Genomic DNA, 56774 nt, shown 5'->3' with positions numbered 1-56774 from the left:
AAATCCGCCTGACAGCACTGAGCCCACGCCGCAAGGAGATGATGAGCATCATCGATTGGCGCATGGCCCAGTGCGAAAAACACGGCGTGAGCATCCAGTTCAATAGCTGGGCGGAAGCCGAAACCATCGAGGCTGAAAACCCGGACGTCGTCATCATTGCCACGGGCGGGGTGGCGCACACCGACGTCCTTTCGAAGGGCAACGAGTTGGTGGTGTCTTCGTGGGACATCATCTCCGGAGACGTGAAGCCGGGAACCAATGTCCTCATCTACGACGACGCGGGTGACCACGCGGCACTCCAGGCCGCGGAATTTCTCGCGGGCGCCGGAGCGAAGGTTGAAATCATGACGCCGGACCGGTCCTTTTCACCCGAGGTCATGGCAATGAACCTCGTGCCGTACATGAGGTCTCTGCAAAAACTCGATGTGATCTTCACGGTCACCTATCGGCTGGAGTCTGTTGAAAAGAGCGGCAACCAGCTCATTGCCCATGTCGGCAGTGACTATGGCGGCGTGTCCAAACAGCGCATCGTGGATCAGGTTGTCGTCAATCACGGCACCATTCCGCTCGACGACATCTATTTCGAACTGAAACCGAAATCGACCAACCACGGCGAGATTTCGCACGATGAACTCATCACCGGACAACCGCAGTCGGTGGTACGCAATGCGCAGGGCCAGTTCCAACTCTTCCGCATCGGCGACGCCGTTTCAGCTCGCAACACCCACGCTGCGATCTACGACGCACTTCGCTTGGCGAAAGATATCTGATTGGCGGGGCGGACAAACTCGTCCGCTCAATCACAAGAAGGGTTGGCCCGGCATCACCCGGCCACTCCAGCGACGCCGCAACTGTCGTCAACCGGCAATTGGTACGGAATCGTACTATCGATTGATCTGCATCTTGCACGAGATCAAAATGAGCCGGAGGTGATCATGGGGAAGGAGCCGCATGAGCATCGCCAGACGGACAACAGGACCTGCCGGCACTGCCAGGGACTTTCTGGCGGTAGAGCTGGCAAGTTCGCGGTACGGCGATATCATCTCGGTCAAAGCGGCAATCGAGGCAACTCGCAGGGACGCCCCTTATCTGCAGGATACAGATGACGAGTTGACGGAGGAGATCGTCGACCTGGCAAGGGAACTGGGACTGGCCGTCCTTTTTGACGCTCGCGATTGATCGATTGCCACGGGCTCCGCCAGCCGCCGGTGCCGGTCGGTGCGAAATCGGCAATTGGCTCATGGCCAACCCGGAAGGTGGAACACTGAGTAGACTCTCATGGTCTCGACCGGCCCGGCCTGGCGGTACCAAAGATTGATTCCTTCCCAGCGGTTTCCGGCTCTTGTCGAAGCATCATCGCGCGATAATTCCCTTGAAGGCGTGGGCGCTTCTCCCTCTCGACAGGAGACTGCCATGAAACATCAGACACTCGATCAACTGCATGCGGTCGCCAAGATTGAAACTTCGGCCGCATATTCGGAAATGACACGCAACCAGCGCATCGAACGCTGGGCGGAACTTCTGGAGCAACATCCCGAGCGATGCCTTGCCGCGTTTACAGGTACCGAATATCTGCACCTGGAGGAACGTGCCAGCGTGCGGGGGGACGGATCAGCACTTGCCGTTGCCTTCGACGATCCGGTGTTGCGCGCATGCGGCCTGAAGGATGACACGTATGGCGAGGCCAGGCGGTTCTTCAAACTAAGCGACTGGCAACTGCACGAAATCGTCTGCGATTGTCATGTCGGCGCAACCATGAAAGCACATTGGGCTGCCGCGCGGGTTCGCACAGCGCTTGGAGGAAACGGATTCTTTGCATGGCTGAGGCAAAGGATCATGTACTGAACTGGCCAGTTTGAGGTGAGGATCGTCACCTGTCCGGACCTCGATACGATCCCCACCTGACCGGTTTCGGTCAAGCTGAAGACGGCGTAGGTTGCCGGGGCAACATCTTCGTAGTCATAGCTGTCGCCGCTTGGGACAAACCAGACGGAGAGCGTTCTGGTTGCCGGATCGTATTTGGTATTTCGGATCACAGGCGACGGCATTTTGGGCACCCGTTGCACGCGTTGCTCTGCACCACCTACCCTGTGGATAGACCCCAAATACGCCCATCATTCCAAACATCCGCTTGCAAGAAGCCCTAGACTGGGAATCTAGGGGAATCGGGTGGATGTCGAGCAAGCCGAGTAGTCGCGTCGTGTTGTGCACGCTGCTGGCGATTGCCGGCTGCACCTCCGCGCCGGGCAAGGACTTCTTCACCGAGACCATCGACAGCCTGCATGCCAAGAACTCGCCCTTGCGGTCGGGATATACCGGGACTGGCGCCGTCACGTCGGCCGCCGGCCAGGCACAGCGCTTCAACGGCGCGCAATACCAGGGCTCGGGTCAGTTCGTCTCCTCCGGAGCCCCCGTCACCAAGGTGACGACCGATGGCTCGGGCCAGTTCGAGCTCAATCTGGTCAACGCGCCGATTGCCGAGGCGGCCAAGGCCGTGCTCGGCGATGCGCTTCACCTCAACTACATCGTCGACCCGCGCGTGCAAGGCACGGTGACGCTGCAGACATCGCAGCCGGTGTCGAAGGATGCGCTGGTCGACATCCTGCAATCGGCGCTTGCGGTGAATGGCGCCGGCATCACCAACCGCGCCGGCACCTACCAGGTTGTGCCGCTTTCCGAAATCATGTCCAGCACGCCGCCGGTCAGCGTGCCGTCGACGTCACCGTCCGGCCCCGGCGTCAAGGTGCAGGTGCTGCAGCTGCAATTCATCGCGGCCGATGAGATGAAGACCATTCTGGAACCGATCACCCGCCAGGGCTCGGTGCTGCGGGTCGATTCCACCCGCAACCTGATCACCGTCGCCGGCAATGACAGCGACCTCAATGCCATTCGCGAAGCGGTTTCGGTGTTCGACGTCGACTGGATGCGCGGCATGTCGGTCGCGTTGCATCCGCTGAAGACCTCCAAACCGGAAGCGGTTGCCGCCGAACTCGATTCGATCTTCGGCACCAAGGATGGGCCGGGCGCCAAGCTCATCCAGTTCATCCCCAACGACAGGCTGAATTCGGTGCTGGTGATCACCTCGCGCCCGGCCTATCTCGCCCGTGCGGCGAGCTGGATCAACAAGCTCGACAGGCTGGCCGAGACCAATGAAAGCCAGCTTTTCGTCTACCAGATCCAGAACCGTCCAGCCAAGGAACTGGCCGCTGTGCTGAGCTCCGTTCTTGGCACCACCGTCAAGACCGAAGGAGACTCGGGCGGCTCGAACGTGTCGCCCGACCAGACCCCGATCGCCATGCAATCGGATGGCGTCACGCCGGTGCCGTTGACCGGGCCGTCGCCTTCGCTGCCCCCGCAGGACGGACAGCCGCCCGCCCACGCCACGGTCGTCGCCGATATCGAAAACAATGCGCTGCTGATCCAGACCACGGCGCGCGATTACGAACGCATCGAGCAGATCCTGGCCAAAGTCGACGTTCTGCCGACGCAAGTCATGCTGGAAGCCGTCATCGCCGAAGTCACGCTCAACGACGAGCTGAAATACGGCCTGCGCTGGTTCTTCGAGAATGGCGGCATGAAGATCTCGCTGTCCGACGTGGCGAAGGGAGCCGCCGCGGCGGCACTGCCGGGCTTCAACTGGAGCTACGCAACCGACAACATCCAGGTGACGCTGAACGCGCTCTCCAGCATCACCGACGTCAATGTCATCTCGGCGCCAACCATCATGGCCCTGAACAACCAGAAAGCGATCTTGCAGGTCGGCGACCAGGTACCGATCGCCACAAGACAGGTGGTGGACCAGTCGTTCGGCAGCGCGCCGGTCGTCTCGGTCGAGATGAAGGACACCGGCGTCATCCTGACGGTGACGCCTCGCATCAACAATGCCGGCAGGGTCATGCTCGACATCGAGCAGGAGGTCAGCAATGTGACGAAGACGACGAGCTCCGGCATCGATTCACCGACCATCCAGCAGCGCAAGATCCAGACCCGCGTTCTGGTCAATGACGGCGAGAGCCTGGCGCTGGGCGGCCTCATCCAGTCGCGCAACAATGTCGACCGCACGCAGGTGCCGATCCTCGGCGATATCCCGATTATCGGCAACGCATTCAAGCAGAAGACGGACAGTATCGGACGCACCGAACTGATCATCTTCATCCGGCCGCATGTTGTCCGCGACATCAACGAAGCCCGCGAAGTGACGGACGAATTCCGCGGCAAGATCAGCCTGCAGACGCCGATCCAGAAGCGGCGCGGCGGCACCAAGCTGCAACAGGATCTGAAGAGGCTGGCGTATTGACGATGGCCACGCACCCATCTCTCGTGCTGGCTGCCACGGTCGCCCTGGCGGCGGTTCTGGCCGCGATTTCGATCGCCGATTTCCGCAGGCAGATCATCCCGGACGGGCTCAACCTGGCTCTGGCCGCCCTCGGCCTTGGCTATCAGATGGCGGCGGAGGCGGACGGCCTGCCGCTGCGGCTCCTGTTTGCAGCCATGACTTTTGCCGTTGCCTGGCTGATACGGCGCGGTCATTTCCTGATGACCGGCAAGATCGGTCTCGGCCTCGGCGACGTCAAGATGCTGGCCGCCGCCGCATGCTGGATCAGCCCGCTGCTGTTGCCGGTGCTGTTGTTCATCGCCAGCGCCAGCGCTCTGCTGTTCGTCGGCGGGCACGTGCTTGCGACAGGGCCCGCAGCGGCGCGGGCTCGTGTTGCCTTCGGTCCGTTTATCGCCATCGGCCTCGGCTGCAGCTGGGCGCTGGAGCAATTTGCAGGTTTGAACATGGGACTGCTCTGATGATCACTCAGCGCTTCACTCAACTTTCCGAAAAATCCGGCCGCGCCAGAAAATCTGTCGGCGCCAGAAAATCTGTCGGCGCCAGAAAATCTGTCGGCGCCAGAAAATCTGTCGGTGAAAGCGACCACCGCGAGGGCGGCTTCACCCTGGTCGAGCTCCTGGTCGTGCTCGCCATCATCGCGTTGATCGCGACACTGGCCGCGCCGCAGGTCCTGCGCTATCTCGGCTCGGCCAGGACCAACGCCGCCAAGGCGCAAATTCGCAACATCGAAAGCGCGCTCGAGCTCTACTATGTCGACAACGCGAAATACCCGACCGCGGAGGAGGGGCTCTCGGCCCTGGTCGCCGCGCCTGCCGGCGAAGCGCGCTGGAACGGACCCTATCTCAAGGGAACAACCGGCCTGAAGGATCCGTGGGGGAGGCCTTATTCCTACGAAGTGAAGGCCGATGCGAGCGGCGTGGTCATCCGCAGCCTGGGCAAGGACGGCAAGCCGGACGGAACCGGCGAAGACCAGGACGTCAGCAACTGATAGGGCCTGGGAGTCACTTCGTGCGCGGCATCACCTGGGCATTTGCCAGGTCGAGTCGTGCAAAACCTCTCGCTGAATAGGCCGCACCATCCCGCAGAACCGAGATGGTGAACCGCACGGCGGCGGGCAGGCGCCGTGGTACGGTCCAGCTCGGCGACCACGACGAGGCCGACGCCGCACCGTCGAGATACTCGAATTTCATGGCGCTCACGCCGCCGATCAACCGCACCGGTTCGCCCGGTGTCGATGTGCCGGATTCGCTGCCGCGCCGTGTTTTCTGGACAATGGCCAGCGCGCCTCCGGCCTGGCCAAGCGAAACAGCAATTTCGCGCAGCGCGGAGGATTTGAAACCGATTGCCTGAACGGCGCTGAATTCGATCCGGGCACCGTTGCCGTTGAGATAAAGCACCATGTCCGGCGACGACTTGTACAGGGGCAACGGCTCTGCATGGCTGATGGCCGTTTCCAGAAACCGCGATGCGGCATCGACCTCCATTTGGAATTCAGTTGCCTTTTCGATGCGCATCATCGTTCGGGCCTGGCCGAGGAAGACCATCATCAGCGACGTGATCACGCCGATCAGGGCCAGCCCGACCAGCACGTCGATGAGCGCAAACCCCTCGACCGATGCCGATTGTCCCGGCGGCGATTTGCGGCCAGGCCGACGGGTGCCTGGACGTTCGCGCAGCCTGCCGGCTCGGACCTTGGAAAGAGCGCGGAAAAACGGGCCGCTCATGGGATGGCCGGATCCCGCACGGGCACGAAGGTCAGAAACGGCCCGCCTGGAAACGCACCGCCGCTGCTCTCGATGACAACAGCGGTTACCCTTGCCTTCGACACGTCTATCGTGCGGGTCTTCAGGGTCCAGCCGGATTGAGCCGTGTGGATTTGGGCTTCGTAGTCGGCCAGCATCACACGCACGGTCCTGGCCGCTTCGGCCTGGCGCTTGGCCACGGCGATGCTGCGGCTCGCCAGTACGATCGACTGGCTGGCGATACCAAGCACAAATGCCAGGATGGTCATGGCGACGATCATCTCGAGGATCGAAAATCCGTCTTCGGGGGAGGCCTGCGATGAAGACCCGGTCATGGCAGCGCGCGCCAGGTTGGAAGCCCGGTCAGCCAGTTGACCGCGATGCGCGCGGTTCGCCCTTTTTGCTGCAGCGAGATATCCATGCCGGAAGCGCTGCCGTCGGGAAGGAAGGTGAGGACCGTCTGTCGGTCGCCGATGACGGTCTGCTGGCCGGTGACCACGGTCATTTTGACATCGTCCGGCAGGGCGACGATGTCTCGTTCGCCAAAACGGATGATGCGGGTGCCGAGATCGACAACGACCTGCTTCGGCCTGGCGGTGGCGATTGCCGATGTGCGTGACAGGCGCAGCCGCATGGTGATTTCGCCGGCCATCGTCTCCAGATTCTTGGTGCGATAGTTGCTGACGAGCCCCGGCGCGGCGATCGACGCGACGAGGGCCATGATCGCCAGCACGACCAGCATTTCGACCAGGGTAAATCCAGCCGTTGCGTCCGTCGATGCGCTGGCTTCCGGCGCGGCCGTCATTGCAGCGCCAGATCGTTGATGCTGAGGATCGTGGTCATCACCGAAATGACCAGGCTGCCGACGAGAAAACCGAGCGAAATCGTCAGCGCAGGCGTCAACAGCTTCAGCACCGTGTCGATCCGCCGCGACAGCGTCAGCTGAAGCATTTTCGCGGCGCGATCCAGCACCACCGGAAGCGCATTCGCCTCTTCGCCGAGCGAGACCAGCGACATCGTCGCGTTGTCGAAAATTCCCGCCTTGACGATCGCGCCATGCAGGCGGGCGCCATTGGCGACGGTTTCTTCGATCGAGGCAAAGCTTGCCGCCAGTGAACTCTGCCTGGAAACGTTGGCGGCCAGCCCAAGCGCCTCGGTCATCGCCACGCCATTGCCGAGCAGCAGCGCAAGCGTTTCCAGGTAGCGCGCGACCACGGCATCCCTGACCAGCGCGCCGATCAACGGTACCTTCAACAGCCAATGCGAGAACTGTTTTCTGGCGCCTGTGGACCGGGACAGGAAAAGATAGGAAAGCAGGCCCAGCACCGCCGCCAGCGGGAAGACGAAGGGATAGTCCCTGAACACCGTGCCGAGCGCCGAAAGCACGGTCATGGTGAACGGCTTGGGGGCGGATGAGCCTTCGAAGATCGGTTCCAGCGCCGGCACCAGCACCGTCGCCAGAATGACCAGTGCGCCGCTCATGACCAATAGCAGGAAAGCCGGATAGGCCAGGGCCTCGACGATCGCCGCACGGCGCTTGGCCGTTGCCTCGAACGTATCGGCCAGCCGCTGGCATATATAGGCCATCTTGCCGCTGCGCTCGCCGCTGGCGAGCAAGGCGGCAACGTCGGAGGTGATCCCCGGCAGGCCGGCAAATGCTTCGGCGATCGGCCGGCCGCCTGTCGTGAGATCGAGCACCGATTGCAGCTGTTGCCGCCGTTGGCGGTTGGCCTCGCCCGAGATAACCGCGTTCAAGGCACGGTCGACGGTGAAGCCGGCGTTCAGAAGCACCGAAAGCTCGGAGAACAGCCGGCTGAGATCGACCCTGCGGGTGAATGTCAGCGCGCTGCGCCCCGGCAGGCGAAGCTGCTGCCTTTCGCCGTTCACCGGGGCAAGATGGTAGGAGCGGCGGCCCTGCTGCGCCAGTTTGCGGGCGGCATCCTGCTTGGTCGATGCATCGAGGACGCCGGTCTCGGTGCTGCCGTCGACGAGATAGGCGCGATAGGCAAAGGCCGGCATCAGTCACCTCCTGCGAGATCGATGACGCGCCGGACTTCGTCCATCGTGGTGACCTGCGATCGGGCAAGTGCGGTTGCGTGGACCGACATCGGCACGAGGTCGTCTTCGGCCGCGATTTTCCCGATCTCCATTTCGCCGGCACCCTGGTCGATAAGTTCGGCGATGCGCGGCGACACCTGCAGCATTTCGTAGGTCACCGTGCGCCCGCTGTAGCCGGAGCCGTTGCAGGTGCGGCAGGCCGGACCGGTTTGGTCGGCGCCATGGCAGGTCGGGCAGATACGTCGCAACAGCCTCTGTGCGATGACGCCTCTGATCGTCGCGCCGAGCAGATAGCCGTCGATGCCCATATCGCGAAGGCGCGTGAGTGCGCCCGCGGCACTGTTGGTGTGGAGTGTCGAAAACACCAGATGGCCGGTCAGAGCCGCCTGGACCGCGACTTGCGCCGTCTCGCGATCGCGAATTTCACCGAGCAGGATGATATCGGGGTCCTGCCGCAGGATCGAACGCAGGGCAGCGGCAAAGTCGAGGTCGATCGCCGGATTGACCTGCAACTGCGTGATGCCGGCCATCCGGTATTCGACCGGGTCCTCGACCGTGAAAATCTTGACGTCCGGCCGCGAACGTTCCGCGAGGATGGAATAGAGCGTCGTCGTCTTGCCGCTGCCGGTCGGCCCGGTGATCAGCACGATGCCGTTGGCGGCTTGCGACATGGTGCGGATTTTCGCTTGCGCGGCGACGTCGAACCCCAGCTTCTCCAACTTCAATTCGACGCCCGCGCGGTCGAGAATTCGAAGCACGATGGCTTCGCCGTGGATGGAGGGAATGACCGAGACGCGCAGGTCGACGTCGCGGCCGCGCACGGCAATGCGCATGCGTCCGTCCTGCGGCAGACGCCGTTCGGCAATGTTGAGCCGCGACAGGATCTTGATGCGGGTGGAGATGCCGGACAGCATCGCGATCGATGCGGTGTCGACGGTGGACAGCATGCCGTCATGCCTGAAGCGGATGCGGACGTGATCCTCGAGCGGCTCGATGTGGATGTCGGTGGCTCTCGCATCGACCGCCTTGTGGATGGTCTCGGCGACGAAGCGAACGATCGGCGCCTCGCGGGCAAAGTCCTTCAACCGTTCGAGGTCGTCGGGGCCGAAATCCAGGGTTTCGCCACCGTTGCCGCCGTTTGAAACCGCCGCGATGGCCGATTGCTCGATGCGGTCGATGCTTTCTGCAATCATGCGCCTGGGCAATATGCGCAGTGCCAGCGTCCGCTCATAGTGAAAGGCGAGCGCGTCGATGGTTGCCGACGAGAACGGATCGGCCACGGCGACGACCAGCCGTTCGGCGTCCATCTGCAACGGCAGGATCGCATTTTCACGCAGATAGGCCAGCGGCACGCCTGCCAGCATTTCGGGGCTGACCTGTTCGGGAATCTCGACCGGCGTCGGTGCGTTCAGGTAGCGGCTGAGGCTGTTGGCAAGGTCCTGCTCGCCGATCAGGCCGAGTTCGGTCATCACCGTATCGAACGGGTGTCCAGATGTTCGCGATGCCCCCAATGCGCGCTGGGCGGCGTGCGCGGTCAGCACCTTCTCGCCCTCGAGAAAGGCAAGGAACGCCTCGATCCCCTGGGTCTGGCCCCGGGTCTGGCCAACGGGCGGCGAAGACGCGTTCATGAGCTCCACCCGCGCAGGATCTGCGCTGCCTCGGCGCCGAAAAGCACCTCGCAGCCGGCTGCGCCGACGACTGGCGGCAGTGCGGAGGCTGCAGGGACCGGGCTTCGGGCAACGCGCTGGAATGCCGTCGGGCTGAGCGGGGACCTCTCGATGATGAACCCGGCTTCGGCCGTGATCCCGGATCCGTCCCGCCTCACGACCACGTCGACCGTGTAAGCCGATGCGTCGGCCGGCGCTTCAGTGACCGATGCACCGCTGGCACCGGCAAGCGCAGCGCGAAGACGGTTCGGCGCGCGATCGGCGCTGATCGTGCCGCGCTTCGAGTTGACCGTGAAAACAGCGTGGAGGGTCTGCAAGGGCAACGACGCAAGGGCCGAAAACTCCTGCAGTTCGGACACCGATTCGAACGGCGCCCGCTTGTCTTGCGGCGGCCCGACAGGGCTTCTGGGCTGGCCAGCGAACAGCGTGACATTGTCACGAAACCGGATCGCGGCCTTGGCCAAGGCTTGCGCCATCTCCCGCTGGAAGCCGAGCGATGCGAAACCAAGTGCCAGCAACTGGTCGTCCGCGGTATTGAGATCGATCAGCCCGTCATGATCCTGGACGCGGACATCGAAGCTGAAGCCTCCCTCCCGGCACGCTGCGGGTGTGGAATCCAGCGGCAATGTTTTCGCCCCCGAGCCGCCGACCAATTCGCTCGCAACCACATTGCCCAGGCCTTCGGCAAGCAGCGACAGGCGCTCCTGCTCGACCTCGTTGTTGGCGATCATCAGCCGCGTTTTTGCCGTCACGGCAAAGGGGACGACGATGGCCGAGACGATCAGCATGAACACCAGCACGGCGACCAGCGAAAAGCCGCTGCTCGCGCTTTCGCCCCCTGCGTTCGGGCTTTCGTGGCGGTCGCTCATAGTTGCGGTTCGTTCGGCGCTGGCAGCGGGACATCCGGGGCCGCTGGCGGGGCATTTGGGGGTGGTTGCGGGGCGTTCCTCCATGGCGGATAGAGCGGGACCCGCGCCACCTTGCCATTGCGCTCCAGCACGGCCTGATCCTTGTCGATCGCCGACACCGTCCAGCCGTCGACGGTCTCGCCGCTGCCGTACCAGATCGCGGTTTCGCTGCCGGCGACGCGCATCAGGGCCTTCGCCCCCCCACCGTGAATGCTGATGCCCAGAAGCGCAGGCGCGGCGGCGGGCGCGGCCTCGGGCGGTGGCGGCGTCTGTTCGACGGCGGCCGCGACGACCGCAACCGGCGGCGGCCCAGCCGGTGGGGCGACGAATTTCCGGCGCATCGGCGTGAACAGCGGCCGCTCGAACGTCTCGCTGAAATTGCCGGCCTCGGGAAACTGCAGCGCTCCCGCCGCCGAGGCCAGGCCGCCGTCATGCCCCTTGCCGGAAGCGACCGGCGAGATGTCGACCGGCGTGTCGTAGAGGACGACATTGACCAGGACGAGGCCCGCGATCATGGCCGCAATCGCCAGCCCGGCGAATTTCCGGGTCATGGCTTGACCCCGCCCGGCGCCGGCGCCACCGGCGTTTGCAGCGGGCCGTAAAACAGGATTTCGGCAAAGATCTCAGGGTCGCCGGTGCGCCCGGCGACCGGCCCGACGTCGGTCGTGCGCAGAGTGGCCTCGCGAATGAACAGCACCGGAAGCGATGTTTCGATGGCGAGAACGGCGTTGTGAATGCCCTCCAGCGGTCCCGAAAGGTTGGCCCGCAGCCCGATGAAATCGACGCCCGCTTCGCTCAGCACCGGCGCATTGCCGGCCGACAGCACGTTGACCCCGTTGGCGGTGGCAATCGCGTTCAGCCGGGTCTGCAGCCCGCCGCGAATGATCGCCTCGCTTTCGCCGGTGAGAAACTCGGGATTTGCCGCGGCCACGGGGCTGGCGGCGCTGTCGAGGCGCTTGGCCAGCGCCGCCACGCTCTGCAACTGGCCGAGAAGCTCGCGCTTTTCCTCGATCCGGGCTTGCGCCGAGGCGACGCTGTCGAGCCCCGCGAACATCGCCCAGGCCAGGACACAGGCCGTCACCGCCGCAAGGGCGAGCGCAATCAGGCGGCGGACCAGCGGGCTGGTGTTGAGGATCGCGGAGAGCATGGTCAGAGCGCTCCGATCTTTGCCGAAATGGTGAAGTGTTCGCCGTCCTGGCCAGGAACCCTGACCACCGGCGAGGCGAATTCGGGCGCCGAAAACAGCGGCGAATCGTCGATCGGCTTGATCAGTTCGGCGGCGGAAGCGGAAAAGCCAGTGATGGTCAGGTCGTCGCCCTTGGCCGAAAGATCGGTCAGCCAGGCCGAGTCGGGAAGCAGGTGTGTCAGTTCGGCCCAGACGCGCACCAGCGACGCGGTCGTCTTCTTTTCCGTGCGGATCCTTTCAATTTGCTCGATGCCGGTCTGGCGCTTCTGCAGCGCGGTGCGGGCCGCCTTGGCCAGCAGCTGTGCATCGGCGATCTCTGTGTCCAGTTCCGCGCCGGCCTGCCAGGTACGCCAATGCGCATGTCCGAAGGTGACCAGCGATGCCGCAGCCAGCATCGAACAGGCCGTCACCCAGGCGGTCCTGGCGCGCCGGTCGCGCGCGGTCGGTGGCCAGATGGCGGCGAGGCTGAGCGGATCGGCCCGCAGCGTGCCCTCCGGTTGCGACAGCGACAGGCAGCGGATCGACCCGCCGGCCCGGCGGACCGTGTCAAGGACCGCGGCAAGCGTCTTCGCCTTGACCACATGGTAGAAGCAGTCCTGCCCGACCTGACTGGCGAAGACGACATGCACTTGCGCCGGGTCGATCGGCGTCGAGGCCAGAAGGTCGAGCTCGGCCATGTCGCGCGCCTGGCGAAGCGGCAGCCGCCGCGCCGCCAGTTGCCGGGTCAGGAACAACCCGGGCTGGATCCGGATATCGAAGCTCGGCCGCCTGCGCCGGGGCCCGCCCTGGAGAAGTGCCAAGATCTCGTCCGAGGACGCTGCGAGCGCCAACGGGATCGATTGGAACTCCGGCGCATTGGCCTCGCGGGCGCGGATGCCGTCATCCGCCAGGCTGATGATCCAGTCGCTTGTCGAAGATTGCTTTTGTCCGCGCGCGACCCGCGACCAGACACCTCGCAGCTCGTCGAGCCACCAGTCGAAAAAATCAAGAACCTGCGCGTTGAGTGTCGCCACGACCAGCCGCCCGCCACCCCGGCTGATTCTCAGCCAGGATTTTCAGGCTGAGACTACTACAATTGCTGGCGTGATGCGGATATTCGCGAAGACGGGGAAGGGCGGTTGGCCACAGGTTTGTTGGATAGCGGTGCCCAAGCGCAACGCTATGGTACCTCGAAAACACCTTGGCGCGCCCGTTACCGCGCTGGGTCACGTGATGCGGCAGTCCGGGAATGACGATGCGGGCAAGGCGAGCCATGGGGGCAATCTACACACAAACGATGGTCGAGCGAACATGCAAAAAGTGCACTGTCACCGTAATTCGCACTGTCACCGTAATTTCTTCGTTATTCAATTCCAAGAAAGGACTTTGCAGTTAGCATGACAAATGCACGATCAAGAACTCCAGATTCTATAGATGAAATCAAACTATCTGCGTCATTTATATTTTCAAGAAAGGGGATAATCAATGTAGAAACGATATTTGATATGTTAGCAGATCTTTCATCGTCCTTTAGTCCAGAAATTTCAAGATCCAATGTTTCTTCTATCCTCGTTTTCTGATCAGGGAAGGCACTGTCAAGTCTGATCTTAATCGGACAATCGTATTCCTTAGGGGTTGGCAATCCTTCAACAGACATCCCGTTTGGAACGCAGCCAATATTCACGTAGAATCTTAGCCCGAAGTTTGATTTCTGCAAATTAACGACTTGAAGCGCACCTGCATCTTGGCGGTACCATGTCGCAGACTTCTTCTTGAAGCCATTTGCTGAAAGGTCTTTATTTAGGAGTGATTCAAGTTCCTTTTTATCCATTTCATTTTCTCGAATTGCGTGAATTACGGTGACAGTACACTATTTTCTTGTTCAATGCCGGCGCAGGCCCAGCGTACCGTCGCTGTAGATCATGCGGCCGGCGCGGAAGGTGGCGCGGACGCGTGCGACCGGCTGGCGGTCGGCCACGACGAGATCGGCCAGAAGTCCCGTCTCGATGGCGCCACGGTCGTCAAGCCCCAATGCCTTGGCCGGATTGGAGCTGGTCAGCGCGGCCGCCGCCACAAGGCCGCCGTCATCCAGCGCCGCCAGGCTGAGAACAGCCGGCAGGATCGAGGCCGGGTGGTAGTCGCTGGCCAGCATGTCGAGCAGTCCAGCCTCGTAGGCCTGCCGGGCGGAAAGATTGCCGGAATAGGAATTGCCGCGCAGTGCATTGGGCGCGCCCATGACGGTGTGCATTCCGAGCCTGCGGGCTTCTTGCGCCGCCTCCAGGGTCACCGGGAATTCGCTCAGCGCGGCACCCAGGCCATGGACGAATTCCACCTTCTCCAGCGTGTCGTCGTCATGAGAGGCGAGCACGATGCCGCGGGCACGGGCAAATGCCGACAGGTCCTGCAGCGTGCTGAGGACGTCGCCATGTCCATTTCGGCCGGCGATGCGCTGGCCGACGATCTCGGATGCCTCGGCAACCGACATGCCGCGCTCCTTGGCGATGCGGGCGATGTAGAGTTCGACGTCGCGGTACTGCCCCTGTCCGGGCGTGTGGTCCATCAGTGAGATCAGGTGCAGCTTGCCGGCGTCCATCAGTCTCTGCAGCACGCCGATGGCCGCGGCGAAGGTCACCTCGAACCGGGCATGGATGCGATGATCGACCAAAAGGTCGTCCTTCAGTCCGGCGATGGTCTCGATGATATCAGACGTATGCTCTTCCGAGCGCAGCACGCCGCTGGAGACGCTGGCGCCGATGAAGGAGAGCGCGGCATAGGCCGTGGTCACGCCGCAGGAGGCCAGCTTCTTGTCGAGTTCGGCAATGCCGATCGTCATCGGCACATGCACGCCGAGGCGCGGCTCCACTTCCTTCTCCACCATGTCGCCATGCATGTCGATGAAACCGGGCAGCAGCAGGCGGCCTCCACCCACGATGTCGGCATTCTCGACAGGCGCGTCGCGGACCTCTTCGATGCGGCCGTTTTCGATCCGGATGGCGCCATTGGGGATCACGCGGTCGCGAAGGACAATTTCGAATTCACTCAGCCACATCTCGTCTCTCTTTGGCTCTATCTCTGGGTTTGAGCATGATCTTCCCCGAAGCGGATTCGCTATGCGGATCAAGCTCCAGGTCGGCGCGTTGCTGGGCACAGGGTGGTGCGGGTCCTGGAAGACCTGGTCGGCCCCTGTTCCACCACAAGCCCCTGCGCAGGCATAACCCGGTCGGCTATCGTTCTGATGACACAGAAATCATGCGAGGCCAGGGCCATGGTGTGCGGCAGTGCAGCCGTTTCAGCGTGCCATGCGCAGCGAATGTTGCGCTCGCCGGGTTATCCCGCATTGCACAATTCCCTCGCTTGGGCACAATGCAGGCATGGTCCGAACCGCACTCGCCGTCCTGGTGATCGATGAAAACCGCATCCGCGCCGCGATCATCGAGGCGGGGCTGCGCGAGGCCGGCCATGAGCGGGTCACCGTCATCCATGACGTGACCGGCATTGCGCGGCGGATCGCCGAGATCGAACCCGACGTCATCGTCATCGATCTCGAAAACCCGAACCGCGACATGCTGGAAAACATGTTCCAGCTGTCGCGGGCGGTGAAGCGGCCGATCGCCATGTTCGTCGACCGCTCCGACCAGGCCTCGATCGAGGCGGCGGTCGATGCCGGCGTTTCGGCCTATGTCGTCGACGGCCTGCGGCAGGAGCGCGTCAAGCCGATCCTCGACATGGCGGTCAGCCGTTTCAACGCCTTTTCGCGCATGGCGCGCGAACTGGAAGAGGCGCGCAGCGAGCTCGAGAGCCGCAAGGTGATCGATCGCGCCAAAGGCATCCTGATGAAGTCGCGTGGCCTCAGCGAAGAGGCTGCCTACACGCTGCTGCGCAAGACGGCGATGAACCAGAACCGCAAGATCGGCGACATCGCCCAGAGCCTGGTGACCGCCGCCGGCTTGTTGGGACCGGCGGAGGACGAATGAGCATGGGCGCCGAGCATCAGATCACCGCCGGCTTCATGCCGCTGTTCGACAGTGCGGTGCTGGTCGCGGCCGGCGAGCTTGGCTTTGCCGCACGCGAAGGCATCGACCTCACGCTGCACCGCGAGACGTCCTGGGCCAACATCCGCGACCGCATCGCCATCGGCCACTTCCATCTCGCGCATATGCTGGGACCGATGCCGCTCGCCTGCAATCTCGGGCTGACGCCGCTCGCTTCAGAAACCATCGTGCCGTTCTCGCTCGGTCTCGGCGGCAACTGCGTCACCATTTCCAATGCCGTCTGGGCCGGCATGGCAGCGCATGGTGCTGCCCCCGATCTCGACCCGGCGCGCGCCGGTGCCGCACTTGGCGCGCTCATCCGCGAGCGCGCCGCTGCCGGCCGCGACCCGCTGCGATTCGCCGTCGTGCATCCGCATTCCGGGCATAATTACGAGCTGCGCTACTGGCTCGCCGCCTGTGGCATCGATCCGACGCGCGAGATCGAGATCGTCATCGTGCCGCCGCCCTTCATGGCCGACGCGCTGGCCACTGGGCGGATCGATGGCTACTGCGTCGGCGAACCCTGGAACAGCGCCGCGGTGGCCGCCGGCACCGGCCACATCGTCACCGTCAAGGCGCAGATATGGCGCAACAGCCCGGAGAAGGTGATCGGCGTGCGCAAGGTCTGGGCCGAACAGTCCCCCGACGCCTTGGCGGCGCTGCTGCGCGCGCTACACCACTCGGCGCGCTGGTGCCAGGATCCGGCCAACCATGGCGAACTGGCCGGGGTGATGGCGCAGCCCGGCTTCCTTGGCCTGCCGCCCTCGGTCCAGTTGCCGATCCTGACCGGCCATCTCCAATTGGGTGGAGGAGCGGCGCTGGATATCGAAGACTTCTTCCTGCCCTTCGACAAGGCGGCGAACTTTCCCTGGAAGAGCCATGCGCTGTGGTTCTACACGCAGATGGTGCGTTGGGGGCATGTCGAACACACGCCCGACAATCTCGCTATTGCCCGCGACTGCTACCGCCCAGATCTCTACCGTTCGGCGCTGAAGCCGCTTGGCGTCGCACTGCCTGGCGCCAATTCGAAGGTCGAGGGTGCGCTGCGCATAGCCACCGCCGTCGGCGCGACAGGCGCCGGCCTGGTGCTCGGCCCCGATGGTTTCTTCGACGGCCAGATCTTCGATCCCGATGAGGTCGAAGGCTACATTGCCGGCCAGAAATCGGCCCGCGCGGAAGCCTGATTATTTTCGCGCCATTCTTGTGCATTGCACAAAAATTGTGCGTGCGATTGCTTTAATGAACAATCTTTGGCCTGCTCGCCATATCGTCTGTTGCGTAGGCGGACGGCGCGTTTCATTGATTTCATTGTTATTTTTCCTTTCTCTCGAATCTGGCATGGTTCATGCTTTGAAATAACCAGGCCTCCTTGGGGTCACGGAATAGGCGTCCAATGACGGGCGCCCACAGGCAAAGCTGCCGCTCAGGTCAAGACGCGATCCGGATTTCCGGACGCGCAGGCCTGGCCGGCGGCTTTTTTGTTTTTGGGCCAACAATCGACGGCGCGGACCGCGTTCAACCGGAGACGACGATGAAGAAGACGATGAAGACATGGATCGGGACTGGGACATCGCCAAAGGATGTGACCCGCCGCGATTTTCTGGTCAGCAGTGCGATGACGGCGGGGCTGTTCATGGCCGCCCGCAAGCTCTTCCCCTCCGGCGCCTATGCGGCCACGACCTCGCCGGAAGTCACCGGCGCCAAGCTCGGCTTCATCGCGCTGACCGATGCCGCACCGCTGATGATCGCCAAGGAGAAGGGGTTTTTCGAGAAGTTCGGCATGCCCGATGTCGAGGTGCTCAAGCAGGCCTCCTGGGGCGCGACGCGCGACAATCTGATGCTCGGCGGCGCGGCCAACGGCATCGACGGCGCCCATATCCTGACGCCGCTGCCCTATTTGATGCACACCGGCAAGGTGACGCAGAACAACCAGCCGATGCCGATGGCGATCGTGGCGCGGCTCAACTACGACTGCCAGGGCATTTCGGTCGCCCAGGAATATGCCGGCACCGGTGTCGGCCTTGACGCCTCGAAGCTGAAGGACGCCTTCGCCGCCAAGAAGGCGGCCGGCAAGGACATCAAGGCCGCCATGACCTTCCCGGGCGGCACCCATGATTTGTGGCTGCGCTACTGGCTCGCCGCCGGCGGCATCGATCCCGACAAGGATGTCTCGACCATCGTCGTGCCGCCGCCACAGATGGTGGCCAACATGAAGGTCGGCAACATGGATGTGTTCTGCGTCGGCGAGCCGTGGAACGAGCAGCTTGTCCACCAGGGCGTCGGCTTCACCGCCGCCACGACGGGCGAATTGTGGAAGGGCCATCCGGAAAAGGCGCTCGGCCTGCGCGCCGAATTCATCGACAAATACCCGAACGCCACCAAGGCGATCCTGATGGCCGTCATGGAAGCCCAGCAATGGTGCGAGGCCAAGGAGAACAAGGACGAGATGGCCGCCATCATCGGCAAGCGGCAATGGATGAACGTGCCTGTCGCCGATATCATCGGCCGCCTCAAGGGCGACATCAACTACGGCAATGGCCGCGTCGCCACCGGCTCCGATCTCTACATGAAGTTCTGGACGGGCGGCGTGTCCTATCCGTTCAAGAGCCATGACTCGTGGTTCCTCGCCGAGAACATCCGCTGGGGCAAGTTCGCGCCGACCACCGACATCAAGGCGCTGGTCGATCAGGTCAACCGCGAGGACCTGTGGCGCGAGGCGGCCAAGGACCTTGGCGTGGCGGCAGCCGACATTCCGGCATCCTCGTCGCGCGGTGTCGAGACCTTCTTCGACGGCAAGGTCTTCGATCCGGCCAACCCGTCCGCCTATCTCGACAGCCTGAAGATCAAGGCCTCCGCTTGAGCCAGCGCAAACGGCGTATTGCGCCCTTTGCCGCAACAGCGCCTTGCGCCGTTGCGGAGATTCCGACCAAGGAGTTTTTCCCAGACATGTCGATCCAGACAATCGAGGACACAACGGTGAAAGCGTTCCCCGCCAAGCCAGCGGAGGTCATCGCTTTCACCGCCAAGGCGCGGCGCCGTTTCGATCCGATGGTGATCGCCGGCAAACTGGCGAGCGCGCTGGTTCCGCCGGCCATCGTCATCGCCCTCATGCTGGTCGTCTGGCAGATCGCCTGCTCGTCGCCGACCGCCAGCCTGCCGCCGCCGAGCCAGGTGTGGAACGAGGCCTACGACCTGATCGCGCATCCTTTCTTCAACAATGGCCCGCAGGACATCGGGCTGGCCTGGCGGGTGCTGATCTCACTGCAGCGGGTCGCCATCGGCTTTGGCCTGGCGGCGATCGTAGGCGTGGCGCTCGGCGCGCTGGTTGGCCAGTCGATCTGGGCGATGCGCGGCCTCGATCCGGTGTTCCAGATCCTGCGCACCGTGCCGCCGCTGGCCTGGCTGCCGCTGTCGCTGGCCGCGTTCCGCGATTCCAGCCCGTCGGCGCTCTTCGTCATCTTCATCACCTCGATCTGGCCGATCATCATCAACACCGCCGTCGGCGTGCGCAACATCCCCGAGGACTACCGCAACGTTGCCCGCATCCTGCGGCTCAACCAGTTCGAATTCTTCGTGAAGATCATGGTGCCGGCCGCCGCCCCCTACATCTTCACCGGCTTGAGGATCGGCATCGGCCTGTCCTGGCTCGCCATCGTCGCCGCCGAAATGCTGACCGGCGGCGTCGGCATCGGCTTCTTCATCTGGGACGCGTGGAACTCGTCGCGGCTGCCCGACATCATCGTCGCGCTCGCCTATATCGGCGTCACCGGCTTCTGCCTCGACCGCCTGGTCGCGGCGGTCGGCGCCTTCGTCACCCGCGGCACAACGGCAAAGTGAGGACAGCGCCATGACGGCCTATCTGAAGCTCGACCATATCGACAAATCCTTTGCCCGCGGCAATCAGGTCAGCGAGGTGCTGAAGGACATCCGGCTGACCATCGACAAGGGCGAATTCGTCTCGATCATCGGCCATTCCGGCTGCGGCAAGTCGACCTTGCTCAATTTGATCGCCGGGTTGACCACAGTGTCCGCAGGCGCCGTGCTGCTCGAGGACAAGGAGGTCGACAGCCCCGGACCCGAACGCGCCGTGGTGTTCCAGAACCACAGCCTGCTGCCGTGGCTGACCGTCTATGAGAACATCAACCTGGCGGTGTCGAAAGTCTTCGGCCGCAGCAAGAACAAGGCCGAGCGGCATGACTGGATCATGCGCAATCTCGACCTCGTGCAGATGGCGCATGCCAGGGACAAGCGCCCGGCCGAAATCTCGGGCGGCATGAAGCAGCGCGTCGGCATCGCCCGGGCGCTGGCCATGGAGCCGAAGATCCTGCTGCTCGACGAGCCGTTCGGCGCGCTCGATGCGCTGACGCGCGCCCATCTGCAGGACGCGGTGATGGACATCCATTCGCGGCTCGGCTCGACGACGATCATGATCACCCATGATGTCGACGAGGCGGTGCTGCTCTCCGACCGCATCGTCATGATGACCAACGGCCCGGCGGCGACCATCGGCGAGGTGCTTGCGGTGCCGCTGGCGCGCCCACGCCGGCGCATCGAGCTCGCCTCCGACCGGACCTTCCTGCGCTGCCGCGAGGCGGTGCTGAAGTTCCTCTACGAACGCCACCGCTTCGTCGAAGCCGCGGAGTAGCACCATGAGCGAAAAACTCGTCATCATCGGCAACGGCATGGCCCCTGGGCGCATGCTGGAGCACCTGCTGGAACAGGCGCCGGGCCGCTACACCGTCACCATCTTCAACGCCGAGCCACGGGTCAATTACGACCGCATAATGCTGTCGCCGGTGCTGTCGGGCGAGAAGGCCTATGAGGAAATCATCATCCACGGCGATGGCTGGTACATCGCCAACAACATCACCCTCTACAAGGGCCACAAGATCATCGCCATCGACCGGGCGGCGAAGACCGTCACCTCCGATCACGGCGTCACCGAGCCCTACGACAAGCTCGTCATCGCCACCGGCTCGGTGCCGTTCATCATCCCGGTGCCCGGCCATGATCTGCCGGGCGTGCTGACCTATCGCGACCTCGACGACGTGCAGGCGATGATGCTCGCCGCGCAGTCGCGGGCCAAGGCCGTGGTCATCGGCGGCGGCCTGCTCGGGCTGGAGGCGGCGGCCGGGCTGAACGCGCAAGGCATGGACGTGACCGTGCTGCATGTCATGCCGACTTTGATGGAGCGCCAACTCGATTCGGCCGCCGGCTATCTCCTGCAGCGCGCGGTGGAACAGCGCGGCATCAAGGTCATCACCAAGGCCAACACAAAGGCGATCACGGGCAACGGCAAGGTCGGACAGGTGGAGCTCGCCGACGGCACCGTCATTCCGGCGACGCTGGTGGTCATGGCGGTCGGCATCAGGCCGAATTCGGCACTTGCCAAGGAAGCCGGCATTGCCGTCAATCGCGGCATCGTGGTCGACGCCGGCATGCGCAGCAATGATCCCGATATCTACGCGCTTGGCGAATGCGCCGAGGTCAACGGCCAGGTCTACGGGCTGGTCGCACCGCTATACGAGATGGCGCGCGTTGCGGCCCAACAGCTGGCCGGCAACGAGAAGGCGGCCTTCGTCCACGTGGACACGCCGACCAAACTCAAGGTCACCGGCATCGACCTGTTCTCGCTCGGCGACTTCGCCGAGGGCGAGGACCGCCAGGAGATCGTGCTGCGCGACGCGGCCGCCGGCGTGTACAAGCGCCTGGTGCTGAAGGACGACCGGATCATCGGCACGGTGCTCTATGGCGAGACGGCCGACGGCGCTTGGTTCAACGACCTCAAGAAGAAGCAGACCGACATTTCGCCAATGCGCGACACGCTCATATTCGGCCAGTCCTACCAGGGGGGTGCCCCGCTGGACCCTATGGCGGCCGTTGCAGCCTTGCCGGATGATGCGGAAATCTGCGGCTGCAACGGCGTTTGCAAGAGCAAGATCACGGGTGCGATCACGGCCAAGGGCCTGACCTCGCTCGACGATGTGCGCGCTCACACCAAGGCGTCGGCCTCCTGCGGCTCCTGCACCGGGCTGGTCGAAAAGCTGATGGTGCTGACGCTCGGCGACACCTACAACCCTGCGGCCGTGCAGCCGATGTGCGGCTGCACCACGCTCGGCCATGACGAAGTGCGCCGGCTGATCAAGGCCAAGCACCTGAAGACCATTCCGGCCGTCATGCAGGAACTGGAATGGACGACCTCCTGCGGCTGCGCCAAATGCCGGCCGGCGCTCAACTACTATCTCGTCTGCGACTGGCCGGACGACTATGCCGACGACTACCAGTCGCGCTTCATCAATGAGCGCGTCCACGCCAACATCCAGAAGGACGGCACCTATTCGGTGGTGCCGCGCATGTGGGGCGGCGTCACCAATGCGGCCGAACTGCGCGCCATCGCCGATGTCGTCGACAAGTTCGAGATCCCGATGGTCAAGGTCACCGGCGGCCAACGCATCGACATGCTCGGCATCCGCAAGCAGGACCTGCCGGCGGTGTGGGCCGATCTCGGCCAGGCCGGCTTTGTCTCCGGCCATGCCTATGCCAAGGGCCTGCGCACCGTGAAGACCTGCGTCGGCTCGGACTGGTGCCGCTTCGGCACGCAGGATTCGACGGGCCTCGGCATCCGCATCGAGAAATTCATGTGGGGCTCGTGGACCCCGGCCAAGGTCAAGATGGCGGTGTCGGGTTGCCCGAGGAACTGCGCGGAGGCGACCTGCAAGGATGTCGGCGTCATCTGCGTCGACAGTGGCTACGAGATCCATTTCGCCGGGGCGGCCGGTCTCGACATCAAAGGCACCGAAGTGCTCGGCCTGGTCAGGACCGAGGACGAGGCACTGGAGCATATCGTGGCGCTGACGCAGATGTATCGCGAGCAGGGCCGCTATCTCGAGCGTATCTACAAATGGGCCAAGCGCATCGGGATCCCCGAAATCAAGCGCCAGATCATGGACGACGATGCCAAGCGCAAGGCCTATTTCGACCGCTTCGTCTTCAGCCAGAAGTTCGCCCAGGTCGACCCGTGGTCGGAACGCGTGTCCGGCAAGGACAAGCACGAGTTCCGGCCGATGGCGACTGTCGGTTTTGCGCAGGCGGCAGAGTAGGGCCGATGGAAGCGTTTCTTCCCACCCCCCTCTGGCCTGCCGGCCATCTCCCCCACAAGGGGAGAGATCGGATGCTGTTTCGGCTTTCGCCAATCTTCAACGTTGCGGAGTGGGCGCTGTCAGTGCAACTGCCGATCTCCCTCCTTGCGGGGGAGATGGCCGGCAGGCCAGAGGGGGGCGGCTGGGCGCCTTCAGATCGAGCAAAGGCGAGGATGGCCACATGAACTGGGTATCAATAGGCTCCCTGTCGGACATCCCCCGCCGCGGCGCGCGCTGCGTCGACACGCCGGAAGGCAAGATCGCCGTCTTCCGCACCGCCGACGATCAGGTCTACGCCATCGACGACCACTGCCCGCACAAGGGCGGGCCGCTGAGCCAAGGCATCGTGCATGGCACGGCGGTCACTTGTCCCTTGCACAATTGGGTGATTTCGCTGGAGACGGGCAGGGCGCTCGGCGCCGATGAGGGCGCGGTGCGCACCATCCCGGTGCGGGTCGAAGGCGAGCGTCTGTTCATTGCGCTGGAAGCGCTGGCCAGCCGAGCGGCCTGACACATGGAGATTGACGCTGCGCGCGAGGTGAGGACCACCTGCCCCTATTGCGGGGTGGGCTGCGGCGTGCTGGCGAAGGTCGCCGCGGACGGGCAAGTGTCCGTCCGCGGCGACCCCGACCATCCGGCGAATTTCGGCCGGCTCTGCTCCAAGGGGTCGGCACTGGCCGAGACCATCGACCTCGACGGCAGGTTGCTTTATCCCGAAATCCGCGGCCGCCGCAGCGGCTGGGACGAGGCGCTCGACCTCGTCGCCTCGACCTTCTCGCAAACCATCGCCGAGCACGGTCCCGATGCCGTCGCCTTCTACGTCTCCGGCCAGTTGCTGACCGAGGATTACTACGTCGCCAACAAGCTGATGAAGGGTTTTGTCGGCTCGGCCAACATCGACACCAACTCGCGCCTGTGCATGGCCTCGTCGGTCGCCGGCCACCGCCGCGCCTTCGGCTCCGACACCGTGCCGGGAAATTATGAGGATCTGGAGCTTGCCGACCTCATCGTGCTGGTCGGCTCCAATCTCGCCTGGTGCCATCCCGTGCTCTACCAGCGAATCGCGGCGGCTCGGGAAAAGCGGCCGGAGATGAAGATCGTGCTGGTCGATCCGCGCCGCACCATGACCGCAGACATTGCCGACATGCACCTGGCGATCGCGCCCGATGGCGACGTCGCTTTGTTCACGGGGCTGCTCGCCTATCTCGGCAAGCACAACGCGCTGGACCGCGCCTTCATCACGGCGCACACAACCGGGTTCGGGCAAGCGCTTTTCGCAGCATCGGAGCTCGACCTTGCCGGCATCGCCGCCACGGGGCTGAGCGAGGACGAGCTTGGCCGTTTCTACAGCCTGTTCGCCGCGACCTCCAAGACCGTGACCGTCTACAGCCAGGGGGTGAACCAGTCGTCTTCGGGCACCGACAAGGTCAATGCCATCATCAACTGCCATCTCGCCACCGGCCGCATCGGCAGACCCGGCGCCGGGCCGTTTTCGGTGACCGGCCAGCCCAACGCCATGGGCGGCCGCGAGGTCGGCGGCATGGCTAATATGCTGGCCGCGCATATGGAGATCGAAAACCCCGACCATCGTGACCGCGTGCAGCGCTTCTGGACTGCTCCGGTCATTGCCGAAAGGCCGGGCTTGAAGGCGGTCGAGATGTTTCAGGCGGTGACCGACGGGCGCATCAAGGCGCTGTGGATCATGGCCACCAACCCGGTCGATTCGATGCCGGATGCCGACGCCGTCGAGGCGGCGATCAAGGCCTGCCCGTTCGTCGTGGTGTCGGAGGTGCTGGCCAGGACCGACACCGTCCGCCACGCGCATGTCCGGCTGCCCGCCGCCGCCTGGGGCGAGAAGGATGGCACCGTCACCAACTCCGAGCGCCGCATCTCGCGCCAGCGCGCGTTCCTGGACCTGCCCGGCGAGGCGCGGCCCGACTGGCAGATCGTCGCCGAAGTGGGCAAGCGGATGGGTTTTGCCGAGGCATTTTCCTATGCGTCGCCGTGGGAGGCGTTTGCCGAACATGCCGCGCTGTCGGGGTTCGAGAATGACGGCGCGCGGGATTTCGATATTGGTGCGTATGCCGGGATTGATGCGGACGGGTATGAGGAATTGGCCCCGTTCCAGTGGCCAGCGCCGAGTCCGGCCACCCCCCTCTGGCCTGCCGGCCATCTCCCCCGCAAGGGGGGAGATCGGATGTTGCACCGGCTTTCGTCAATCGCCAACGTTGGAGAAAGAGCAGGGACGCCGAAACCGCCAATCTCCCCCCTTGCGGGGGAGATGGCCGGCAGGCCAGAGGGGGGTGCTCAAGCTGGACATCAGCCAGAGGAGCGCGCTCAGGCCGCAAGTGGCTCTTCCAGCCACCGCTTCTTCGCCGACGGCAATTTCTACACGCCCGACCGCAAGGCGCGCTTCGTCGCCGTCCGTCCCGCCGTCGAGACCCGCACCAGCCCGGACTATCCGCTGATCCTCAACACCGGACGCATCCGCGATCACTGGCACACCATGACGCGGACCGGGAAAAGCCCGCGGCTGTCCCAGCACATTGCCGAGCCCTTCGTCGAAATCCATCCGGCGGATGCGCAGTGCTTCGGGATCGGCGACGCCGACATCGTGCGCGTTTCCAGCCCGCGCGGCGACGTGCTGGTGCGCGCGCTGGTGACGGCACGCCAGCGCCGGGGCAGCCTGTTTGCGCCGATGCACTGGACGGATCAGTTCTCGGCAAAGGGCCGGCTCGACGCGCTGACCGCGCCGCTGACCGATCCGGTGTCCGGCCAGCCGGCGCTGAAGCATGTCGCCGCCCGCATCGAGAAATTCGCCGCAAAGGCCTTCGGCTTCGCGGTGATGCGGCAGAGGCCGGAACCTGATACCGCGACCTACTGGGCCGCGGCCAAATGCAAGGGCGGCTGGCGGGTCGAACTTGCCTTTGCCGATGACGAGATCGACTGGGCCGGCTTCGCCGGATCCCTGTTCGGCACGACCCCGGGCGGCGAAATCCTCGCCTATCATGACCGCGATGCCGGCCAGCATCGCATCGCGGCTTTCGACGGCGATCACTTGTCCGGCGCCCTGTTCGTCGCGCCTGGTCCGGTCGCGGTGTCGCGCGGCTGGGCGGCGGACCAATTGACCGCCGATCATGTCGATCGACGCGCCAGGCTGGCGATCGTGGCCGGGCGGCCGGGCGGGGTCGACGTCGATCGCGGCGCCATCGTCTGCTCCTGCTTCGGCGTCGGCGCCAACCAGATCGCGCAGGCGGTGCGAAGCGGCTGCGCCAGCGTCGAGGCGATCGGGGCGGCGCTGCATGCCGGCACGAATTGCGGCTCTTGTCGTGCCGAGATCAGGATCATCGTCGCCGCACAAATCCTTCAAGCCGCCGAGTGACCGGTGCCAGCGCGTGCCGCGAAGGCGATGCGGGGACCGCACACTGCGGGGCCTGAGCTGTTCCTGGCCAAATGGGCCTGCGCGATGGCGTCAGTTGGGCTATGGTGGTGCCAAGCGCGCCGCCTCATCGGCGAGTGTGAGTCGTCTTCCAGTCAGGGTCACCCAATGGCAAATCCCCCGCGCCGACCGACAAATCCGATGACGGCGGCCGAAGCCGCCTTCAAGCCAGTCAAGAAGCCGGTTGCTCCGCCTCGCGAGCCCTCGGCCGCTCCAGGTGTCAGGGAGCTTGTTTCGATCAGGATCGATCGAACCGTGCTGGACCATTTTCAAGCCGATGGCCCCGGCTGGCAGGACAGGATCAACGACGCATTGCGGCAGGCAATCGAAGGCAAGCCGGTCGCCAGCGGTTCGGACGACGACTAGAGCGGTTCACCGTTTCACGGAAACGCCGAACCGCTCTATCCCTTTGTTTTGACGCAATTCCCTCAGGGAAAGCGCTACGCGCTTTTCCCGGGAAAACCGTTTCACACTTTTCCCGGAATTGCTCTAGCTCACGCCGCTTCGAAGTGCAGGATGTAGAGCTTGCGCGTCGGTTCGTGGATCGTCCACTCGCCTTTCCAGCCTTTCGGAAGCACCAGCATTTCGCCGGCACTAACCTCCTTGCTGTGGCCATCGGGACCATGCAGCGAGACCCGGCCCGACACGATGTGACAGGTTTCGGAATTCGTGTCGCGCGAGGCGGTGAAGCGGCCCGGCGTGCATGCCCAGACGCCGACTTCCAGCGACCCGTCCGGCGAGATCCACAATGTCCTCGACGCTTCGAGTTGATCGCCGCTGATCGAGGTCGGCTTGGGCTCGGGCTCGCCGAGATCGATCGAGGCGAGATGGGCAAAGGTCTGGAAGTCGGTCATGGCGGTCTCCGGGCAGGCACTGAATTTTTCAACTCGATATGCAATGTCGCAGGGCTCAATGCCCGGTGATGCGATCGGCGATAGCCGCCAGTTTCGACGTGTGCAGGAGACCGGCTTCCTCGCGCTCGTCGGCGACGCGGTAGAGCTGGTACATCGAGTGGACGCCGAGCCAGCGCATCGGCTCCGGCTCCCATTTGCTGACCTGGCGGTTGACCCAGGGCAGGCGGGTCAGTTCGGTGTCGCGGCGCAGGATGAGGTCGCGCAGCGTCCGGCCCGAGAGGTTGGAGCTCGACACGCCGAGTCCGACATAACCGCCGGCCCAGCCGATGCCGGTCTCAAGATCGAGGCCGGCCGTCGTGCACCAGTCGCGCGGCACGCCAAGCACGCCGCACCAGGCGTGGTCGATGCGAAGCTTGCTGGTCTGCGGCAGCAGGCGAGTGAGGATCGCGTGCAGGCTTTCGATGGTCGCCTGCTGTGTCTGGCCGTGCACATCCGTCTGCGATCCGTAGCGGTAGGGCACGCCGCGCCCGCCCATGGTGATGCGGCCTTCGCGGGTGCGCTGGGCATAGCAATAGGCGTGTGCTGCGTCGCCCAGCAGTTCGTGGCCGTCCCAGCCGATCTCGTCCCACAGCGATTGGGGCAGCGGCTCGGTGATGATCTGTGCGCTGTTGAGCGGCAGCCAGAGCCGCTCATTGCCTGATATGCCGGCCGTGAACCCCTCCGTGGCGCGGATGATGATGGGCGCGCGCACCGTGCCGCGATCGGTGGTCACCTTGCCCTTCTCAATACCCGTCACGGTCGTCTGTTCGTAGATCGGCACGCCGAGGCGCTCGACGGCTTCGGACAGTCCACGCACCAGCTTGGCCGGCTGCACGCGTGCTGTGCCGTGGTGGATGTAGCCGCCAAGCACGTTCCGGATGTTGATGCGGGCCTTGGCCTCTGCCTGGCCGATCAGGCTGACGCGGTCCTGAGGCACGCTCCAGCCGATTGCATCCGCATAGGCGGCCTTAATCCGCTCCAGCTGCGGCGGGTTGGTCGCAACCGTCAGATTGTCGACGCGGCGAATATCGGCATCGATGCCTTCGGCCTCGGTCACCGCGATCACTTCGTCGACCGTGCCATGCATGGCGGTTTCCATGTCGATGACGGCGCCACGGGTAGATGTCTGCAGATATTTCTCGCGCGACCAGCTGAAGCCGCCGGACAGCCAGCCGCCATTGCGACCGGACGCGCCGAAGCCGGCGAATTCCCGGTCCACCATGGCGATGCGGATCGAAGGATCGGCCTTCTTCAGATAGTAGGCCGTCCACAAGCCGGTATAGCCCGCGCCGACGATGCAGACATCGGCTTCGAGGTCGCCCGGAAGCGGCGCACGATAGGCTGGCAGGCCGATGTCGGCATACCAGAACGAGATGTTGCCGTTGACTTTGGCGTCCATGTCTAAAAATCCTGCGGGGGAAATGAGCGATCAGGTCATCGTCATGTCGGCGCGGTCGTCGTCGGCAAGAAGTTTTGCATCGACGACCGACCAACGCAGATCGACCGCGTCACCAATCGAGAAAGGCGTGGCCTCGAGCGTCGCGCGCACGATGGCCACGGAACCATCGCCCAGTGTCACCTGGTATTTCGAACCCGAGCCCAGATAGATCGCTTCGCTGACCTGGCCGGTGAGGCTGTTCTGTCCGGCGGATGCAGGCGTGTTGGTTCTGGCAAGCGAAAGCTTTTCCGGCCGCAGCAGAACCACCGGTTTCTGGCTGCCGGCGAGCTTGCCGCCGGCGACGACCGTCTGGCCGGCGATCGTCACTCTGGTCTCGCCGCCTGACGTCTGGGCATCGCCACGCAAACTGGTCGATTCGCCGATGAACTTCGCCACGAACAATGTCGCCGGTTCGTCGTAGAGCTGACGCCCGGTTCCCACCTGTTCGATGCGTCCCTGGTTGAACACGGCGATGCGGTCGGACAGAACCAGCGCCTCTTCCTGGTCGTGCGTCACATAGACGAAGGTGGTGCCAAGCTCACGGTGGATGCGCTTGATTTCGAGCTGCAGCCATTCGCGCAGTTTCTTGTCGAGCGCTCCGAGCGGCTCGTCCATGAGTAGCAGCGGCGGATCGAAGACGATGGCGCGGGCCAGCGCCACGCGCTGCTGCTGGCCGCCGGAAAGCTCGGCTGGATAACGATGCGCGAAGTCGGCCATCTTGACCATGTCCAGAGCGCGCGCCACGTGGCGGTCGCGCGCCTGTTTGTCCATGCCGCGCAGGGTGAGCGGATAGGCGACGTTCTTGCCGACGGTCATGTGCGGAAACAGCGCGTAGTGCTGGAAGACGACGCCGATGTTGCGCTTGTGCGCCGGCAGCGCGACGATGCTTTTGCCGCCGACGGCGAGGTCGCCTGAGGTCAGGTCGGTAAAGCCGGCCACGACGTTGAGCGTGGTGGTCTTGCCCGAGCCGCTGGGGCCGAGCAGCGTCATGAATTCGCCCGGCTCGATATGCAGGCTGACGTCGTCGAGAGCGGTGAAATTGCCGTAACGCTTGGTTGCGGCCTTGATGTCGATGGCCGCGCCACGTTCTTTGCTGTTGGACGCAGCCATCTCAACTCCTCGTCGATTTCGAGCTGATGATCAGCCCGGCACTGATCACCAGCGTCGTGGCAATGAAGATGATCGTTCCGACAGCCGTCACCGTCGGGTCGGCGTCGCGGGTGATGCTGGTGAAGATCTGCACGGGCAAGGTCTTCAAATAGGGGCTGGTGATGAACAGCGCGACGATGATTTCATCGAAGGAGGTGACGAAGGCAAACAGCAGCCCGGACAGGATGCCGGGCGCAATCAACGGCAAGGTGACGGTGCGGAATGCGGTGAAGCGGTCGGCGCCAAGGCTTGCCGCCGCCGTCTCCAGCCGCACGTCGAAGACTTCTAGGCTTGCCGACACGGCGATGATGACGAACGGGATCGCCAGCATCGTGTGCGCGATGACGAAGCCGGTGGTGGTGCCGACGAGCTGGTAGTCGAGATAGACGGCATAGATGCCGATCGCCAGCACCACACCGGGCACGATCATCGGTGTGATCAGGATGGCGCGCAGCAGGCCGGCGCCGGAATGTTTCATGCGGCTGAGGCCGAGTGCCGCCAGCGTGCCGATCAGCGTGGCGGCGACGGCAACAAGGCCCGCAACCCTGAGCGAGTTGAAGAAGCTGGTCAGCCAGTCGGGGTTGGTGAAAAAATTCTCGTACCACTGCCATGAGAAGCCGGATGGCGGGAAGGCAAGCGACTTCTTTTCGTTGAATGACATCGGGATGATGACCAGCGTCGGCATCACCAGCCACACGGCAACCAGCAGGCAGAACAGACCGAGCAGAATGCGGAACGGCGCCAGTCTCATGATCTGGACGCCTGTTTGTGGCGCTGGCGCATCAGCGGCGCGGCGAGCGCCAGAAGCACGAAGGTCGCCACCAGCAGCACGACACCCATGGCGCCGCCGCGACCCCAGTTGAGCAGGCTGAGCACCTGGCTCTGCACCAGCGTCGACAGCATGGTGCTGCGGGGGCCGCCGAGCAGGGCCGGCGTGATGTAGAAGCCGAGCGACAGGATGAAGACGATGATGGCGCCGGCGAATACGCCGGGCAGCGACAGCGGCAGATAGATCTGCAGGAAAGCCAGCGAGGGCCGCGCGCCGAGGCTGCGCGCCGCCTGCACGAGGCGCAGGTCGATGCCGCGCATGACCGAATAGAGCGGCAGGATCATGAACGGCAGCAGCACCTGCGCCATGCCGATCACCACGCCGGTCTGGGTGCGGATCAGCTTCACGGTGTCAAGGCCGAGCAACCTGACGACGGAATTGATGATGCCGGAATCCTGCAGCAGGATGACCCAGGCCAATGTGCGCACCACGCCGCTGACCCAGAACGGCACCAGCACGCACAGGATGAGGACGAGCCGCATGCGCGGCCCAACCGCCGTCATCAGGTAGGCGTAGGGGTAGGCGGCGATAACGCAGACGATGGTGACCCAGGCGGCGATGGAAAAGGTGCGCCACAGAACCGTGACGTTCACCGGCGTGGAAAAGAACCAGACGTAGTTCTGCATTCCCCAGGCGGGGTCTGAGAAACTGCGCAGCGTGACGGTCAGCAGCGGATAGCCCATCGCCGCGATAAGCAGGAGCAAGGCAGGCATCGCCAGCAGCGAAGGGTAGGCGGCAAGCCGTAGGCGCCGTTGCGGCCCCCGCACGCCACCCGCCGGCCGGGGATTGTCACCCCCGGCCGCCAGAGTATGTGATGTCTGGCTCACGCTTTTCGCCTTGGCGCTCGGCCGGCTCAGTTGCCGGCCATCAGCGCCGTCCACTTGTCGGACGCGGTGGCGAAATTGGCGACCCAGAACTTGATGTTCTGCTGGTAGCCCTGCTTGGCGTGTTCCGGCGTGTTGGTCAGGAAGGCGGCGACCGAAGCATCCACCTTGGGCTGCGCCTCGGTGTTGATCGGCGAGTAGGATGTCTGCTCTGTCAGGACCTCCTGCGACTTCTTGCCGAGATAGGCGTTGATCAGCGCATAGGAGGCGTCGGTGTCCTTGGCCCCGACCGGGATGGTCAGCTGATCCATGACGACCAGCCAGTCCTTCCACACCGGCGTATAGGCAGCGCCGTTCTTGACCGCCGTCATGGCGCGGCCCGTCCACATGATGATCATGTCGGCTTCGCCGGATTCTGCCAGCTGCTGGGACTCGGCGCCGGTCTTCCAGAAGATCGTGTCCGGACCGATGGCCTTGATCTTGGCAATGCCCTTGTCGATGTCGGCCGGCGTCATGTTGTCGACCGAGCCACCGTCGGCCAGAATGCCCTGTTCGATCAGACCGCCGATCGGGCTGCCGCTGCCGTCGATGGCGCGCGTGCCGGGGAATTTCTTGGTGTCGAAGAAATCCTTCCAGTCCTTCGGCGGATTGTCCTTGTAGGTCGAGTTCTTGTACATCAGCACGGTGCCGTAGTTCATCGCCGGCACGCTGCACTCGCCGACCTGTCCGGCCGGGATGTGCGAAACGTCGAGCTTGGTCAGGTCGAGCTTTTGAAACAGCTTGCCGCAATGCACGAATGGCGGAAAGTCGTCGGTATCGACGACATCCCAGGTCACATTGCCGGACTCGACCTGCGCCTGAAGCTTGGCGATTTCGGTCGGGCCATCGTTCAGCAGCTTGACGCCGCTCTTGTCGACGAATTCCTTGAGGGCGGCGACCTGGCCGTCCTGGTAGATGCCGCCATAGGAGACGAACGTCAGCGTCTTTCCTTTCAGCGAACCGTCCACCACGGTGCCGGCCGGCGGCGCGCTCTGCGCATGAGCCGCGGCGGCTGCAATCAAGGCCAGTGCGGCGGCGCCGACAAGCCCGGACACTATTGATCTGCTTCCCATTTTTTTAACCCTCCGATGACTCGCTGTTTGATTTTGGCAGTCCGGGTGCGAGTGATTTCCGGGCCACATATTGGTCGAGATCGACGGCGCCGCTTGTCGACGGTGCGATGATCCACAGCACTTCGGCCACCGTGTCGCCGACATTGATGGTCCTGTGCGGCGTCGAGGTCGAATATTCGATACTGTCGCCCTCTTCGAGGATGAAGCTCTCGTCGCCCAACGTCAGCTGCAGCCGCCCGCGCAGCACGAGAAACATTTCGTGCGCGTTGCCATGTGTGTAGGGCACGTCGCCGGTCGAGCCGCCAACGGCGAATTCGCCACAATAGACCTCCATCTCTCGGATTGGCCGGCGCGACAGCAGCGTCTTGCGATAGCCTTCGCTGGTCGGCAGCGCCGGTCGATCGGCGCGTGTCAGCACCGCGTGCGGCGAGACTTCGCTCTCGTCGAAAAGATCGGCGAGGCCGATGCCGAGCGCATTGGCGATCAGCATAAGCGTGCTGGTGTTGGCTCCCGAAAGACCGCGCTCGAGTTGGCTCAGGAAACTGGCGGTGGTGCCGATCAAGTCGCCGAGCTGGCGCAGCGTCAGGCGTCGCGCGGTGCGATAGGCCTTGATGCGATCGCCCAGCACCGTGGAGCGGCGGGCTTCCGCGCCGGTTGCGGCGTTGTCGTTGAGTGCGTGATCCGCAGCGGTTTTCATGGTGATCTCAGTGTTCACTTAACATGCAATTAAGTGAGGCTTCGTGGCAAGCGGATTCGCTTGGCCACCTGAAAATCACCGATGGGCCAGCCTATCTGCTTGCCGGTGGAGGAAGGTATCGAAAGGCGCTTTGGTTTGGCGATCGAAAACGACGGCCAGCCCGTTCTTGACGGCAAGCGAGGCGACCATGTCGTCCAGTTCGTGATCGGAAATGGCGAGTTTGAGGATCTGCCGGATGGCCAGATAGGCCTGCTCGGTCGACACATAGTCGTAGCGCTTTTTGCGCACTTCCACATATTGCTCGATGAGAATGCCCAATCGGCGGGCGGCGATGTCTTCTGGTTGCTGCACGGGAGCCTCCTCAAGCTCGATCGTCTCCAGCCCCCTAAGATGTAAAATCCACGCCGCGAAAGTTAAGGCCCGAAGCCGAAAAAATCGGCTGTCATCGTCGACAAACCCAGTCACGTCGCCTTGCCGACCGCCGCGTCCAGTTCCAGCTCGCCTTCCGAAATGTCGTCGAAGGACGCGTAGTTCATGTTGTAGAGGCGGGCGTAGAGCCCTTTTCGTGCCATCAACTGTTCGTGGTTGCCGCTTTCGACGATCTCGCCGTTCTGCAGGACGATGATGCGGTCGGCGCCGCGAATGGTGGCCAGCCGGTGGGCAATGACCAGCCCGGTGCGGCCTTCCAGGAGTTTTATCAGCGCCTTCTGGATCAGCATCTCGGTGTAGGAATCGATGCTGGCCGTGGCCTCGTCGAGGACGAGGATCTTGGCGTCGGCGACGAGCGCCCGCGCGAAGCTGATCAACTGACGCTGGCCGAGCGAGAGATTGCCGCCGCGCTGCTCGAGCTCGGTGTCGTAGCCATCGGGCAAGTTCTCGATGAAGTCGTGCGCGCCGACGGCCTGCGCGGCGCGGACCACCTCTTCGCGGCTGGCGCCGGTCTTGTGATAGCGGATGTTCTCCAGCACCGATCCGGAGAACAGGAACGGCTCCTGCAACACCATGGCCACCTGATCGCCGAGCGAATCCTGGGTCAAGTCGCGCACGTCGTGGCCGCCGACCAGGACCTGGCCGGACCAGACATCGTAGAAGCGGTGCACCAGCGCCATCGAGCTCGACTTGCCCGACCCGGTCGGGCCGACCAGCGCGATGGTCTCGCCCGGATTGACGCGGAAGGAGATGTTCTTCAGCACCGGCAGGTTCTGCCGGTAGCCGAAGGTGACGTTCCTGAACTCGACTGAGCCATCCATGTCGCGCGACAGCGCCACGGCGCCGTCCTTGTCGCTGACGTCCACCGGCACGTCGAGCACTTCGGAGATACGCTGGCCCGAAGCCATGGCGCGCTGCATGACGCTGTACTGCATGGTGAGCGAGCGGATCGGGTCGAAGAAGCGCTGGATGTAGAACAGGAACGCCACCATGACGCCGACGTCGAGGCTGTGCGAGAGCACCATCGAACCGCCGACGACGATGACGGTCGCCATGGCGATGCCGGTCAGCGTGTCGACGATCGGCACCATCACCTGCGCATATTTCGCCGACGTCAGGTGGGCATTGAGATTGGCCAGCACCTTCTCGTCGTAGAGGTCGAAATTGACGTGCTGGCGTTCGAGGCTCTGCACCGTGCGCACGCCATGGATGCCTTCGGCCAGCGCGCCGTTGGCGATCGAGTTGGTCTCGTGCGCGGCCATGAAGGCGACCTTGGCGCGCGGCAGCCAGAACAGGCGCACGACGAACAGCACCGGCATGGTCGACAGCGTCAGCAGGCCGAGCCGGAAATCCAGCCACAAAAGGACGCTGACGATGCCGAACAAGAGTACGATGTCGCCCACCGACATCACCGACGTTTCGAGGAATTCCTGCATCGAATTGACGTCGCCCTGCAGGCGCGACATCAGCCGGCCGACCTCGGTCTTGTCCATGAAGCTCAGAGAGACCCGCTGCAGGTGGCTGAACATGGCGCGGCGCAGGTCCGACAGCACATTCTCGGCGACCTTGCCGACGACGCTTTCCTGTACGTGGCTGGCGGCATAGTTGATGAGGATGATCAGCGTGAAGGCGCCGATAGCAGAGATCATCACCGACTGGTCGAGCCTGCCTGTCGCCATGCCGTGGTCGATGGCGTAGCGGATGACCAGCGGGATCGCCAGTTGCGTCAGCGTGAACACCAGCACCGCGGCGACCGAGATGAAAATCCGGCTCTGATACGGCTTCACGAAGCTCCAGATACGCCGCACGATGCGCGGATCATAGGCCTTGCCGAAAACCTCTTCCTCGTCGCGGTGCGAGCCGACGACAGCCTTTGTCGGCCGTCCGCTGGTGTCTTCCTTCTCGTCGTCGCTCTGTGCCGACATCAAGCGGCTCCCAGAGCCGTAGGCCGATCGTCGTCCGGCCGCAGCTGCAGGTCGTAGAGCGCACGATAGCGCCCGCCGAGCGCCAGCAGCTCCTCATGCGTGCCGCGCTCGACGATCCGGCCGTTCTCGACGAACAGGATCTGGTCGGCATGCATCAGCGAGCTCAGCCGATGCGAAATGATCAGCGTCACGCGATCCTTCGCGAAGCGCTTCATCGCCGCCCGGATGCGCTGCTCGGTGCCGGCGTCGATGGCTGCGGTGGAATCGTCGAAGACCAGCACCGATGGCCGCAGCATCAGGCTGCGCGCGATGGTCAGGCGCTGCCGCTGGCCGCCGGACAACGAGGCGCCGCGTTCGCCGACGACCGTGGTGTAGCCGGCGGGAAGTCCGATGATGTAGTTGTGCAACTGAGCGAATTCGGCTGCCTGCCCGATGCGGGTCTCGCGTGCCCAGGGATTGCCATAGGCGATGTTGTTCTCGATCGAGGTGGTGAACAGAAACGCGTCCTGCTGCACGACGCCGACGGCCTTGCGCAGTGATTGCAGCGTGACCTTGCTGATGTCCTGGCCATCGATGGTAATGCTGCCCGAGGTGACGTCGTAGAAGCGCGGGATCAGGTGCGCGATGGTCGACTTGCCGCTGCCTGGCGGGCCGACGATGCCGATGGTCTCGCCGGACCTCGCCTCGAAGGAAATGCCGGACAACGTCGGCCGGTCGCCCGCGCCCGCATAGCGGAAGCTGACATTGTCAAAGCGCAGCACGCCCTCGGTGACGACGAGGTCCCTGGCGCCCGGCGCGTCCTTGATGTCCAGTTCGGCGTCGAGCAGTTCGAACAGCCGGGTGCCGCAGGTCGAGGCGCGCGCGAAGGAGTTGACCATCAGGCCGAGCTGGCGCACCGGCATCTGCAGGATGGTCATGAAAGTGAGGAACTGGGCCAGCGTGCCGACGCTGATTTGACCCGCAATGACCTTCTGGCCGCCGAACCACAGCACCAGGCCCATGGCGGCGAGGAACGAGAAGTTCATGGCGCCGGTGTTACCGACGCGAATGTCGACGCGCTTGTTGGCAAGGTCGAGCGCATCCTGCTTGGCGCGGTCGAATTTCTCCAGCTCATGCCGTTGTGCAGCGAAGGCTCGCACGACGCGGATGCCGCCGAGATTCTCATCCATCACCCGGCTCAGCACCGACAGGCGCTGCTGTAAGGTCAGCCAGGTGCTGCGCAACGCCAACTGGGTGACCGAGGAGCGCCAGGCAACGAACGGCACGAAGCTCAGGCTCAACAGCCCGAGCACCAGATCGGTGCTGATCAAGAGGTAGGCGCCGACGCCGATCAACACGCCGAGCAGGACGACCCGCAGGATGCCGGTCGAAAAGAACATGCGCACGCCGTCGAGATCGAGCAGGCCGAGCGTGATCAGATCGCCGGTGTGGACCCGGTCGTGGTAGGAGAAGCTCAGGCGCTGGATCTTCTCGTAGAAAGCCAGGCGCAGCTCATAGCCGGTTCGATGGCCGACGGCCTCGCCGTAATAGTTCTGCGCCATGGTGAAGAGACCGCGCAGGATGCTGACGACGAGCAGCGTCACAGCGGTGTTCCACAGCGCGTGCTCGGCGGCGGTGCCGGCCCCGGCTGTCATGACGCCCTGCGCCTGGTCGATGGCGCGTCCCAGCAAGCGTGGAATGAAGAGCTGCAGCGTCGCGGCGATGAAGGTCGAGACGAGGGTGATCGCGACTTGCCAGGGATGGCGCAGCGTCATGCGCAGGATCCGGAGCAAGGTGCTGAGGCCCTTGCCCCACGAGGCTTCGGCCACATGGGCAAACGATTTGCCGCGCTTTTCCGCGCCGCTGGTTGCTTGCGTATGCAAGGGAAATATCCAGACCAATCCGGGCATTAGCCCGGACGAATAGAGCAGACTCAGTTCAGATGGCGTGATGTTACGCGGGTCCGGCTTGGCCGTTCAAGAGCCAATGCCGGCATCACGCTGTGCCTGAACGAAAGCAAGCAGACGGCGCGATGCATGGTCGGGCAGCACCAGCAGACGCCTGGCAAGTCGTGGAGGTCTGCCCACCTTGCCGAAGGCGTTAGCCGAGGCCAACAGCCGGCGATGCGCAAGCGCCGGCCGGACAGCATGCAACCTTCCGTCCGGCCGTATGTGGTCTCCTAGGCAGGTATCAAAACGGCGATACGATGTATGCCGACCACTTTGCTTGTATTCGTGGCCTCGTCGGTCTTGCCCTTAGTGCATGTGTATATGCCGCCTTCCTCGAGCTTGAATTCCTTGTCCTGTTTCTTGATCGTGAATGCACCAGCGGTAATCGTGCAGACCATGTCATTGTCCATCATCATCGCGGGAGCGTGTGCTCCAGGCTGAAACACGACGTCGACGATTGAAATGCTCTTGTAGGCGGGAATGTCGGAGTTGCCGGTGCCGACCTCAACCACCCTGACACCGGGCGCAATCTCCTTGCCATCCTTCGGGCCGTATTTCTTGGTCTTCGCGGACGCCACCAGGGTGAACAGAGGCGTTATCGCGGCAGCCGTCACACCGAGAGCAATTGCAGACCTGCGATTCAGGGTTTTCATCGCGTCCTCCCACATATTGGTCACGAACGAATGTGCGTGACCACAATGTATTAGCACAAACGAATGTACGTGTATGCGAGGAAGCTCCCAAGCCCAGCACGGTGGCAGGAACTCCGGGCTTCCGGTTCTGGCAGGGCAATCCGACATATCGGCAGGCATCGCGGTTGCCCTTCAGTCGGTCGCGTAGACGGTGGGCGCCTTGCCGTCCTTGGTGAAGGCGTAGACGATGAAAGGGCCAGCCTTCTCGCCACCCATGCCGGGAGCGCCGGTTGGCATGCCGGCCAAGGTGATGCCGGTGATGGCAGGCCGTTCGGTCAACAGTTTCTTGACGATATCGACCGGCACCAGCCCGTCGACGACATAGCCGTCGACCATCAGCGTGTGGCAGCCTTCGAGGTCGGCCGGCACACCCGCATCGCTGCTGATCTGGGACAGGTTGTTGACCGGCTTGATGTCGACCTTGAAGCCGTTGTGCTCCAGATACCTGGCGTAGGATTCACAGCAGCTGCATTGCGGGTTCTTGTACATCACAGCGGTGATGGTCGCTGCGACGGCAGGTAGCGGCATAGCGATCGCGACTGCGAAGGCGGCGAGGGAATAAGTCCGTTTCATTTGAGTTCTCCTTGAGTGAAAAATCGTCGCTGTCACTCGGTCGCGTAGACGGTTGGCGCCTTACCATCCTTGGTGAAGGCGTAAATCGTCCAGGTCTCGGTCTTCTCGCCGCCCATTCCCGGCGAACCCATCGGCATGCCCGGCATAGCGATGCCTGTGATTTCAGGACGTTCCGCCAGCATCTTCTTGATAAGGTCGACCGGCACGAAGCCATCGACCACGTAATCGCCGATCACCACGGAATGGCAGCCCTGCAATTTCTCGGGAACGCCAAGGCCGGCGCTTATCTGGTCCGGGTCGTTGGACGGCTTGAGCTCGACCTTGAAGCCGTTCTTTTCGAGATAGGCGGCATAGGTCTCGCAGCAGCTGCAGCTTGGGTTCTTGTACATCACAGCATTGATTGTCGCCGCGAATGCGGGCAGCGGCGTTGCGGTCAGGACGGCAAGGGCGGCGAGGCGGTAGGTCAGTTTCATTGCAGTCTCCTTTTGGTAGCGTTCAATTTCAGCCAACTCGAAACACCGTCATGAGGCCGGCCATCTGATGGTCGGCGACATGGCAGTGCAGCATCCAGTCGCCGGGATTGTCGGCGACGAAGGCGCATTCGATCGTGTCTTTGGGGGCGAGCAGCACCGTGTCCTGCCACTGTCGGTGCGGCACCGGCGAACCGTTGCGCGCGAGCACCAGCATGCTGAAGCCATGGATATGCATGGGATGCCGCCAGGCGGTTTCATTGCGCATGGTGAGATGACAGGTTGCGCCGCGCGGCAAGGTGAATTGTGGCGCCATGCCGGCATGGCCATCGCCGGTCATCGACATGCCGTTGATCGCCCAGGCAGCGCCACCGTTCATGCCGGGTGTCGCCATGCCCATCATGCCGCCGACGCCGGCGAGCTTGCCGCCACCCATCATGCCGCCTTGCAGGACGATCTCCTGGCGCTCGGCTCTCGCGAGATCGGGTTCGGGCAAAGGATTGCGGGGCAGGCCGACAAGCGCATCGAGCGGATGGGCACGCAGCGGTGTTGCAGTGTCATAGGCTAGAGTGGTCAGCGTGTAGGCGAGACCGTCATAGAACTCGTCGACCACCGCGTAGCGCTTGCCCGGGTCGCCCTGCATGTCGACCACGACGTCGATGCGCATGGCCGGGGCAAGCACAAGACGGCCATCTTCCGGTTCATGCGGATCGCAGGGTTGGCCGTCTATTGCGACGATGACCGGGCGGTGACCCTCGAAGCGCAGCGCCATGATGCGGGCAAGCGAGGCATTGGCGAGCCGTAGCCTGACGCGTTCGCCCGCCGTTACGCTCTGGTCGGCCGGCACCGTGCCGTTGACGGTGATGACGTTGCCGACACGGCCGGACATCGCCGCATCCATCGCGCTGCCGAAGCCGGGCGCCATCTGCCCATCCGCTGTAAGCCGCCAGTCCTGAAGCAGCCACATGAGGTCGCGGTCGACGGCGACGGGCTCGGCCTCCTCGACGATGATGGCGCCGGCAAGGCCACGGCCGAGCTGCACGAGACTGTTGGCATGCGGGTGATACCAGAAGGTTCCGGCGTCCGGCGGCGTGAATTCATAGACGAAGCTTGTCCCCGGCTTGATCGGTGGCTGTGTCAGCCCGGGCACGCCGTCCATGGCGTTTTGCAGGCGGATGCCATGCCAGTGCACCGTGGTGTCCTCGCTCAGCCCGTTCTCGACGATGATGCGGGCGGGCTGGCCCTGGCGTAAGCGCAGCATCGGGCCGGGGACCATCCCGTCATAGGCCCAGACAGGCGTAAGCGGGCCCCTGGAGCCGGTGAACCTGGCCTGGCCCGGCGAGACCCTGATGCGGCGCTCATCGACGGCGGATGCCATTGACGATGCGGGTCGCACCAGGGTGGCCGCAGCCGCTGCAAGGACAAACCTGCGGCGTGAAATGGAATGATTGAAATGGATGCTCACTCTCAAGCCCTTTGTGATCTCGATCGACGCCGAGTCTCGACGTCGAATTGCAGTGTGCTCGCCGGCGCAAAGCGCCAGCGGCAATCAAACGCCAGAAATCAGCCGCGAGATGGCTGAAACGGCGTCAGACGAGATCGGTGGATTTGGGAGGGAATGGGTCAGGCAGGGAACTTCGCCCATGAAGGAACGGTGTCGGCAGCGCCGACGGCAACCGTACCCTGATCAGGGTCATCGCCGCGAACTCGGGAGGCAACACCGCAAGCACCGGTGCGATGCAGGTCGGCGGACAATGCATCGGTTTGCCGGTGTCGCCGGCGCTTTTGATGCACGCGTTGCAGTCGCCATTCATGGCGGTGTCGGCCATCTTGGCCATGCCGGTATCGGCAGGCATGGTCATGCCGCTGCCAGTCGTCATCATCTTCGCCGACATGGCGCTCGCCTGGACGGCAGACAGGCTGAACCCGGCGGTCAAGAACACCGCGAGCAGCATGACAAGGACATGTTTTGGCGACCTGCGTGCCATCATCCCTTTAGGCTGGCCTCAACAGACTGCATTTGCAAGCGGGATTCCAATCCTGCGACAATGATGGCAGCGCACTGAGCCTGAACGGAAAGATGCCGTTGCGAGCCGTTGGGCTGCAGGGGATCCATTCACGAACCCTGCCGCCAGCAGGCGATCAGATGGCCGGGTGCGACCTGCCTGGCGGGCGGTTCGGCCTTTCTGCAGTCGGGCACGACCAGGGGGCAGCGGTCGGCGAAGGAACATCCCTTGGTCTGCGTGCCGGCTGCCTCGATCTCCACCGGAGCGGACAGTTTCGGCGCGGCCTCATCGGAGGACGCGACCAGGAGCAGTTGCGTGTAGGGGTGATTGGGGCCCTGGAAGATCTGGTCGGATGAACCGGTTTCGACCAGGCGGCCGCGATAGAGCACGCCGATCCTGTCGGCCATGTAGCGTACGACCCTGAGGTCGTGGCTGATGAACAGATAGGTCGTGTCCTTGTCGCGCTGCAGGTCGTTGAGCAGGTTGAGAACGGTCGCCTGAACGGAAACGTCGAGCGCCGAGGTGGGTTCGTCGAGCACCACGACCTTCGGCACGCCGGCGAAGGCCCGCGCGATCGCGGCCCGTTGCCGCTGGCCACCCGACAGCGATCGCGATTTCTGCTCGGCCGTGGTGGCGGCCAGGCGGACCGACTGCAAGAGATCGCTGACGCGTGCTCTCACCTCGCCATGGCGCAGCCCGGCGAGCCGGCGCAGCGGACGGCCGAGGATCCTGCCGATCCGCTGGCGTGGGTTGAGCGTGCGATCGGGCGACTGGAAGACCATCTGCACGTCGCGCCGTTCGGCAAGGTTTCTCTTCTCGACGCGCGGCGCGACCGTCTTGCCGAACAGCTCGACCGATCCGGCGTCAGGCGTCTGCAGGCCGGTGACGATCCTTGCCAAGGTCGACTTGCCGGAGCCTGATTCGCCGATCAGCCCGAACGTTTCGCCCCGGCCTATGTCGAGGTCGATATCGCTGAGCACAGGCTGGCTGCCAAAGGCATGGCTGATGCCTTTGCAGGTGATCGCGATCTGGCGCTCTGTCCGGGTGCCGGCGTCTTCATCGTTGGGCGTCGGGTGCACTGCCAGACCGGGTCCGTCCGTCTCCGCAAGTCTGCCGTCCCGCTTGGTGTAGTTGAGGGCCGGGATCGAGGCGATGAGCGCCTTTGTGTAGGCGTGGCGAGGGTTGTCGAAGACATCAGTGGCGACGCCGCTTTCGACCACCGTTCCCGACTGCATCACCGCCACGCGATCACAGGAACGGCGGATCATGTTTATGTCGTGGCTGATCAGAAGCACGCTGGTTTTGTGATCCTTGCGCAGGTCGTGCAGGATGGCGATGATCTCCGACTGCACGCTGGCGTCGAGCGCCGTCGTCGGCTCGTCCAGCACCAGCAGCGACGGGTCGAGCGCGATCGCGATGGCGATGTTGGCGCGCTGCTGCATGCCGCCGGACAATTCGTGCGGATAGAGATCCAGCACCCGGTTCGGACGGCTCACCCTGACGCGCTCTAATAGTTCGGCGGCGCGCGCGCGGGCCTCGTCGTGGCGAACCGGGCGATGCCGCATGATCGTCTCGGTGATCTGGCGGCCGATCGTCATGCTTGGGTTGAGGGCTGCGCCCGGGTGCTGGTAGACGGCGGCGATGTGGTTGCCCCGCAGCTGGCGAAGCTGCTCGGCGGAGAGGTCGCGGATTTCTCGGCCCTGGAATTCAAGCGCCGATGCCGCGATGCGGGCATTTTTCGGCAGATAGCGCAGGATGGCGAGCGCCACCGAGCTTTTGCCCGATCCCGACTCGCCGACCAGGCCAAGCGCTTCGCCTTGGTCTATGTGCAGCGACACGCCGCTGACGGCGGGATGCGATCCATTGCGCCCGTAATAGGCGATGGAAAGCTGGTCGACGTTGAGAACCGAGGAGGACATTGGGAGCTTGAAACCACTTTCTTCCAGCGCGGCGATCGAGGGCAATCGCTTCCGCTTTGGCAATACATAATCTCTATAAAATTACTCGAATAAAGCCGGAGCGCAATCTACCTTTCATCGCTCACGAGAGATTGTTGCCGTCTGCCAAAGCAGCGCGACGGTCTCCGGAGAGCAGATTTGGAAGGAGGCCGGCATGGCTCGAGATCACATGATCCTCAGCGCATTTTTCTTCAACCCGCAGGGCGATCACCGGATGTCGTGGCGTCATCCGAGGGCGCCGGGCCGGGAGGTGCTGGACTTCGACTTCTACCGCGATCTCGTACAGGCAGCCGAGCGGGCAAAGATCGACACCATCTTCGTCGCCGACCACGTGTCGATCTGGGATTCGGTCAAGAGCGGCATCGCCCACTACGCCAATGCCCGACTCGAGCCTTTGACGCTGCTGTCGGCGCTGGCCGGTGTGACCAGGCATATCGGCCTGATCACCACGGCGTCGAGTTCCTACAGCGAGCCCTACAATGTGGCGCGCATGTTCGCCTCGCTCGACCATATCAGCAAGGGCAGGGCGTCGTGGAATGTGGTCACCTCGGCCATGGACGAGGAGGCGCGCAATTTCGGCCGCGACGGCAATATCGAACATGCATTCCGCTATGAGCGCGCAGCCGAATTCCTCGATATCGTCAAGGCGCTGTGGGACAGCTGGGAAGACGAAGCATTACTGATCGACAAGGCGTCGGGCTATTTCGCCGATCCCGACAAGGTCCACCCGATCGACCACAAGGGAAAGCACTTCAAGGTGCGCGGACCGCTCAACGTCTCGCGGCCGCCGCAGGGCCATCCGCTGATCGTCCAGGCCGGCTCGTCCGAGGACGGCAAGAACTTTGCCACCGCCCAGGCCGATGTGCATTTTGCCATCTTCAGCACCAGGGAAGACGGCATCAAGTATCGCCAGGACATCAACGAGCGTCTTGCCCGTCACGGCAGGCGGCCGGAGAGCTTCAAGATCCTGCCGGGCATCCTGCCGATCGTTGCCGCCTCCGAGGCGGAAGGCCGGGAAAAGCAGGAGTATCTGCAGACCTTGCTTCCCGACCAGGTCGGCATTGACCTTCTGTCGAGCTGGAGCGGCATCGATCTCTCCGTCTATCCGCCGGACGGGCCGCTGCCGCCGCTGCCGGACGAGAGCACCTTCAATGGCGGACGCACGTCGCTCTACCGGGTCCGGCAGTGGTCGAAGCAGAATCTCAGCCTGCGCGAGATTGCCCGCAAGCTTGCCAACAGCGGCTCGGTGCCGACCGTAGCCGGCACGCCGGCGCAGATCGCCGACCAGCTGCAGGATTGGTACGTCTCGGGTGCCGCCGACGGCTTCAACCTGATGTTCCCGCTGCTGCCCGAGGACTGGGTGAATTTCGCCGAGCAGGTGGTGCCGGAGCTGCAGCGCCGCGGCGTGTTCCCGACCGAGTACGCGCCGGGAACGCTGCGCGACCGTTTCGGCCTGGCGCGGCCCGCCAACCGCTTCGCCGAGCAGCGCGATAATGCGCGCGCCGTGTCCTGACCCCGGAGACCGCAGATGACCGCCGCACCCAGACTGCAGCCGCGCGAAGCGACCGCGCCGCATCTCGTCAATGTCCTGCACAGCCCCAAGCGCGTGCGCGTCAAATTCGGCGGCCGCACCATCGCCGACAGCCGCAACGTGCTGGTGCTGCGCTCCAACCACTTCCTGCCGATCTATTTCTTCCCGGTGGCGTCGGTCGATGCGTCGGTGCTGAAGCCCTCACTGCATCGCGAGCCGCACGCGGTCGGTGGCGAGACGGCCTACTGGGATATCGACACCGGCGACAGGCGCAGCGCCAACGCGGCCTGGTCGTTCGTGTCGCCGCCGGGTGAAAACCTGTCGCCGCTCGCCGGTCGCATCGCCTTCAGCTGGAAGCTCGTCGACCAGTGGTTCGAGGAGGACGAAGAGGTCTTCGTCCATGCCCGCGATCCCTATGCCCGCATCGATGTTTTGCAAAGCGCGAGCCATGTGCAGGTCTGGTTCGACGGCGCTCCGATCGCCGACAGCCACCGCCCGGTGCTGCTGTTCGAGACGCATCTGCCGACGCGCTTCTACCTGCATCCGGATGACATCAATCTGGAGCGGCTGACGGCGTCCGCCACAACGACGCGATGTCCTTACAAGGGCATCGCTTCCTATTGGTCCGGGCTCGTCAGCGACGGTTCGGTGCGCCCGGACATCGCCTGGAGCTACCGCGACCCGATCGCCGAGATGCCCAAGATCAAGGGCCTCGTCGCCTTCTACCCGCAGGCCGTGGATCGCATCCATCTCGACGGCGAACCCGTCGCATAGAGCAGCTTTTCAATCTTCATTTCAGACAGGGGTTTAGAACATGACCAAACACAGAGATATCGACGCACTTCGCAATCTGTCGGGGGACATCTGGAATGTCGCCGTCGACGAATATCAGGGCGGCTTCCTCAAGCGCCGCGATCTGCTGAAATACGCAGCGCTGCTCGGCCTCACAGGCTTTGCCGCGTCGCAGGGACTTGGAGGCGCGCGCGCATCAGCCGCTGCCGGCGGCATTGTCCGCGTCGGGCTCGGCCAGCCGACCAAGGCGATCGATCCCGTGTCGGTCACCGATCCGGCCAGCATCGGAGTGATCAGCCAGGTCGGTGAATATTTGATCCTCGACGATCCCAAGGACGGGCTGCAGCCGAAGCTCGCTTTGTCCTGGGAGGCCGACGAGACCGCCAGCCGCTGGACCTTCAAACTGCGTCCGGGGGTGAAATTCCACGACGGCCGCACGGTCACCGCCAAGGACGTGGTGGCTAGCTTCGAGCGGCTTGTCGATCCGGCCAGCGGCTCGTCGGCGCTGTCGGCCTACAAGGGCATCCTGTCCAAGGGCGGCGCCAAGCTGGTGGACGACGAAACCGTCGCATTCGACCTCGACGGTCCCAACAGCAACTTCCCCTTCTATGTCTCCTCCGACGTCTACAATGCCGTCATCCTGCCGGCCGACTACGCCGGCGATTTCGAGAAGACCTTCAACGGCACCGGCCCGTTCAAGCTCGAATCCTTCCGTCCTAAGCAGGGCGCGAGCTTCGTGCGCAATCCAGACTACTGGGGCGACAAGGCGCTGCCTGACCGTGTCGAGATCAAGTTCTTCGACGACGAGCAGGCCCAGGTGCTGGCGCTGCAGGCCGGCCAGCTCGACGTCATCCCGAGCACGACGCGGCTGGAACTGGCGATCGAGGGCAATCCCAACTTCAAGCTGCTGAGCGTGCAGGCAAGCTCGCATGACCAGGTGCACCTGCGGACCGACCAGGCGCCGTTCACCGACAAGCGCATCCGTCGCGCGCTGGCGCTTACGCTCGACCGCGAGGCGATCGTAAAGAGGCTGCTGAAAGGCCGCGCCATCGTCGGCAACGACACCCCGTTCGCGCCGGTCTTCCCCTCCGCCGACCCGTCGGTGCCGCAGCGCAAGCAGGATATCGCCGAGGCCAAGCGGTTGCTGGGCGAGGCGGGCGTGCCGAATGGCTTCGAAGTGACGCTGACCACCGAGCGCGCCTATGACATTCCCGACTATGCGGTGATCATCCAGAACTTCGCCAAGAAGGCCGGCATCGACGTCAAGCTCAATGTCCTGCCACAGGACGCCTATTACGGCTCGGCGACCTTCGGCAGTTCGCCCTGGCTGGATTCGGTTCTCGGCATCACCGACTACGGCCATCGCGGCACGCCCGACATCTTCCTCAACGCGACCCTGAAGAGTTCGGGGGCCTGGAACGCGGCGCATTTCAAAAATCCGGCCTACGATGCTCTGCTGCTCGACTACTCCAAGGCACGCGACCTCAACGCCCAGCGCCTTGCCGCCGGCAAGATCCAGACCCTCCTGCTTGACGAAACGCCGGCGATCATCAGCTACTTCTCGCAGTACAGCCGGATCACCAGCACCAAGGTCGAGGGCGTGCGCTTCACGGCGATTTCGCACCTGTTGCTCGACCGCGTTACCTTCGTCCAGGCATGATGCTCAAGCGAGGAGACGTCCCATTCCGATTCCATCGGGATGGGACTGGTTCAAGGCAAGGCGGCAAGACGCGATGCTGAGTGGCCGCACCGTATCGGCGCGCGCGGGCACACTTCTGCTCACGCTGTGGCTCGTCAGCATACTGGTCTTCTTTGCCGGGCAGGTTCTGCCCGGCGATGTCGGCCGCGTCATGCTCGGGCCGTTTGCCGATGCGCAAGCGGTGGCGGAACTGAACAAGCGGCTCGGCGTCGACCAGCCGGTTCTCGTCCAGTACTGGCGCTGGTTCGGCAACGCACTCACCGGCGATTTCGGCACCTCCCTGTCGATGGGCGGACCGGTGGCGCCGTTCGTGCTGGAAAGCCTCAAGCGCTCCGCGGCGCTTGCCGGCATCATCCTGGTTTTGCTTGTTCCGCTAGGGGTCGGCGCCGGCGTCATCGCCGGTCTCAATGCGGGCCGCTTCATCGACCGGCTGATCGTGATGGCGGGCGTTTCCTTCGGCATTGTCCCGGACTTTGTGTCCGGTCTGATGCTGCTTATCGTTTTCGGCCTGTGGCTGAACTGGTTCCCGATCTCGGGCGTCGCGCCCGATGGCGCGGGCTTCTGGACGAATGGCTACTATTTGATCCTGCCGGCGCTGCCGCTGGTGCTGAACCTTGCCGGCTATATCGCCCGCATGACGCGGGCCGGCGTGATCGAGGCGATGGCCGCCGACTATACACGCACCGCCGTGCTAAAGGGGCTCGAGCGGCGCGAGATCATTTTTCGACATGTGCTGCGCAATGCGCTGACGCCGACCATCGCGGTGCTTGCGACCCAGACCGGCTACATGCTTGGCGGGCTGGTGGTGATCGAAGCGCTGTTCGGTATCCAGGGCCTTGGCAATCTGGTTCTGAACGCGGCCAAGGCACGCGATTTCCCGATGCTTGAAGCCGGCGTGCTGGTGATGGCGGCAATATTCGTGCTGTCGGCGGCGGCAGGCGACCTCGTGCTGGCCTTGCTCGATCCGCGACAACGCCGAAGGGCTTTGTCATGACGGACCTGGCGGAGTTTCCCGCGCCGCGGCGCGCGGCGGTCGGCTTGGCGGCGACGCGCAGGATCGGCAGCGCTTTTGCCGGACTGCCTCCGTCGGTCGTGGCCGGTTCGCTGGTGCTGCTGTTCTGGATCGCGTGCGCGCTGTTCGGCAATCTCTTCGTTCCCTACGATCCCTATGCCGAGGATTTTCTGGCGATGCTGACGCCGCCCGATGCCGTGCATTGGTTCGGCACCGACCAACTCGGCCGCGACGTGCTGTCCCGCATCGTCGTCGGATCGCGCGATATCCTGCTGGTTGCGCCGCTCGCCACGCTTGCCGGTGTCACCGCCGGCAGCATCATCGGGCTGGTGCTCGGCTATTTCGATGGCTTGGTCGATGCCATCGGGGCGCGGCTGCTCGACACGCTGATGGCGTTTCCGTTCATCGTTCTCGTGACCATGACGCTTGTCGCGATCGGCCCATCGAACCTGACCGTTGTTCTGGTGATCGCCATTGCCTACGCGCCGCTGGTGGCGCGGACCGTTCGCGCCGCCGTGCGCGAGCAGAAGCAGCGCGATTATGTCAGCGCCGCCCGGCTTGGCGGGGAGGGTGCTCTCGCCATCATGTTCCTGGAGATACTGCCCAATATTCGGGAAACGATCCTCATCGAGCTCGTCACCCGGCTCGGGTACGCGTTCTTCTCGATCGCCACGCTGAGCTTTCTCGGCCTCGGCATCCAGCCGCCTTCCGCCGACTGGGGACTGGCCGTCGCGGACGGCTACGGCTTCCTGACCGGCGGCAAATGGTGGGTCGTCGTCTTCAATTCCTCGGCAATCGTCTCGCTGGTGATGGCGACCAACCTCATCGCACAAGGCATAGGCGCCTTCGAAAATAGCGATGTCTGAGCTTTGATGCTTCTCCGCCGGCGGCGGAGAGGGAAGCCATCCCGTCACAATGATCGCCCTGTGACACCGGTGCGTTGAGCACCTGGGATCGGGCGCGACGCGATCCCTCCGCATCGCGATCCCGGTCTTTCCGCCGACAAAACCTTCCATCGTTGCGCACGTTTCGATAGGGCGGGAGCGTGCTTCATGGGGACGGTCGAACAGAGCCGTTGACGCTGGCCCCCTTTACCTCCTAGGATTAAATCAAATTGATTTACGTTACTCGCCCGAAGAGGCGGAAATGCCGATCAACAATGGGAGATGAAGTATGACTGCCAGGCTGCCAGACCCGCATATGCGTTCCCTGCAAGACCCGTCGACGGCTGTTTCCCGCCGGCGGCTGTTGATCGGCACGGCTTTCGTCGCCGCGACCATCGCCACGACTTTCTCCTTCGGCGCGCGACCGGCGTCCGCCGAATCGGTGCTCGCCATGCACATCGAGGAACAGACGAGCTGGGTGCAGAACTTCAACCCCTTCGACCTTGGCGGGCGCCGCCAGAGCACGATGGATTTCGTCTACGAGCCGCTCGTCATCTACAACGACTATGACAGCGGCAAGCCGATCTTCCGGCTGGCGACGGGCTACAAATTCTCCGACGATCTGAAATCGATCACCTACACGCTGCGCGACGGCGTCAAATGGTCCGACGGTCAACCGCTGACCTCGGCCGACATGAAATTCACGCTCGAACTCATGCTGAAGAACCCGGCGGTCGACATTGTCGGCGTCGGCGGCAGCGTTGCCTCGGTCGAAGCGCCTTCGCCGACCGAAGTGAAGATCACTCTGAAGGACGTCGACACGCATTTCCCGGAATCGATGGCCGATTTCCCTGTCGTGCCCGAACACATCTGGAAGGATGTCGCCGATCCGCTTGCCTTCAAGAACGAGAAGCCGATCGGCTCCGGCCCGATGACCGAGATCCGCCGTTTCACGCCGCAGGTCTATGAGCAATGCCGCAACCCGAATTACTGGGACGCCGCCTCGCTGCATGTCGACTGCCTGAAGCTGCCGCAGATCTCCGGCAACGACCAGATGCTGGCACTGCTGCCGGAAGGCTCGATGGACTGGATCGGCTCGTTCCTGCCCGAGATCGACAAGACCTATGTCGCGCTCGACAAGGACCACAATGGCTACTGGCAGCCGCCGGCGGAAACCATCGCCTTCCAGGTGAACTTCAAGACCGCCAATCCGGCGCTGGCCGAGGCCTTCAACGACATCAATTTCCGTCACGCTTTCAGCCTGGTCATGGACCGCACGGCGATGGTGGACATTGCCGGCTTTGGCTATCCGGTGGTCAACCTGCACGCCAGCGGCCTGCCGCCGCGCTTCGACGCCTGGCGCAACAAGGCGGCCGAAGGCGACAAGGATGTGTGGATGACCTACGACGTCGACAAGGCCAACAAAGTGCTTGACGACGCCGGCTACAAGAAGGGCGCCGACGGCATGCGCACCACGCCGAAGGGCCAGCCGATCGCCTTCGCGATCATCGTTCCCAATGGCTGGACCGACTGGATCGACGCTGTGCAGATCGCCACAGAAGGCCTGCGCAAGGCGGGCATCAACGCCTCGGTGGCGACACCGGAATACGAACAGTGGCAAAAGCAGATTCTCGACGGCTCGTTCGATGCGGTCATGAACTCCCGCGCCGACGGACCGACGCCGTTCCGCGGCTACTACCAGTCGCTGTCGACGGCCTTTGCCGGGCGCATCACCAGTGCGCCGTCGCGCTACTCCGATCCGGAACTGGACAAGGTATTCGACGCCTACCGCAAAGCGACCACCGACGAAGACCGCAAGAAGCTGTTCGACCAGGTGCAGGTGATCATCGCCGACAATTTCCCGGTGGTGCCGGTGTTCAACGGACCGACCTGGTATCAGTATTCGACCAAGCGCTTCACCGGCTGGGTGACCAAGGACGAACCGGTGATGAACCCGGAGAACCACGACAACAACCGCATGCGGTTGATGCATCTGCTGCGCCTGAAGCCGGTACAATAAGTCTGAAGTAATGCCCTTCTCCCCTCATGAGGGGAGAGGGGGTCCGTGTCGCAAAATCCTGGCTTCGGCGGCGGTCGACGCGAGGCCGGATGCCGGACATGGTAAGATGCCTGCAGCCGCTTCTTCGTCCGTCGCTTCCAGCGACAGCTTCTCCGCCAAACGGAGAAGGCAATCGAGCACAAGGAACAGCCGATGCGGATTCCTCTTCGACGGCTTGGGGTCTATTTCGTCGCCTTCCTGTTTGCCATCGTGATGAATTTCACCGTTCCCCGGCTGATGCCGGGAAGCCCGGTCGACGGCATGATCGCACAGCTTGGGCCGCGCGCGACACCGGCGGCGATCGAGGCGATCAAGGCCCGCTTCGGTGCCGTCGAACAGCCGATCCTGGGACAATTCGTCGACTACATCACCGGCCTCGCCCGGCTCGATCTCGGCGTGTCGGTCAAATACTACCCGCAGACCGTCACCCAGGTCCTCGCCCGTTCGGCCGGCTGGACCGCGTTCCTGGTCACCACGGCGATCATCTTTTCCCTCTGCGTCGGAGTCTCCCTCGGCGCAGTGGCAGCCTGGCGGCGAGGCGGACGCTTCGATGCGTTCGTCTCGCCGTTTTCTGTCGTGCTGATCGCAATCCCGCCGGTCATCATCGGACTGGCGACCCTGTTCACCTTTGGCGTGACGCTGCGCTGGTTCCCGGTCGGCTATGCCTACAATCCCGACCTCGATCCGGGCCTGAACTTCACTTTTTTCGGCAGCGTCTTCTGGCACGCGGTGATGCCGGTGCTGACGCTGTCGCCCTATCTGATCGGTGAATTCCAGACGACGATGCGCTCCTCGATGATATCGGTGCTCGGCGAGGACTATGTCACCATGGGCCGCGCCAAGGGGCTCGGCGAGACCGCGGTGATGTTCTCCTATGCGGCGCGAAACGCCATGCTGCCGGTGCTGACCAATCTGGCGCTGATGCTGGGCGCGGTGTTCGGCGGCTCGATCGTCACCGAGATCGTCTTCAACTATCCTGGCCTGGGGCTGACGCTGTTCACTGCAAGCGTGGCGCGCGACTATCCGGTCATCCAGGGCCAGCTGCTGCTGATGACGATGGCGACACTCGGCGCCAATCTGCTGGTCGACATCCTCTACGGTGTCGTCGATCCGCGCATCCGGGAGGAACGGGCATGAATTTCGGTTGGCAACTTCTGTGGCGGCAGAAGAAGGCCGTCGCCGGCCTGATCATCGTCGCCGCGCTCTGCCTGATGGCGCTCTTCGCACCCATCCTGGCGCCGACCGATCCGGGCGAGCGTGTCGGCCGCTCGCACCAGCCGCCGACCGTCGAGCATTATTTCGGCACCACCAAGATGGGCCGCGACGTCTATGCGCAATTCGTCTGGGGCGCGCGCCCGTCGCTGGCGGTCGGTTTTGCCACCGGGCTGTTCATCACCGCACTTGGCACCATCATCGGGCTGGTCGCCGGTTATTTCGGCGGCCGCACCGATGCGACGCTGGACCTGATCACCAATGCGGTGCTGGTCATCCCCAATATCCCGCTCTTGATCCTGCTTGCTTCCTTCGCCGGCACGGTCGGTCCGGTCGCCATCATGATGATCATCGCTCTGACCTCGTGGCCGTGGGGCGCGCGCATGACGCGGTCGCAGACGATGGCGCTTCGCAACCGCGAGTTCGTCACCGCGGCGCGCATGGTCGGCGAGCCGTCCTGGCGCATCATCTTCGTCGAGATCCTGCCCAATCTGGTGCCGCTGATCGGCATCAACATCGTTGGCTCGATCATCTATGCCATCGTCGCGCAGACGACGCTCGAATATCTCGGCTTCGGCGATCCGCTCAACGTCACCTGGGGCACGATGCTCTACAATGCGCAGAATTCCTCCGCCATCATCGTCGGTGCCTGGTGGGACATCAGCGCGCCGGCCGCCGGCATCGCGCTCGTCGGCCTCGGCCTCGCGCTGTTGAACTTCACCTTCGACGAGATTGCCAATCCACAGCTGCGCTCCGGTCCGGCGCTCAGCCGCTGGCTGCGCCTCAGCCGTCTGCGCAAGCGCGAACTGGGGGCGGCACGGTGAACGAGGCGCTGCTGCAAATCCGCGACCTCAGCGTCGACTATCTTTTGGATAAGGGCGCCTTCCGCGCCGTCAAGAACGTGTCCTTCGACATTGGCCGCGGCGAATTGTTCGGGCTCGCCGGCGAATCCGGCTGCGGCAAGAGCACGATCGCCTACGCCATCACACGGCTGGCCAAGGCGCCGGCCTGGGTGGCGGGCGGCGAGATCCTGCTCGACGGCCAGGATCTTTTGAAACTGCCGGAAAGCCGCCTGCAGGAGGTGCGCTGGCGACGGATCGGCATGGTGTTCCAGAGCGCGATGAATTCGCTCAATCCACTGATGCGGGTCGAGGCGCAGTTCCACGACGTGCTGCGCCGGCATACCGGCTCGTCGCGCGAAAAATCGCGGGCGCGCGCCGAAGAGATGTTCAAGCTGGTGGGCATTCCGGTCAGCCGGCTGACCGACTATCCGCACCAGTTCTCAGGCGGCATGCGCCAGCGCATCGTCATCGCCATCTGTCTGGCGCTCAAGCCGGAGCTGATCATCATGGACGAGCCGACGACCGCGCTCGACGTGGTCGTGCAGCGCGAAATCCTCGAACAGGTCATCGACCTGCAGCGCGGCTATGGTTTCTCGGTGCTGTTCATCACCCATGACCTGCATTTGATGGCGCAGCTCTGTCACCGCATCGGAGTGATGCTGAAGGGCGAACTGGTCGAGGTCGGCGATGTCAGGCAGGTCAGCCGCGCGCCGGCGCACGACTACACGCGAAAGCTTTGGGGCGCGATCCCGCAACTGCCCGGCCATCCCTCGGTGAAGGACGCGATCACATGAATGCCGTGATGACTGTTCCCCCAGCAGCCATCGCGGCCGAGCCGATCGTCAGGCTGGACGGCATCGAGCGCAGCTTCGGCCTGGTGCAGGCGTTGCGCGGTGTCTCGCTGTCGCTGAAGGGCGGCCATGCGCTGGCGCTGGTTGGAGAATCCGGCTGCGGCAAGACCACCTGCGCCCGCATCATCGCACGCATGGATAAGCCGACCGGCGGCGAGATGCTCTATCGCGGCCGCAACATCACGCGGACCGGCACGGCCGCCGAGGAAAAGGCCTACCGCCGCGCCGTGCAGATGGTGTTCCAGGATCCGTTCGCCTCGCTCAACCCGGTGTTTTCGGTACAGCATCATCTGGCGCGACCGCTGGCGCTGCATGGCCATGCCAGGAGCAAGGCGGAGCAGGTGAAGGGTGTCGCCGATCTCCTCAACTGGGTCGGCCTCGAGCCGGCGCTGACCGCGCACAAGTTTCCGCATGAACTGTCGGGAGGCCAGCGCCAGCGCGTCAACATCGCGCGAGCGCTCGCCGTGCAGCCCGACGTGCTGGTCGCCGACGAGCCGACCTCGATGCTCGATGTCTCGATCCGCCTCGGCATCCTCGAACTCCTGGCGCGCATAAAGCAGGAGCGGCAACTGGCGCTACTCTACATCACGCATGACATCGCCACCGCCGCCCATGTCGCCGAAGAGGTGATCGTGATGTTCGCCGGCCAGATGGTCGAGTGGGGTGATACACTCTCGGTGATCGGTGATGCCCGCCATCCCTACACGCAATTGCTGCTTTCGGCGGTGCCGGACCCCGATCGGCCGTTCGTGGCTGGTGACAGCGCCCGCTTTCTCGGTCACGCCGAGGAGGTGCGACGCCTGAGCCGGCCATCCTCGACTGTGGTCAACAAGGTCGGTCCCAACCATTTCGTGCGCGCGCTGGGCGCGGTGTCCTGAAAATCAACGCCATAGGGTCTCCATGGATTATCTGGTCAATCTTTCGCTGCTTTCGCCCGATCCCGAACTTGATGCGCGTGTCCGCCGTGTCGCCGTCACCATTCGCCGGGCGTTGGCGCCGGAACTCGAACTGGTGACTGGCTGGGTGCGGCAAACCTTCAACGCCGGCTGGTCGAGCGAGACGACGGTGGCATTTTCGCGCCAGCCGGCCTCGTGCTTCCTGGCGACACGCGACGGCGAGCTGGTCGGCTTTGCCGTCTATGATTCGATCGCGCGTGGCTTCTTCGGCCCGACCGGCGTCGGCGAGGCCGCGCGCGGCGCCGGCATCGGCCACGCGCTGCTGCTGGCAACGCTGCTCGACATGCGGGTCATGGGCTATGGCTACGCCATCATCGGCGATGTCGGTCCGTCCGAATTCTACGAGCGCACCGTCGGCGCGACGCAGATCCCGGACTCCGAACCCGGGGTCTATGCCGGCTTGCTCAACACCCATCCCTGATCTCTTGTTCGAAAGCTTGTCATGACGCTTCAATCCAAATCCGCATTCCGTCTGGAAACGACCTGGGCACCGGCCACCGCCACCGACAAGCTCGCCTATTCGCTGACGCTCACCAATTTGTCGTCGAAGGCCATCGAAGGTTTTCGGCTGTGCGTCAGCGGCCCGGCCCGCATCGATCCGGCCGTCACCGTTGAAGGCGGCAGGCTTTCGGAACGGCTGTCCAACCATTCCGAATTCGCGCCGCCAGACGGTTTCGTGCTGCAGCCGCGTGAGACATGGACCGTCACCGCGCACGGGCTGAGCTATCCGCTGCGGCACTGGACCGACGGCGCCACCGCTGCCTACCTCGTGCTTGCCGATGGCACCGTTGCCCCAGTTGCGTTAGGTCCGACCAAGGCGATCGGCGACAATGCGGTGTTGAAGCGCGGCGCCGAAATCTATCCGGTGCCCGCGCAGGCGCCTGTGCCGGTTTCGATCATACCGTGGCCGCGCACCGTTTCCGTCTCCGGCCGACGCGCTGTTCCGCAAGGTCTGGCACTTCGGCCGAAGGGAACGGCAGCCGCCGATGCCGCCGGCGCGTTCGGTGACCTTGTCGACAGCCTGTTTGCCGTCGAAGGCATTGTGCGCAACGAGGCCGAAGGCGGCTTGCCGGTCGATCTCGGCATCACGGACGGATTTGGCCCGGAAGCCTATGCGATCCGCTTTTCAGCTGATGGGGTCGCGGTTTCGGCGGGAACGAGAACCGGATTGTTCTACGGGCTGGTCACGCTCGGCCAGATCCTGCGCGGGGCGCGATCGCACCCCGAGACGTTTCTCTTCCCGGCCGAAGGCGAAATCCGCGATGAGCCGGCGCTGGGCTGGCGCGGCACGCATCTCGACGTCGCCCGGCAGTTCTACGCAACGGCCGAGATCAAGACCTTCCTGCGCATCCTTGCCTGGAACAAGCTCAACCGGTTCCACTGGCATCTGTCCGACGACGAGGCGTGGCGGGTCGAAATATCGGCCTATCCCGAGCTGACGAAAGTCGGCGCGTGGCGCGGCCATGGGTTGCCGGTGCCACCCTTGCTGGGCTCGGGCTCCGAGCCGAGCGGGGGCTACTACACCAAG

Annotated in this window: 55 protein-coding genes (2 of these 55 running past the window's edge); 27 read left to right on the top strand and 28 right to left on the bottom strand. The window is 63.8% G+C overall.

Annotation, left to right across the window (positions count from 1 at the left end; genetic code table 11):
- The 3 genes from AC1D08_RS12930 to AC1D08_RS12920 form a co-directional block, all read left to right on the top strand.
- A protein-coding gene (locus AC1D08_RS12930) for an oxidoreductase (protein ID WP_477423243.1) crosses the window boundary here: on the top strand, window positions 1-770 show its 3' portion. Its footprint begins 1267 nt before the window's first position; only the last 770 of its 2037 coding nucleotides appear in the window; the start codon falls outside the window, past its left edge; it ends in the stop codon at window positions 768-770.
- Window positions 771-951: 181 nt separating this feature from the next.
- Window positions 952-1179: a hypothetical protein gene (locus AC1D08_RS12925; protein WP_457155416.1), complete on the top strand. Its 228-nt coding sequence runs from the start codon at window positions 952-954 to the stop codon at window positions 1177-1179.
- A 234-nt stretch (window positions 1180-1413) separates the two neighbouring features.
- A complete protein-coding gene (locus AC1D08_RS12920; protein ID WP_477423241.1) occupies window positions 1414-1845 on the top strand; it encodes a hypothetical protein in 432 nt (143 codons plus the stop codon).
- On the opposite strand, the gene AC1D08_RS12915 is transcribed toward AC1D08_RS12920, so the two are convergent.
- A complete protein-coding gene (locus AC1D08_RS12915) occupies window positions 1740-2048 on the bottom strand; it encodes a KTSC domain-containing protein (RefSeq protein ID WP_477423240.1) in 309 nt (102 codons plus the stop codon). The two genes, AC1D08_RS12920 and AC1D08_RS12915, sit on opposite strands and share 106 nt — an antisense overlap.
- Before the next feature lie 125 nt (window positions 2049-2173).
- Here AC1D08_RS12915 and gspD point away from each other — a divergent pair, with 125 nt between their 5' ends.
- Genes gspD through gspG form a run of 3 tightly spaced genes read left to right on the top strand, consistent with a single transcriptional unit; the run spans window position 2174 to window position 5324 of the window.
- The gene (gene gspD, locus AC1D08_RS12910; protein ID WP_095091069.1) at window positions 2174-4297 is read left to right on the top strand and encodes a type II secretion system secretin GspD; all 2124 of its coding nucleotides are present in this window, start codon (window positions 2174-2176) and stop codon (window positions 4295-4297) included.
- A 2-nt stretch (window positions 4298-4299) separates the two neighbouring features.
- The gene (locus AC1D08_RS12905) at window positions 4300-4794 is read left to right on the top strand and encodes a prepilin peptidase (protein WP_477399689.1); all 495 of its coding nucleotides are present in this window, start codon (window positions 4300-4302) and stop codon (window positions 4792-4794) included.
- Window positions 4794-5324, top strand: coding sequence for a type II secretion system major pseudopilin GspG (gspG, locus tag AC1D08_RS12900; protein ID WP_457152589.1), 531 nt, complete (start codon window positions 4794-4796; stop codon window positions 5322-5324). Before AC1D08_RS12905 ends, gspG begins: the two co-directional genes overlap by 1 nt.
- Before the next feature lie 13 nt (window positions 5325-5337).
- On the opposite strand, the gene AC1D08_RS12895 is transcribed toward gspG, so the two are convergent.
- The 11 genes from AC1D08_RS12895 to AC1D08_RS12845 all read right to left on the bottom strand — a co-directional run bounded on the left by AC1D08_RS12895 (window position 5338) and on the right by AC1D08_RS12845 (window position 14925).
- Entirely contained in the window at window positions 5338-6060 is a 723-nt protein-coding gene (locus AC1D08_RS12895) for a PulJ/GspJ family protein (protein WP_477423238.1), read from the bottom strand.
- Window positions 6057-6413 carry a PulJ/GspJ family protein gene (locus AC1D08_RS12890; RefSeq protein ID WP_457152591.1) on the bottom strand — a complete coding sequence of 119 codons (357 nt, stop codon included), beginning with the start codon at window positions 6411-6413 and terminating at the stop codon, window positions 6057-6059. The genes AC1D08_RS12895 and AC1D08_RS12890 overlap by 4 nt, the downstream gene beginning before the upstream one ends.
- Window positions 6410-6883: a GspH/FimT family pseudopilin gene (locus AC1D08_RS12885; RefSeq protein ID WP_457152592.1), complete on the bottom strand. Its 474-nt coding sequence runs from the start codon at window positions 6881-6883 to the stop codon at window positions 6410-6412. Before AC1D08_RS12885 ends, AC1D08_RS12890 begins: the two co-directional genes overlap by 4 nt.
- The gene (locus AC1D08_RS12880) at window positions 6880-8097 is read right to left on the bottom strand and encodes a type II secretion system F family protein (protein WP_457152593.1); all 1218 of its coding nucleotides are present in this window, start codon (window positions 8095-8097) and stop codon (window positions 6880-6882) included. The genes AC1D08_RS12885 and AC1D08_RS12880 overlap by 4 nt, the downstream gene beginning before the upstream one ends.
- Window positions 8097-9764 (bottom strand): GspE/PulE family protein, encoded by a 1668-nt coding sequence (locus AC1D08_RS12875; RefSeq protein WP_457152594.1) that lies wholly within the window; start codon window positions 9762-9764, stop codon window positions 8097-8099. Before AC1D08_RS12875 ends, AC1D08_RS12880 begins: the two co-directional genes overlap by 1 nt.
- Window positions 9761-10672: a hypothetical protein gene (locus AC1D08_RS12870; protein WP_457152595.1), complete on the bottom strand. Its 912-nt coding sequence runs from the start codon at window positions 10670-10672 to the stop codon at window positions 9761-9763. The genes AC1D08_RS12875 and AC1D08_RS12870 overlap by 4 nt, the downstream gene beginning before the upstream one ends.
- Window positions 10669-11262 carry a hypothetical protein gene (locus tag AC1D08_RS12865; RefSeq protein ID WP_457152596.1) on the bottom strand — a complete coding sequence of 198 codons (594 nt, stop codon included), beginning with the start codon at window positions 11260-11262 and terminating at the stop codon, window positions 10669-10671. The genes AC1D08_RS12870 and AC1D08_RS12865 overlap by 4 nt, the downstream gene beginning before the upstream one ends.
- The gene (gene gspM, locus AC1D08_RS12860) at window positions 11259-11858 is read right to left on the bottom strand and encodes a type II secretion system protein GspM (protein WP_457152597.1); all 600 of its coding nucleotides are present in this window, start codon (window positions 11856-11858) and stop codon (window positions 11259-11261) included. The genes AC1D08_RS12865 and gspM overlap by 4 nt, the downstream gene beginning before the upstream one ends.
- 2 nt (window positions 11859-11860) lie before the next feature.
- Entirely contained in the window at window positions 11861-12910 is a 1050-nt protein-coding gene (locus tag AC1D08_RS12855; RefSeq protein WP_457152598.1) for a PilN domain-containing protein, read from the bottom strand.
- Between the two features lie 329 nt (window positions 12911-13239).
- Entirely contained in the window at window positions 13240-13707 is a 468-nt protein-coding gene (locus tag AC1D08_RS12850) for a DUF4304 domain-containing protein (RefSeq protein WP_477423234.1), read from the bottom strand.
- A 51-nt stretch (window positions 13708-13758) separates the two neighbouring features.
- On the bottom strand, window positions 13759-14925 hold the full coding sequence (locus tag AC1D08_RS12845; RefSeq protein WP_457150719.1) for an alpha-D-ribose 1-methylphosphonate 5-triphosphate diphosphatase: 1167 nt from the start codon (window positions 14923-14925) through the stop codon (window positions 13759-13761).
- Between the two features lie 322 nt (window positions 14926-15247).
- Between AC1D08_RS12845 and AC1D08_RS12840 the strand changes: the two genes are divergently transcribed.
- From AC1D08_RS12840 to AC1D08_RS12800, 9 genes are all read left to right on the top strand, one after another.
- The gene (locus AC1D08_RS12840) at window positions 15248-15850 is read left to right on the top strand and encodes an ANTAR domain-containing response regulator (RefSeq protein WP_379022504.1); all 603 of its coding nucleotides are present in this window, start codon (window positions 15248-15250) and stop codon (window positions 15848-15850) included.
- A gap of 2 nt (window positions 15851-15852) precedes the next feature.
- On the top strand, window positions 15853-17091 hold the full coding sequence (locus tag AC1D08_RS12835) for a CmpA/NrtA family ABC transporter substrate-binding protein (RefSeq protein ID WP_457150721.1): 1239 nt from the start codon (window positions 15853-15855) through the stop codon (window positions 17089-17091).
- Window positions 17092-17438: 347 nt separating this feature from the next.
- Window positions 17439-18767: a CmpA/NrtA family ABC transporter substrate-binding protein gene (locus AC1D08_RS12830; RefSeq protein WP_457150718.1), complete on the top strand. Its 1329-nt coding sequence runs from the start codon at window positions 17439-17441 to the stop codon at window positions 18765-18767.
- Between the two features lie 86 nt (window positions 18768-18853).
- Window positions 18854-19744: a nitrate ABC transporter permease gene (gene ntrB / locus AC1D08_RS12825; protein ID WP_457150717.1), complete on the top strand. Its 891-nt coding sequence runs from the start codon at window positions 18854-18856 to the stop codon at window positions 19742-19744.
- Between the two features lie 10 nt (window positions 19745-19754).
- A complete protein-coding gene (locus AC1D08_RS12820) occupies window positions 19755-20552 on the top strand; it encodes an ABC transporter ATP-binding protein (RefSeq protein ID WP_477423232.1) in 798 nt (265 codons plus the stop codon).
- A gap of 4 nt (window positions 20553-20556) precedes the next feature.
- On the top strand, window positions 20557-23007 hold the full coding sequence (nirB, locus tag AC1D08_RS12815; protein WP_477423230.1) for a nitrite reductase large subunit NirB: 2451 nt from the start codon (window positions 20557-20559) through the stop codon (window positions 23005-23007).
- Window positions 23008-23227: 220 nt separating this feature from the next.
- Window positions 23228-23557 (top strand): nitrite reductase small subunit NirD, encoded by a 330-nt coding sequence (nirD, locus tag AC1D08_RS12810; protein ID WP_111543757.1) that lies wholly within the window; start codon window positions 23228-23230, stop codon window positions 23555-23557.
- A 3-nt stretch (window positions 23558-23560) separates the two neighbouring features.
- Window positions 23561-26428, top strand: coding sequence for a nitrate reductase (locus AC1D08_RS12805; protein WP_457150714.1), 2868 nt, complete (start codon window positions 23561-23563; stop codon window positions 26426-26428).
- Between the two features lie 165 nt (window positions 26429-26593).
- A complete protein-coding gene (locus AC1D08_RS12800) occupies window positions 26594-26851 on the top strand; it encodes a BrnA antitoxin family protein (protein ID WP_457150713.1) in 258 nt (85 codons plus the stop codon).
- Window positions 26852-26979: 128 nt separating this feature from the next.
- Here the strand turns inward: AC1D08_RS12800 and AC1D08_RS12795 are convergent, their stop codons facing one another.
- The 16 genes from AC1D08_RS12795 to AC1D08_RS12720 all read right to left on the bottom strand — a co-directional run bounded on the left by AC1D08_RS12795 (window position 26980) and on the right by AC1D08_RS12720 (window position 43369).
- Complete coding sequence (locus AC1D08_RS12795) at window positions 26980-27339, bottom strand: cupin domain-containing protein (protein ID WP_457150712.1); 360 nt, start codon at window positions 27337-27339, stop codon at window positions 26980-26982.
- A gap of 55 nt (window positions 27340-27394) precedes the next feature.
- Complete coding sequence (locus tag AC1D08_RS12790) at window positions 27395-28777, bottom strand: NAD(P)/FAD-dependent oxidoreductase (protein ID WP_457150711.1); 1383 nt, start codon at window positions 28775-28777, stop codon at window positions 27395-27397.
- Window positions 28778-28807: 30 nt separating this feature from the next.
- Window positions 28808-29926 carry an ABC transporter ATP-binding protein gene (locus AC1D08_RS12785; protein WP_457150710.1) on the bottom strand — a complete coding sequence of 373 codons (1119 nt, stop codon included), beginning with the start codon at window positions 29924-29926 and terminating at the stop codon, window positions 28808-28810.
- 1 nt (window position 29927) lies between these two features.
- Complete coding sequence (locus AC1D08_RS12780; protein WP_477423227.1) at window positions 29928-30716, bottom strand: ABC transporter permease; 789 nt, start codon at window positions 30714-30716, stop codon at window positions 29928-29930.
- Window positions 30713-31621 carry an ABC transporter permease gene (locus AC1D08_RS12775; protein ID WP_457150708.1) on the bottom strand — a complete coding sequence of 303 codons (909 nt, stop codon included), beginning with the start codon at window positions 31619-31621 and terminating at the stop codon, window positions 30713-30715. The genes AC1D08_RS12780 and AC1D08_RS12775 overlap by 4 nt, the downstream gene beginning before the upstream one ends.
- 26 nt (window positions 31622-31647) lie before the next feature.
- Window positions 31648-32730, bottom strand: coding sequence for an extracellular solute-binding protein (locus AC1D08_RS12770; protein WP_457150707.1), 1083 nt, complete (start codon window positions 32728-32730; stop codon window positions 31648-31650).
- Window positions 32731-32734: 4 nt separating this feature from the next.
- Window positions 32735-33427 (bottom strand): helix-turn-helix domain-containing protein, encoded by a 693-nt coding sequence (locus AC1D08_RS12765; RefSeq protein WP_457150706.1) that lies wholly within the window; start codon window positions 33425-33427, stop codon window positions 32735-32737.
- Between the two features lie 75 nt (window positions 33428-33502).
- Complete coding sequence (locus AC1D08_RS12760) at window positions 33503-33892, bottom strand: hypothetical protein (protein WP_457150705.1); 390 nt, start codon at window positions 33890-33892, stop codon at window positions 33503-33505.
- Window positions 33889-35781, bottom strand: coding sequence for an ABC transporter ATP-binding protein (locus tag AC1D08_RS12755; RefSeq protein ID WP_477423224.1), 1893 nt, complete (start codon window positions 35779-35781; stop codon window positions 33889-33891). Before AC1D08_RS12755 ends, AC1D08_RS12760 begins: the two co-directional genes overlap by 4 nt.
- The gene (locus AC1D08_RS12750) at window positions 35781-37643 is read right to left on the bottom strand and encodes an ABC transporter ATP-binding protein (protein ID WP_457150703.1); all 1863 of its coding nucleotides are present in this window, start codon (window positions 37641-37643) and stop codon (window positions 35781-35783) included. The genes AC1D08_RS12755 and AC1D08_RS12750 overlap by 1 nt, the downstream gene beginning before the upstream one ends.
- Window positions 37644-37939: 296 nt before the next feature.
- The gene (locus AC1D08_RS12745) at window positions 37940-38362 is read right to left on the bottom strand and encodes a hypothetical protein (protein WP_457153855.1); all 423 of its coding nucleotides are present in this window, start codon (window positions 38360-38362) and stop codon (window positions 37940-37942) included.
- A gap of 171 nt (window positions 38363-38533) precedes the next feature.
- On the bottom strand, window positions 38534-38974 hold the full coding sequence (locus AC1D08_RS12740; protein ID WP_457153854.1) for a DUF411 domain-containing protein: 441 nt from the start codon (window positions 38972-38974) through the stop codon (window positions 38534-38536).
- A 32-nt stretch (window positions 38975-39006) separates the two neighbouring features.
- On the bottom strand, window positions 39007-39447 hold the full coding sequence (locus tag AC1D08_RS12735) for a DUF411 domain-containing protein (protein ID WP_457153853.1): 441 nt from the start codon (window positions 39445-39447) through the stop codon (window positions 39007-39009).
- A 28-nt stretch (window positions 39448-39475) separates the two neighbouring features.
- Window positions 39476-40822, bottom strand: a complete 1347-nt coding sequence (locus tag AC1D08_RS12730) for a multicopper oxidase family protein (protein WP_457153852.1) — start codon at window positions 40820-40822, stop codon at window positions 39476-39478.
- A 211-nt stretch (window positions 40823-41033) separates the two neighbouring features.
- Complete coding sequence (locus AC1D08_RS12725; RefSeq protein WP_457153851.1) at window positions 41034-41435, bottom strand: hypothetical protein; 402 nt, start codon at window positions 41433-41435, stop codon at window positions 41034-41036.
- A 125-nt stretch (window positions 41436-41560) separates the two neighbouring features.
- Window positions 41561-43369, bottom strand: a complete 1809-nt coding sequence (locus AC1D08_RS12720) for a dipeptide ABC transporter ATP-binding protein (RefSeq protein ID WP_457153850.1) — start codon at window positions 43367-43369, stop codon at window positions 41561-41563.
- Between the two features lie 193 nt (window positions 43370-43562).
- On the opposite strand from AC1D08_RS12720, the gene AC1D08_RS12715 reads away from it, so the two are divergent.
- From AC1D08_RS12715 to AC1D08_RS12660, 12 genes are all read left to right on the top strand, one after another.
- Window positions 43563-44921 carry an LLM class flavin-dependent oxidoreductase gene (locus AC1D08_RS12715; protein ID WP_477423221.1) on the top strand — a complete coding sequence of 453 codons (1359 nt, stop codon included), beginning with the start codon at window positions 43563-43565 and terminating at the stop codon, window positions 44919-44921.
- A gap of 15 nt (window positions 44922-44936) precedes the next feature.
- On the top strand, window positions 44937-45713 hold the full coding sequence (locus AC1D08_RS12710) for a DUF427 domain-containing protein (protein WP_457152026.1): 777 nt from the start codon (window positions 44937-44939) through the stop codon (window positions 45711-45713).
- Between the two features lie 40 nt (window positions 45714-45753).
- On the top strand, window positions 45754-47391 hold the full coding sequence (locus AC1D08_RS12705; protein ID WP_457152025.1) for an ABC transporter substrate-binding protein: 1638 nt from the start codon (window positions 45754-45756) through the stop codon (window positions 47389-47391).
- Between the two features lie 73 nt (window positions 47392-47464).
- Window positions 47465-48424, top strand: coding sequence for an ABC transporter permease (locus AC1D08_RS12700; RefSeq protein WP_457152024.1), 960 nt, complete (start codon window positions 47465-47467; stop codon window positions 48422-48424).
- Window positions 48421-49308, top strand: coding sequence for an ABC transporter permease (locus AC1D08_RS12695; RefSeq protein WP_457152023.1), 888 nt, complete (start codon window positions 48421-48423; stop codon window positions 49306-49308). The genes AC1D08_RS12700 and AC1D08_RS12695 overlap by 4 nt, the downstream gene beginning before the upstream one ends.
- Before the next feature lie 307 nt (window positions 49309-49615).
- The gene (locus tag AC1D08_RS12690) at window positions 49616-51346 is read left to right on the top strand and encodes an ABC transporter substrate-binding protein (protein WP_457152022.1); all 1731 of its coding nucleotides are present in this window, start codon (window positions 49616-49618) and stop codon (window positions 51344-51346) included.
- A gap of 192 nt (window positions 51347-51538) precedes the next feature.
- Window positions 51539-52522 carry an ABC transporter permease gene (locus AC1D08_RS12685; protein WP_111543179.1) on the top strand — a complete coding sequence of 328 codons (984 nt, stop codon included), beginning with the start codon at window positions 51539-51541 and terminating at the stop codon, window positions 52520-52522.
- On the top strand, window positions 52519-53421 hold the full coding sequence (locus AC1D08_RS12680; protein WP_457152021.1) for an ABC transporter permease: 903 nt from the start codon (window positions 52519-52521) through the stop codon (window positions 53419-53421). The genes AC1D08_RS12685 and AC1D08_RS12680 overlap by 4 nt, the downstream gene beginning before the upstream one ends.
- Window positions 53418-54233, top strand: coding sequence for an ABC transporter ATP-binding protein (locus tag AC1D08_RS12675; RefSeq protein WP_457152020.1), 816 nt, complete (start codon window positions 53418-53420; stop codon window positions 54231-54233). The genes AC1D08_RS12680 and AC1D08_RS12675 overlap by 4 nt, the downstream gene beginning before the upstream one ends.
- An 8-nt stretch (window positions 54234-54241) precedes the next feature.
- Window positions 54242-55168 carry an ABC transporter ATP-binding protein gene (locus tag AC1D08_RS12670; RefSeq protein WP_457152019.1) on the top strand — a complete coding sequence of 309 codons (927 nt, stop codon included), beginning with the start codon at window positions 54242-54244 and terminating at the stop codon, window positions 55166-55168.
- A 22-nt stretch (window positions 55169-55190) separates the two neighbouring features.
- Complete coding sequence (locus tag AC1D08_RS12665) at window positions 55191-55667, top strand: GNAT family N-acetyltransferase (RefSeq protein ID WP_457152018.1); 477 nt, start codon at window positions 55191-55193, stop codon at window positions 55665-55667.
- 21 nt (window positions 55668-55688) lie between these two features.
- On the top strand, window positions 55689-56774 hold the 5' portion of the coding sequence (locus AC1D08_RS12660; protein WP_457152017.1) for a beta-N-acetylhexosaminidase. 930 nt of this gene lie beyond the right edge of the window; only the first 1086 of its 2016 coding nucleotides appear in the window; the start codon lies at window positions 55689-55691; the stop codon falls past the right edge of the window.

The organism is Mesorhizobium sp. P2_E6 (genome assembly GCF_056403835.1).
Note: the sequence above shows the minus strand (reverse complement) of the source record. Positions and strands in the feature narration are given on the sequence as shown.

Bases quoted from the DNA above. Each gene is read 5' to 3' on its own strand.
- AC1D08_RS12715 (WP_477423221.1), top strand. From the start codon at position 43,563: ATGGCTCGAGATCACATGATCCTCAGCGCATTTTTCTTCAACCCGCAG.
- AC1D08_RS12790 (WP_457150711.1), bottom strand. From the start codon at position 28,777: ATGGACGCCAAAGTCAACGGCAACATCTCGTTCTGGTATGCCGACATC.
- AC1D08_RS12845 (WP_457150719.1), bottom strand. From the start codon at position 14,925: ATGTGGCTGAGTGAATTCGAAATTGTCCTTCGCGACCGCGTGATCCCC.
- AC1D08_RS12765 (WP_457150706.1), bottom strand. From the start codon at position 33,427: ATGAAAACCGCTGCGGATCACGCACTCAACGACAACGCCGCAACCGGC.
- AC1D08_RS12700 (WP_457152024.1), top strand. From the start codon at position 47,465: ATGCTGAGTGGCCGCACCGTATCGGCGCGCGCGGGCACACTTCTGCTC.
- AC1D08_RS12780 (WP_477423227.1), bottom strand. From the start codon at position 30,716: ATGAGACTGGCGCCGTTCCGCATTCTGCTCGGTCTGTTCTGCCTGCTG.
- AC1D08_RS12685 (WP_111543179.1), top strand. From the start codon at position 51,539: ATGCGGATTCCTCTTCGACGGCTTGGGGTCTATTTCGTCGCCTTCCTG.
- AC1D08_RS12920 (WP_477423241.1), top strand. From the start codon at position 1,414: ATGAAACATCAGACACTCGATCAACTGCATGCGGTCGCCAAGATTGAA.
- gspD (WP_095091069.1), top strand. From the start codon at position 2,174: ATGTCGAGCAAGCCGAGTAGTCGCGTCGTGTTGTGCACGCTGCTGGCG.
- AC1D08_RS12770 (WP_457150707.1), bottom strand. From the start codon at position 32,730: ATGGGAAGCAGATCAATAGTGTCCGGGCTTGTCGGCGCCGCCGCACTG.
- AC1D08_RS12720 (WP_457153850.1), bottom strand. From the start codon at position 43,369: ATGTCCTCCTCGGTTCTCAACGTCGACCAGCTTTCCATCGCCTATTAC.
- AC1D08_RS12890 (WP_457152591.1), bottom strand. From the start codon at position 6,413: ATGACCGGGTCTTCATCGCAGGCCTCCCCCGAAGACGGATTTTCGATC.
- AC1D08_RS12895 (WP_477423238.1), bottom strand. From the start codon at position 6,060: ATGAGCGGCCCGTTTTTCCGCGCTCTTTCCAAGGTCCGAGCCGGCAGG.
- nirD (WP_111543757.1), top strand. From the start codon at position 23,228: ATGAACTGGGTATCAATAGGCTCCCTGTCGGACATCCCCCGCCGCGGC.
- AC1D08_RS12875 (WP_457152594.1), bottom strand. From the start codon at position 9,764: ATGAACGCGTCTTCGCCGCCCGTTGGCCAGACCCGGGGCCAGACCCAG.
- AC1D08_RS12915 (WP_477423240.1), bottom strand. From the start codon at position 2,048: ATGCCGTCGCCTGTGATCCGAAATACCAAATACGATCCGGCAACCAGA.
- AC1D08_RS12735 (WP_457153853.1), bottom strand. From the start codon at position 39,447: ATGAAACTGACCTACCGCCTCGCCGCCCTTGCCGTCCTGACCGCAACG.
- AC1D08_RS12695 (WP_457152023.1), top strand. From the start codon at position 48,421: ATGACGGACCTGGCGGAGTTTCCCGCGCCGCGGCGCGCGGCGGTCGGC.
- AC1D08_RS12705 (WP_457152025.1), top strand. From the start codon at position 45,754: ATGACCAAACACAGAGATATCGACGCACTTCGCAATCTGTCGGGGGAC.
- AC1D08_RS12710 (WP_457152026.1), top strand. From the start codon at position 44,937: ATGACCGCCGCACCCAGACTGCAGCCGCGCGAAGCGACCGCGCCGCAT.
- AC1D08_RS12725 (WP_457153851.1), bottom strand. From the start codon at position 41,435: ATGATGGCACGCAGGTCGCCAAAACATGTCCTTGTCATGCTGCTCGCG.
- AC1D08_RS12880 (WP_457152593.1), bottom strand. From the start codon at position 8,097: ATGCCGGCCTTTGCCTATCGCGCCTATCTCGTCGACGGCAGCACCGAG.
- AC1D08_RS12805 (WP_457150714.1), top strand. From the start codon at position 23,561: ATGGAGATTGACGCTGCGCGCGAGGTGAGGACCACCTGCCCCTATTGC.
- AC1D08_RS12885 (WP_457152592.1), bottom strand. From the start codon at position 6,883: ATGACGGCCGCGCCGGAAGCCAGCGCATCGACGGACGCAACGGCTGGA.
- AC1D08_RS12850 (WP_477423234.1), bottom strand. From the start codon at position 13,707: ATGGATAAAAAGGAACTTGAATCACTCCTAAATAAAGACCTTTCAGCA.
- AC1D08_RS12840 (WP_379022504.1), top strand. From the start codon at position 15,248: ATGGTCCGAACCGCACTCGCCGTCCTGGTGATCGATGAAAACCGCATC.
- AC1D08_RS12865 (WP_457152596.1), bottom strand. From the start codon at position 11,262: ATGACCCGGAAATTCGCCGGGCTGGCGATTGCGGCCATGATCGCGGGC.
- gspM (WP_457152597.1), bottom strand. From the start codon at position 11,858: ATGCTCTCCGCGATCCTCAACACCAGCCCGCTGGTCCGCCGCCTGATT.
- AC1D08_RS12800 (WP_457150713.1), top strand. From the start codon at position 26,594: ATGGCAAATCCCCCGCGCCGACCGACAAATCCGATGACGGCGGCCGAA.
- AC1D08_RS12665 (WP_457152018.1), top strand. From the start codon at position 55,191: ATGGATTATCTGGTCAATCTTTCGCTGCTTTCGCCCGATCCCGAACTT.
- ntrB (WP_457150717.1), top strand. From the start codon at position 18,854: ATGTCGATCCAGACAATCGAGGACACAACGGTGAAAGCGTTCCCCGCC.
- AC1D08_RS12755 (WP_477423224.1), bottom strand. From the start codon at position 35,781: ATGTCGGCACAGAGCGACGACGAGAAGGAAGACACCAGCGGACGGCCG.
- gspG (WP_457152589.1), top strand. From the start codon at position 4,794: ATGATCACTCAGCGCTTCACTCAACTTTCCGAAAAATCCGGCCGCGCC.
- AC1D08_RS12740 (WP_457153854.1), bottom strand. From the start codon at position 38,974: ATGAAACGGACTTATTCCCTCGCCGCCTTCGCAGTCGCGATCGCTATG.
- AC1D08_RS12925 (WP_457155416.1), top strand. From the start codon at position 952: ATGAGCATCGCCAGACGGACAACAGGACCTGCCGGCACTGCCAGGGAC.
- AC1D08_RS12795 (WP_457150712.1), bottom strand. From the start codon at position 27,339: ATGACCGACTTCCAGACCTTTGCCCATCTCGCCTCGATCGATCTCGGC.
- AC1D08_RS12820 (WP_477423232.1), top strand. From the start codon at position 19,755: ATGACGGCCTATCTGAAGCTCGACCATATCGACAAATCCTTTGCCCGC.
- AC1D08_RS12830 (WP_457150718.1), top strand. From the start codon at position 17,439: ATGAAGAAGACGATGAAGACATGGATCGGGACTGGGACATCGCCAAAG.
- AC1D08_RS12835 (WP_457150721.1), top strand. From the start codon at position 15,853: ATGGGCGCCGAGCATCAGATCACCGCCGGCTTCATGCCGCTGTTCGAC.
- AC1D08_RS12785 (WP_457150710.1), bottom strand. From the start codon at position 29,926: ATGGCTGCGTCCAACAGCAAAGAACGTGGCGCGGCCATCGACATCAAG.
- nirB (WP_477423230.1), top strand. From the start codon at position 20,557: ATGAGCGAAAAACTCGTCATCATCGGCAACGGCATGGCCCCTGGGCGC.
- AC1D08_RS12745 (WP_457153855.1), bottom strand. From the start codon at position 38,362: ATGAAAACCCTGAATCGCAGGTCTGCAATTGCTCTCGGTGTGACGGCT.
- AC1D08_RS12730 (WP_457153852.1), bottom strand. From the start codon at position 40,822: ATGGCATCCGCCGTCGATGAGCGCCGCATCAGGGTCTCGCCGGGCCAG.
- AC1D08_RS12680 (WP_457152021.1), top strand. From the start codon at position 52,519: ATGAATTTCGGTTGGCAACTTCTGTGGCGGCAGAAGAAGGCCGTCGCC.
- AC1D08_RS12870 (WP_457152595.1), bottom strand. From the start codon at position 10,672: ATGAGCGACCGCCACGAAAGCCCGAACGCAGGGGGCGAAAGCGCGAGC.
- AC1D08_RS12690 (WP_457152022.1), top strand. From the start codon at position 49,616: ATGACTGCCAGGCTGCCAGACCCGCATATGCGTTCCCTGCAAGACCCG.
- AC1D08_RS12905 (WP_477399689.1), top strand. From the start codon at position 4,300: ATGGCCACGCACCCATCTCTCGTGCTGGCTGCCACGGTCGCCCTGGCG.
- AC1D08_RS12670 (WP_457152019.1), top strand. From the start codon at position 54,242: ATGACTGTTCCCCCAGCAGCCATCGCGGCCGAGCCGATCGTCAGGCTG.